At 74.2% G+C, this 57,671-nt stretch carries 28 protein-coding genes and 1 pseudogene (2 of these 29 running past the window's edge); 16 read left to right on the forward strand and 13 right to left on the reverse strand.

Annotated features, from left to right (window positions below; genetic code table 11):
* A protein-coding gene (locus HZZ00_RS22025; protein ID WP_180328052.1) for an MFS transporter crosses the window boundary here: on the reverse strand, positions 1 to 182 show its 5' end (the start). 1,255 nt of this gene lie to the left of the window's left edge; the window shows 182 of its 1,437 coding nt (coding positions 1-182); it begins with the start codon at positions 180 to 182; its stop codon lies off the left edge, out of view.
* A 32-nt stretch (positions 183 to 214) separates the two neighbouring features.
* On the reverse strand, positions 215 to 502 hold the full coding sequence (locus tag HZZ00_RS22030) for an Atu4866 domain-containing protein (RefSeq protein WP_180328053.1): 288 nt from the start codon (positions 500 to 502) through the stop codon (positions 215 to 217).
* Between the two features lie 140 nt (positions 503 to 642).
* Between HZZ00_RS22030 and HZZ00_RS22035 the strand changes: the two genes are divergently transcribed.
* Together HZZ00_RS22035 and HZZ00_RS22040 are read left to right on the forward strand one after the other, a co-directional pair.
* Positions 643 to 1,491, forward strand: a complete 849-nt coding sequence (locus HZZ00_RS22035; protein ID WP_180328054.1) for a helix-turn-helix transcriptional regulator — start codon at positions 643 to 645, stop codon at positions 1,489 to 1,491.
* Between the two features lie 72 nt (positions 1,492 to 1,563).
* Complete coding sequence (locus tag HZZ00_RS22040) at positions 1,564 to 2,718, forward strand: betaine/proline/choline family ABC transporter ATP-binding protein (RefSeq protein WP_180328055.1); 1,155 nt, start codon at positions 1,564 to 1,566, stop codon at positions 2,716 to 2,718.
* Positions 2,719 to 2,724: 6 nt separating this feature from the next.
* On the opposite strand, the gene HZZ00_RS22045 is transcribed toward HZZ00_RS22040, so the two are convergent.
* The 5 genes from HZZ00_RS22045 to HZZ00_RS22065 form a co-directional block, all read right to left on the reverse strand.
* On the reverse strand, positions 2,725 to 3,705 hold the full coding sequence (locus tag HZZ00_RS22045) for an ABC transporter substrate-binding protein (RefSeq protein WP_374028476.1): 981 nt from the start codon (positions 3,703 to 3,705) through the stop codon (positions 2,725 to 2,727).
* 20 nt (positions 3,706 to 3,725) lie between these two features.
* Entirely contained in the window at positions 3,726 to 4,397 is a 672-nt protein-coding gene (locus HZZ00_RS22050; RefSeq protein ID WP_180328057.1) for an ABC transporter permease, read from the reverse strand.
* Between the two features lie 25 nt (positions 4,398 to 4,422).
* Positions 4,423 to 5,103, reverse strand: a complete 681-nt coding sequence (locus tag HZZ00_RS22055) for an ABC transporter permease (RefSeq protein WP_180328058.1) — start codon at positions 5,101 to 5,103, stop codon at positions 4,423 to 4,425.
* 139 nt (positions 5,104 to 5,242) lie between these two features.
* Positions 5,243 to 5,743: a GNAT family N-acetyltransferase gene (locus tag HZZ00_RS22060; protein ID WP_180328059.1), complete on the reverse strand. Its 501-nt coding sequence runs from the start codon at positions 5,741 to 5,743 to the stop codon at positions 5,243 to 5,245.
* A 99-nt stretch (positions 5,744 to 5,842) separates the two neighbouring features.
* The gene (locus HZZ00_RS22065) at positions 5,843 to 6,415 is read right to left on the reverse strand and encodes a TetR/AcrR family transcriptional regulator (protein WP_180328060.1); all 573 of its coding nucleotides are present in this window, start codon (positions 6,413 to 6,415) and stop codon (positions 5,843 to 5,845) included.
* A gap of 135 nt (positions 6,416 to 6,550) precedes the next feature.
* On the opposite strand from HZZ00_RS22065, the gene HZZ00_RS22070 reads away from it, so the two are divergent.
* The 7 genes from HZZ00_RS22070 (at position 6,551) to HZZ00_RS22100 (ending at position 12,606) form a co-directional block, all read left to right on the forward strand.
* Complete coding sequence (locus HZZ00_RS22070; RefSeq protein ID WP_180333656.1) at positions 6,551 to 7,408, forward strand: MoxR family ATPase; 858 nt, start codon at positions 6,551 to 6,553, stop codon at positions 7,406 to 7,408.
* Entirely contained in the window at positions 7,405 to 8,757 is a 1,353-nt protein-coding gene (locus tag HZZ00_RS22075; protein WP_180328061.1) for a VWA domain-containing protein, read from the forward strand. The genes HZZ00_RS22070 and HZZ00_RS22075 overlap by 4 nt, the downstream gene beginning before the upstream one ends.
* Positions 8,758 to 8,859: 102 nt before the next feature.
* A complete protein-coding gene (locus HZZ00_RS22080) occupies positions 8,860 to 9,828 on the forward strand; it encodes a D-cysteine desulfhydrase family protein (RefSeq protein ID WP_180328062.1) in 969 nt (322 codons plus the stop codon).
* 143 nt (positions 9,829 to 9,971) lie between these two features.
* Positions 9,972 to 10,436 carry a hypothetical protein gene (locus HZZ00_RS22085; RefSeq protein WP_180328063.1) on the forward strand — a complete coding sequence of 155 codons (465 nt, stop codon included), beginning with the start codon at positions 9,972 to 9,974 and terminating at the stop codon, positions 10,434 to 10,436.
* Positions 10,437 to 10,498: 62 nt separating this feature from the next.
* Positions 10,499 to 11,167 (forward strand): RNA polymerase sigma factor, encoded by a 669-nt coding sequence (locus tag HZZ00_RS22090; RefSeq protein ID WP_180328064.1) that lies wholly within the window; start codon positions 10,499 to 10,501, stop codon positions 11,165 to 11,167.
* Positions 11,164 to 11,547, forward strand: a complete 384-nt coding sequence (locus HZZ00_RS22095; protein WP_180328065.1) for a hypothetical protein — start codon at positions 11,164 to 11,166, stop codon at positions 11,545 to 11,547. Before HZZ00_RS22090 ends, HZZ00_RS22095 begins: the two co-directional genes overlap by 4 nt.
* 93 nt (positions 11,548 to 11,640) lie before the next feature.
* Complete coding sequence (locus HZZ00_RS22100; RefSeq protein WP_180328066.1) at positions 11,641 to 12,606, forward strand: pirin family protein; 966 nt, start codon at positions 11,641 to 11,643, stop codon at positions 12,604 to 12,606.
* Positions 12,607 to 13,039: 433 nt separating this feature from the next.
* Here the strand turns inward: HZZ00_RS22100 and HZZ00_RS22105 are convergent.
* A pseudogene (locus HZZ00_RS22105) lies at positions 13,040 to 13,607 on the reverse strand (IS5 family transposase); the annotation flags it as partial.
* Between the two features lie 646 nt (positions 13,608 to 14,253).
* Between HZZ00_RS22105 and HZZ00_RS22110 the strand changes: the two are divergent.
* The 4 genes from HZZ00_RS22110 (at position 14,254) to HZZ00_RS22125 (ending at position 18,124) form a co-directional block, all read left to right on the forward strand.
* Positions 14,254 to 14,808 carry an adenylyl-sulfate kinase gene (locus HZZ00_RS22110; protein WP_180328067.1) on the forward strand — a complete coding sequence of 185 codons (555 nt, stop codon included), beginning with the start codon at positions 14,254 to 14,256 and terminating at the stop codon, positions 14,806 to 14,808.
* A 63-nt stretch (positions 14,809 to 14,871) separates the two neighbouring features.
* Positions 14,872 to 15,657 carry a class I SAM-dependent methyltransferase gene (locus tag HZZ00_RS22115; RefSeq protein ID WP_180328068.1) on the forward strand — a complete coding sequence of 262 codons (786 nt, stop codon included), beginning with the start codon at positions 14,872 to 14,874 and terminating at the stop codon, positions 15,655 to 15,657.
* Positions 15,658 to 15,791: 134 nt separating this feature from the next.
* Positions 15,792 to 17,240 (forward strand): MFS transporter, encoded by a 1,449-nt coding sequence (locus tag HZZ00_RS22120; RefSeq protein ID WP_180328069.1) that lies wholly within the window; start codon positions 15,792 to 15,794, stop codon positions 17,238 to 17,240.
* Positions 17,237 to 18,124: a sulfotransferase domain-containing protein gene (locus HZZ00_RS22125; protein ID WP_180328070.1), complete on the forward strand. Its 888-nt coding sequence runs from the start codon at positions 17,237 to 17,239 to the stop codon at positions 18,122 to 18,124. The genes HZZ00_RS22120 and HZZ00_RS22125 overlap by 4 nt, the downstream gene beginning before the upstream one ends.
* Positions 18,125 to 18,581: 457 nt before the next feature.
* Here the strand turns inward: HZZ00_RS22125 and HZZ00_RS38715 are convergent, their stop codons facing one another.
* Positions 18,582 to 18,743, reverse strand: coding sequence for a thioesterase domain-containing protein (locus HZZ00_RS38715; protein ID WP_180328071.1), 162 nt, complete (start codon positions 18,741 to 18,743; stop codon positions 18,582 to 18,584).
* 483 nt (positions 18,744 to 19,226) lie between these two features.
* Here HZZ00_RS38715 and HZZ00_RS22135 point away from each other — a divergent pair, with 483 nt between their 5' ends.
* Genes HZZ00_RS22135 through HZZ00_RS22145 form a run of 3 tightly spaced genes read left to right on the forward strand, consistent with a single transcriptional unit; the run spans position 19,227 to position 22,124 of the window.
* On the forward strand, positions 19,227 to 19,718 hold the full coding sequence (locus HZZ00_RS22135; protein ID WP_257585039.1) for a TetR/AcrR family transcriptional regulator: 492 nt from the start codon (positions 19,227 to 19,229) through the stop codon (positions 19,716 to 19,718).
* Complete coding sequence (locus HZZ00_RS22140) at positions 19,715 to 20,953, forward strand: MFS transporter (RefSeq protein WP_257585041.1); 1,239 nt, start codon at positions 19,715 to 19,717, stop codon at positions 20,951 to 20,953. Before HZZ00_RS22135 ends, HZZ00_RS22140 begins: the two co-directional genes overlap by 4 nt.
* Before the next feature lie 25 nt (positions 20,954 to 20,978).
* A complete protein-coding gene (locus HZZ00_RS22145) occupies positions 20,979 to 22,124 on the forward strand; it encodes an epoxide hydrolase family protein (protein WP_180328073.1) in 1,146 nt (381 codons plus the stop codon).
* A gap of 245 nt (positions 22,125 to 22,369) precedes the next feature.
* Here the strand turns inward: HZZ00_RS22145 and HZZ00_RS22150 are convergent, their stop codons facing one another.
* The 4 genes from HZZ00_RS22150 to HZZ00_RS22165 form a co-directional block, all read right to left on the reverse strand.
* Positions 22,370 to 22,891 (reverse strand): GNAT family N-acetyltransferase, encoded by a 522-nt coding sequence (locus tag HZZ00_RS22150; RefSeq protein ID WP_180328074.1) that lies wholly within the window; start codon positions 22,889 to 22,891, stop codon positions 22,370 to 22,372.
* A 151-nt stretch (positions 22,892 to 23,042) separates the two neighbouring features.
* The gene (locus HZZ00_RS22155; protein ID WP_180328075.1) at positions 23,043 to 23,246 is read right to left on the reverse strand and encodes an MbtH family NRPS accessory protein; all 204 of its coding nucleotides are present in this window, start codon (positions 23,244 to 23,246) and stop codon (positions 23,043 to 23,045) included.
* A 125-nt stretch (positions 23,247 to 23,371) separates the two neighbouring features.
* The gene (locus tag HZZ00_RS22160) at positions 23,372 to 43,591 is read right to left on the reverse strand and encodes a non-ribosomal peptide synthase/polyketide synthase (protein ID WP_257585045.1); all 20,220 of its coding nucleotides are present in this window, start codon (positions 43,589 to 43,591) and stop codon (positions 23,372 to 23,374) included.
* A 13-nt stretch (positions 43,592 to 43,604) separates the two neighbouring features.
* Positions 43,605 to 57,671, reverse strand: the 3' portion of a protein-coding gene (locus HZZ00_RS22165) for a non-ribosomal peptide synthetase (protein ID WP_180328076.1). 4,815 nt of this gene lie beyond the right edge of the window; only the last 14,067 of its 18,882 coding nucleotides appear in the window; the start codon falls outside the window, past its right edge — the gene reads right to left on this strand; its stop codon occupies positions 43,605 to 43,607.

Here is a 57,671-nt window from a genome sequence, read left to right on the forward strand (position 1 = left end):
GAGGACATGCCAAGGTCACGCTGGATGGACGGCAGGGCCACGCCGACGTCGGACAGGTCGATGGCGTCCATGAAATGAGCCGCGCACAGGACCAGCAGGGCCGGAGTGCCGGGTGGCGGGGACACATCCGCGAGGGGCCCGGCGCGGCGCGCGCCGGTGGTGCTTTCGCCGGTCTGTTTCATTGCTCCGCCTTCTTCGACGCTGCCGCGCTCCCTCACGAGGGCTTCTCCGCCCGGTCCTCGCGATGGAGCACGAGGTGTTCGTGGTGGAGCACGCCGTCCCGGATGTCCCCCGTGGCGGTGAATCCGGTGTCGTCGACGTAGTCGAGGTGGTTGCCGGTCACCGTGTACCGGCCCGTGTACGCGCTGCGCCGGTCTCCTCGGGCCTCGTCGTAGCGCCCGTCCGGCAGCAGCTCCTGACGGATGTGACCGTCTGCGGTCACCCACATGCCGACCACGTCGGCGTTCTCCGCATCGCGGTCGCTCCGCGCATCGCCTGTCATCGGAAATTTCCTTCCTCGGTGGGCCACAGATGTCATGCCCGACCGAGTCTGCGCAGGTCAGCGAGGGTGCGCCAGGGTGCTCTCCGCCTGGGTGCGGCACACCCAGGATGCGCGGGCAGCCACCGCCTAGCCTGGAGGCCATGGACGACAACCACCTCGGGGAGTTCCTGCGCGCGCGCCGCGACCGGCTGCGGCCGCAGGACGTCAACATGGCGAGTCACGGTGTGCGCAGAGTCGCCGGACTGCGCCGCGAGGAGGTCGCCGTGCTGGCCGGCGTCAACGCCGACTACTACACCCGGCTGGAGCAGGGACGCGAGCGCCACCCCTCGCCCCAGGTGCTGGACGCGCTCAGCCGCGCGCTCCTGCTCGACACGGACGCCCGCGACCACCTGCACCGCCTGGCCGGAGTGTCACCGGAGGGCCAGGGCTCCCTGCACGCCACCGAGCACGTCAGTCCCGCGCTGCGCCAGCTGATGGACGGCTACCCGCACACCCCGGCGTTCGTCATGAACCGCACCCTCGACCTCCTGGCCGCGAACGCCCTGGCCGACGCCCTCTACGCACCCTTCACCCTCGCCGACAACCTGGCCCGCATGACCTTCCTCGACCCGGCCGGACGGCAGTTCTACCAGGACTGGGACCGGGCCGCCCAAGCCGCCGTCGCCAACCTGCGCCAGGCGAGCGGCTTCGACCCCGACCACCCGCGTCTACGACGCCTCGTGGACACCCTGACCGAACGCAGCGCGGAATTCCGGCGGTTGTGGGCGCGGCACACCGTGCGCGGCAAAACCCAGGACGCCAAGCGACTCCTCCACCCGGACGTCGGCCCGCTCTCCCTCACCTACCAGTCCTTCGACGTCCGCGACGCGCCCGGCCAGCAACTCGTCATCTACCACGCCGAACCGGGCAGCCCCTCCGCCCAGGCCCTGACCCTCCTCGGCACCCTGCACGCCGGCGAGAAGCGGGCCCCGTCCGGCTCCCTGCCGTGACGTGCCGGCCCGAGGGCGGCCGGCGGGCGTCGTCGTCGCGCGGTGCGGGGGCGGCGCCGTTAGCGTGAGGACATGATCCGGTTCGAGCACGTGACGAAGCGGTATCCGGACGGTACGACGGCCGTGGACGACCTCTCCTTCGAGGTGGCCGAGGGCGAACTGGTGACGCTGGTCGGCCCCTCGGGCTGCGGCAAGACCACCACCATGATGATGGTGAACCGGCTCATCGAGCCGACCTCCGGGCGGATCCGGGTCGGCGGCGAGGACATCGCCGGGGTCGACCCGGTGCGGCTGCGCCGCCGCATCGGGTACGTCATCCAGCAGGTGGGCCTGTTCCCGCACCGCACCGTCCTGGACAACACCGCGACCGTGCCCGTGCTGCTCGGCTGGAAGCGGGCGAAGGCCCGGGCCCGCGCCGCCGAGCTGCTGGATCTGGTGGGCCTGGACCCGAAGACGTACGGGCCGCGCTATCCGGAGCAGCTGTCCGGCGGGCAGCGGCAGCGGGTAGGGGTGGCGCGGGCGCTGGCGGCCGATCCGCCGGTGCTGCTGATGGACGAGCCGTTCGGCGCGGTCGACCCGGTGGTGCGCGAGCAGTTGCAGGACGAGTTCCTGCGGATGCAGGCGGCCGTGCGCAAGACGGTGCTGCTGGTCACGCACGACATCGAGGAGGCCGTCCGGCTCGGCGACCGCATCGCCGTGTACGGGCAGGGCCGGATCGAGCAGTTCGACACGCCGCGGGCGGTGCTGGGATCGCCCGCGACACCGTATGTCGCGGGGTTCGTGGGGGCGGACCGGGGGCTGAAGCGGCTGTCGGTGACCGCGATCGAGCCGGACGACCTCCGGCAGCCGCCCGTGGCCCGGCCGGACGAGCCCGCCGGGACGGCGCGGGAGCGGCTGCGGGAGCAGGGCGCGCGCTGGGCGGTCGTCCTGGACGCGCACGGCGATCTGCACGGCTGGGTGGGCGCCGACGACCTGGCGGCGGGTGGCACGGTCGGGGAGCTGGCCCATCGGATGACCGCCTGGGTGCCGGTGGGGGCGCCGCTGAAGCAGGCGTTCGGGGTGATGCTCCAGTACGACGCCGGGTGGGTCGCGGTGCTGGACGGGGCGCGTTTCCTCGGGGTGCTCACCCCGGCGAAGCTGCACGAGGCGCTGCGCCGCTCGGTGGACGCGGACGCGCGGGGCGTGGCGCGCGGTCAGGTGGCCTTCGACTCGGTGTCGGACGCCTGAGGTGCCCTATGTCAGCAGCCCCTTGTCCCTGAGGTAGGTGCGGGCCACGTCGGCGGGCAGCCGCCGCCAGCTGTCCACCTGTTCGTCCAGGCCGGCCAGGTCGCGTGTGGTGAGGACGGTGTTGAGCCTGCCGAGGGCCCGGGTCACCCCGGCGCCGCCCGCGCGGGCGCGGTTGACGACCGGGAGCACGTAGTCGGCGTTCTGCAGCCGCCGGTCGTCGGTGAGCAGGACCAGGCCGAACCGGTCGAGGGTGGCGTCCGTGGTGGTGGTCAGCACCAGTTGGTCGTGGCCGTCCTGCACGGCCCGCTTGGCCTGGGTGGTGCCGACGCCCTTGGGGTCGACACCGGTGACGTCGATGCCGTACACCTTGCGCAGCCCCGGTGCGCAGTAGGGCCGTTGCACGCATTCGTCGCCCGCAGCGATGCGTACCGGCAGTCGTGCCGCGCCGAGGTCGCCGAGGGTCTTGAGGTGGTGCCGGCGGGCGTAGTCGGCGCGTACCGCGAACGCGTTCTGGGCGAGGGCCCGGCCCGGTGCGAGCACGGTGAGTCCGCGGGGGGTGGCGAGCGCGCGCAGGGCCCTGATCGTGACGGCGAGGTCGGGTGAGCCGACCGGTCGGGCGCGGGGGCCGTGGGTCTTCGTGTTCAGCCAGTCGGCGAAGGTGGCCGCGTACTCGGGCACGACGTCGATCCGGCCGGACTCCAGCGCCGGTTCGTACAGCTCCCGGTTGTTGACCGTGAGGATCGAGGTGCGGTAGCCGGCCTGGTTCAGCAGTTGGGCGTACATCTGGGCGAGCAGGTCGCTCTCGGTGAAGCCGGCCGAGCCGATGGTCAGGTGGTGGCTGTCGCCGGGCGGGGCGGTGACCTGGCCTCGGTTCTCCAGGGAGGGTCCGGCGGTGCAGGCGGTGAGCGCGAGCAGCAGGGCGGCCGGGAGGGCGCGGCGGGCGCCTGTCGCTCGCCGCCTTCTCGTCCGCCCGGCGCCATGGCCCACTCCCCCATGGTGCCGCGGGCTCACCGCCCGGCCCGCGACCATGCCGGTCCCAGCCGTTCGGCGATCTCGAAGAGGCCCTCCACGACCAGCGCGAACACCGCGACGATCAGGGCGCCCGCGACCACCTGGGGGGTGCTGGCGAGGTTGAAGCCCGCCGTGATGATCCGGCCGAGCCCGCCGCCGCCCGCGAGGGCCGCGATGGTGGCGGTGGCGACGAGCTGTACGGCGGCGATCCGGGCCCCGTTCAGGATCATGGGGAGCGAAAGGGGCAGTTCCACGTGAAACATCACTTGCCGACCGGTCATCCCCATGCCCCTGGCCGCCTGGACGACTCCGCGGTCGACCTCGCGCATCCCGACGTAGGCGTTGGTGAGCAGCGGCGGCACGGCGAACAGCACCAGTGCCACCACGGTGGGTCCTTCGCCCCAGTTGCCGACCGGCGTGAGCAGGAGCAGGACCAGCACGGCGAAGGTGGGTACGGCCCGGCCGACGTTGGAGATGTTCACGGCGAGCGCCCCGCCCCGGCCGAGGTGGCCGAGGACCAGGGCGACGGGCAGGGCGATCAGACAGCTCAGGAGGAGGCAGACGGCGGTGAGGGCCAGGTGCTGGAGCAGCCGGTGCCACACGCCGTCGTCGCCGGACCAGTGGGCGGGGTCGGCGAGCCAGTTCCAGGTTGCGGTGAGCGTGCTCATGGGGAGGCTTCCGGCCGGGCGGCGCTCACGGGCGGGCCGCCCGGGTCCACGGGGTGATCAGCCACTGCACGCCCAGCAGGAGCAGGTCGGCGGCGACGGCGATCAGCACGCACAGCACGGACGCGGTGAGCACCTGGGCCTTGAAGTAGGTGTTCATGCCCGAGTAGATGAGGTTCCCGAGGCCCCCGTAGCCGACGATCGCGCCGACCGTGACCAGGGAGACCGCCGAGACGGTGGCGATGCGCAGCCCGGCCATCGCGGCCGGCAGGGCGAGCGGCAGTTCCACGGTGAGCAGCAGCCGCAGCGGGCCGTAGCCGAGGCCGCGCGCCGCCTGCCGGGTCTCCTCCGGGACCGCGCGCAGGCCCGCGAGGAGATTGCGCACCAGCAGGGTGAGCGAGTACAGCACCAGTCCGGCGACGACGAGGGTGGCCGAGAGGCCGTACACGGGCAGCAGCAGGGAGAACATCGCCAGCGAGGGGATGGTGTAGAGGACCGTGGTCAGGGCGAGGACGGGGGCCGCCGCCCAGCCCCAGCGGCGGGCGAGGACCGCGAGCGGCACCGCGATGACCAGGCCGATCAGGATCGACAGCGAGGTCAGCTGGAGGTGCTGGACGACCGCGTCGAGCAGGATCCTGCGGCGGCTGCTCAGATAGGCGCCGCAGATCCACTCGTTGCGCGCGAGGCAGTCGTCCGGGGCGGCGGTCACGGCTCCATTGCACCGGGAGGGGGCGCCGGCCGGCGCGTGGTGGGGGGCCGTACGGGGGAGGGCCGCACGGGCGAAGCCGGCGCGGCCGCCTCACCCGGGCGCACGCGTCGCCGAGCCGGGGCACCGGCGGGACCGCGGTCTACGGGCGGTGTCGCAGGCCGCGCTGGTACCAGGTGCCCGCCTGGCCGCCGACGTCGGCGGGGTCCGCCGGGCCGACCGGCACGAACCCGGCCTTGATCAGCACCTTCCGGGACGCGGCGTTGGCGTGGGAGGCGGCCGCCCGCAGGGTGCGCAGCCCGTGCCGCTCCGCCGCCAGCCGGCACAGCTGCCGGACGGTGGCGGTCGCCACGCCGCGGCCGGCGACGTGCTGCGCGACCCGGTAGCCGAGGTCGGCGCTGCCGTCCTCGAGGTCGTAGAGGTTGAACCGGCCCAGTACGGAGCCGTCCTCGGCGACCAGCACGTAGAAGGCGCAGATGCCGGCCTCCTGTTCGGCCAGCAGGGCGCTGTGCCGGTCGGCGAACCGGTCGAAGTACTCGTCGCCCCGGTCGGAGACGGAGGCGGCGAAGTACGCGCGGTTCGCCAGCTCGAAGGCCAGGACCGCCGGGGCGTGGTCGGCATGCAACCGCTCCAGTTCGGGCACGGCGTGACTCTACCCGGCGGGCGCACCGGGGCCGACCGGGTTTTTACCGGCGGTGGACGCGGCGTCGGCCGGTGCCGGGACGGCGCCGCTGTCCGGTGGTCACCGCCGCAGGCCGGCCGCGTCGCAGAGGGTGGCGGCGGTGACCGTGGCGAGGCCGTCGGCCAGCCGCTCCACCCGGGCGCCGGCCCGCGCGCCGGCGCCGTCGAAGACCAGCATCAGCTGACGGGCGAGGAGTTCGGGGTCGCGGGCGCCGCCCCGCTCGGCCTCGGTGCGAAACGCGTGCGCCAGACGTTCCTTGGCCTCGCGGGCGACCTCGCTCGCCGGGTGGCCTGGGTCCTTCAGTTCGACCAGCGCGGCGAGGAAGGGGCAGCCGTGGAAGTCGGCGTCCAGGGAGTCCTTCTCCAGCCGCTCGAAGACGTACAGGATGCGCTCGCGCGGCGGCGCCTGCGGGTCGGGGTGCGTGAGCCGGGCGCCGTACCCGGGGACGCGGCGCTCCAGGCTCGCGGCGAGCATCTCGTCCTTGCCGCCGAAGAGCTGGTACATCGACCGCTTGGAGACCCCGGCCTCCCGGCACAGCGCCTCGACGCCGATGGAGACGCCGTCCCGGTAGCAGAGCCGGGCGGCCGCGTCGAGCAGCCGGTCGCGCGGGGATGCCTTGTCGGTGGTGGCCATGGTGTGAGGTTACCTCGCCGGAAACCGATCGGTGTATCAAGCGGAAGGCGGATGACAGGGGTGCTGAACAAGCGCTTAGATAGAACCGCTGCCGAGAAAGTCCGAACACCGTTCCCCGACCCGCCGGAGGCCCCGTTGTTCACGTCCGTCGACGATGTCTCCGCCCGTCTCGCCGAGACCGGCTACCTCGCCTCGCCCGCCGTCGCCACCACCGTGTTCCTCGCCGCCCGGCTGGGCAAGCCGCTCCTGGTGGAGGGGCCCGCCGGGGTGGGCAAGACCGAGCTGGCCAAGGCCGTCGCCCAGGTGTCCTCGGCCCGGCTGGTCCGCCTCCAGTGCTACGAGGGCGTCGACGAGTCCCGGGCGCTGTACGAGTGGAACCACGCCAAGCAGCTGCTGCGCATCAGCGCGGGCCGGGACGAGAGCTGGGACGAGACCCGTACCGACATCTTCAGCGAGGAGTTCCTGCTCCCCCGCCCGCTGCTGACCGCCATCCGCGGCGACGAACCGACGGTGCTGCTGATCGACGAGACCGACAAGGCCGACGTCGAGATGGAGGGCCTGCTCCTCGAGGTGCTCAGCGACTTCCAGATCACGGTGCCGGAGCTGGGCACGGTCACCGCAACCCGGCGCCCCTTCGTCGTGCTCACCTCCAACGCGGGCCGGGAGCTGTCCGAGGCGCTGCGCCGCCGCTGCCTGTTCCTGCACATCGGCTTCCCGGAGCCGGAGCTGGAGCGGCGGATCGTCCGGCTGAAGGTGCCGGGACTGTCCGAGGCGCTGACGGAGTCGCTGGTGCGGGTGGTCGGGGCGCTGCGCGCGATGGACCTGCGCAAGGCGCCGTCCGTCGCCGAGACCGTCGACTGGGCGCGCACCCTGCTGGCCCTGGGCGCGGACACGCTGGACGAGAAGGTCGTACGGGACAGCCTCGGGGTGATCCTCAAGCACCAGGACGACATCCAGAAGGCCGCCGCCAAGCTCGACCTGGACACGCTGTGACGGATGCCGCCGAGCGGATCACCGCCCTGGTCGGGGCGCTGCGTGCGCACGGGGTGCGGATCGGCACCGGGGAGAGCGTGGACGCGGCCCGCGCGGCGCGGGAACTGGGGTTCGCCGACCGGGAGCTGCTGCGCGAGGGGCTGGCCGCGACGTTGCTGCACGGCCCGGCCCAGCGTGCCGTGTTCGACCCGGTCTTCGACCTCTACTTCCCGCGCGGCGTGGGCGGTCCGGGCGGCCGGCCGGCGAGCCGCGAGACCCTGCGCGAGCGGCTGGCCGAGGCCCTCGCGGCGAACGACCCCGCGCTGATGGCCCGGTTGGCCCAGGAGGCGGTCGACACCCTCGGCGGATACGGGAGTTCACCCGGGTCGGACGGCTGGTCCGCGTACCAGACCCTGGAACGGCTGCGCCCGCAGACGCTGCTGGCCCGGGTGCGGGCCGATGTGCGGGCGGGCGAGGGCGCGGGGGCGGGCTTCGCCGACCGGCTGCTGGACGACGAGATCCGCCGCCGGATCGAGGAGTTCCGGCGGCTGGTCGGGGCGGAGGCGCGGCGCCGGGTCGCCGAGCGGCGCGGGCGGGACGAGATCGCGCGCCGGGCCGTGCGCCCGACGGCCGACCGGGCGGACTTCCTGATCGCCGACCGCGACCAACTGGCCGAGCTGCGCAGAACGGTCCAGCCGCTGGCGCGCAAGCTGGCCACCCGGCTCGCGGCGCGCCGCCGCCGGGCCGCGCGCGGCACCGTCGATCTGCGCCGCACCCTGCGTTCCTCGCTGTCCACCGGTGGCGTCCCGATGCGGCCGGTGCTCCGCCGGCGCCGTCCGGTCCGCCCCGAACTGGTGCTGCTCTGCGACGTGTCCGGCTCGGTGTCGGGCTTCTCGGACTTCACCATGCTGCTGGTGCAGGCGCTGCACGACCAGTTCGGCAAGGTCCGGGTGTTCGCCTTCGTCAACCGGCTGGACGAGGTGACCGGCCTGCTCGACCACGGCCGCGCCGACCCCGGGGGCCTCGGCGCCCGCATCCGCGCCGAGGCCACGCTCACCGGCTGGCACGGCAGCAGCGACTACGGCACGGCGCTCGGCGAGTTCGCGGAGCGGTACGGCGCCGCGGTCGGCCCGCGCACCACGGTGTTCGTGCTCGGTGACGCCCGCACCAACATGAGCGACCCGAACCTGCCCGCGCTCACCGAGATCGCCCGCAGGGCCCGGCGCGTCCACTGGCTCAACCCCGAACCGGCCGCCCAGTGGGGCACCGGGGACTCGGCGGCGCCCGCGTACGCGGAACTGGTGGCCATGCACGAGTGCCGTACCGCGCGGCAGCTGGGGGCGCTGGTGGGGCGGCTGTTGCCGGTGTGAGGGGCCGGTGGGCGCAATCGGCGGGCGGCTGTGATCGACTGATCGCCGTACCGCCGTCACCGTACGAGGGCCCGTGCCCTCCTCCCGCGAGGATGTCCGCCCATGACGCACCCGCCCGTGCCGCTCGGCACCTTCCCCACGCCCGTAGAACCGGCGCCCCGGCTGGCCGCGGCGCTGGGCCTCGGCCCGGAGGACCTGTGGGTCAAGCGGGACGACCTGACCGGTCTCGGCGGGGGCGGCAACAAGATCCGCAAGCTGGAGTGGACGGTGGGCGCGGCGCTCGCCGAGGGCGCGGACACGCTGGTGACCACGGGCGCCGCGCAGAGCAACCACGCCCGGCTGACCGCGGCCGCGGGCGCCCGGCTCGGGCTGGACGTCGTCCTGGTGCTGCGCGGCGGGGCCGGTGCCTCCCGGTCCGGGAACCTGGCCCTGGACGGGCTGTTCGGGGCCCGGCTCGCCTGGGCGGGTGAGGTGGACCAGGCCGGTCTGGACGCGGCCGCGGCCGAGGTGTGCGACCGGCTGCGGGCGGACGGGGCCAGGCCGGCGCTGATCCCGTTCGGCGGGTCGGGGACGCTGGGCGCCCGGGGCTACGTCCGCTGCGGTGAGGAGGTGCGCGCGCAGGTGCCGGACGTGCGCACGGCGGTGGTCGCGCTGGGCTCGGGCGGCACCATGGCGGGACTGGTCGCCGCCCTCGGCACCGGTTCGGTGCTCGGCGTGGACGTCGGCGCGCTGGCCGATCCGGCCGCCGCGGTGGCGGAGTTCGCGGCGCCGCTGACCGCACAGGAGGTCACGGCACGGGAACTGCGCGTACGCCGGGACCAGGTGGGCGCCGGGTACGCGGCGCTGACCGGCCCGGTGACGGAGGCGCTGCGGCTGGCCGCCCGCACCGAGGGGATCGTCCTGGACCCGACCTACACGGGCCGGGCGCTGGCCGGACTGCGCGCGGCGGTCCGCGACGGTTCCGTACGCCCCGGCGAGAAGACGGTGTTCGTGCACACCGGTGGACTGCCCGGACTGTTCGGACACGCGCAGGCGGTGGCCGCCGCGGAGGAGGGGGCGGGAGCGTACTGACGCGGCCGAGCGCGCTCTGGGCGGCGGCCGGGGGTACGGAAAATTCGTCGGCCGGAACCCGCAACCTCGACCGGGGTCGGACGTCTGTCGGGGTGGAGGCCTCCACTTCGACCAGTTGTCCGAGCCGAACCACGAAGGAACCCATGTCCGCACACCGTGTCCCCCGTCCGAGCCGCGCCCGCAGGCTGCGCACCGCCCTGGGGGTCTCCGCGCTGGGCGCGGCCCTCGCCGTCACCGGCACCGTCGCCGCGCAGGCGGCCCAGTCCGACCACCACTCCGCCGGCCGGTCCGACGGCACGGCGAGCCCGGCACCGGCCCGAGCGGCGACCCCGTCGCCCGTGCCGTCCGCCCCGGGGCACGCCAAGACCCCGGCCCCCGTGCCGTCGGCCCCCGCCCACACGAGGACGCCCAGCCCCGTGCCGTCCGTGGCGTCCCCGGTGCCGGTGCCGTCCACGCCCGCCGGGACCCCGCGCCCCGTGCCCGCGACACCCGCCCCGGTGCCGGCGACGCCTTACCCGGTGCCCTCCACGCACGACGGGCAGGCCACGCCGAGGCCCGTTCCGCCCCACGGTCCGGTGACCCCGGCCCCGGTTCCGCCGCAGCACTGAGGTGAGGCGGGTGCGGGGAGCCGCCGTACGACCGGCTCCCCGCACCCGGCCCCAGGAGATCCATGACGACAACGACACCACCGGCGGCCCTGCCCTGGGAACGGACCGGCACGGCGCACTCCCCCGCGTTCTGGCGCAGATACGCCCGGCTCCTCGTCCGCGCCCGGTTGGGCACCGGCACGGGTCCGGCCGGCGCACCGGCCGCGCCGGGGCGCCCCCTCGACCCGGCCGCTGCCCTCGAACCCCCGCCCGGCATCGAGGAGTTGTACCACCACCGCCGGCTGTCCCTGGTGCGCCTGGCGGTGCTGCTGGTGGACGACCTGCCCACGGCCGAGGACGTCGTGCAGGACGCCTTCACCGCACTGCTGCGCCGGCACGGACACCGGCTCGCCGCCCTCGACGACCCGGAGGCGTACCTGCGGACCAGCGTGGTCAACACGGCCCGCTCGGTGCTGCGCCGGCGCAGGACCGTACGGGCGCACGTCCCCGCCCCGCAGGAGCACGCGCCCGCACCGGAGGAGGACGTCCTGCTGCACGAGGACCACCGGGAGGTGCTGGCGGCGCTGCGCACCCTGACCCGGCGGCAACGAGAGGTCCTGGTGCTGCGCTACTGGTCGCATCTGACCGAGGCCGAGATCGCGGCGACGCTCGGCCTGTCACGGGGCACCGTCAAGTCCACGGCCAGCCGGGCCCTGGACGCACTCGGCCGCCGTCTGGAGGGCCTGCGATGAACGACCCTGGTACGGCGGACACGCCGCGCCCCGTCGAGGAACGGCTGCGGGCCGCCCTGGCCGCCCGCGCGGACGCGGTGGGGCCGGCCGATCTGCGGCCCCTGCGGCCGCCGAGCGCCGCGCCGCGCCCGCGCCGGCCCGCGCCGCCCCCGCCGCTTCGCTCACTGCCGTCGCGCGCGGCCGTGGCGGGTCTGCTGGCCCTGGCCGCCGTGGCGGCGCTCGTCCTCCTCACGCTGCACGACACCCGGACCCGCCCGGCGGAACCGGCGCGCTCCCCCCGGCCGACGGTCACCACCCCGACGCCGGTACCGAGCGGTGCGATCCGCAGCCCCGTGGCGGTCCCCTCCCCGGCGTCGGAGCCCCCACGGCCGTCCGAGTGAGAGCGGCGCGGCGACGGCACCCGCGCCGTCGCCGGGGAAACGGCCGCTTCGCTTGTCCACCCGTGCAGCGCCCGCACCGCTAAGTTGGGCGGCATGAGCAACCTTGACCGCGCGCCCGTGCCCACCGTCTGCGGGGGCCGTGGATTCGTCGTCGCCGAACCGGTCCGCGAACTGCTGAGCCCCCGGCACGTCACGCTGGGGGAATCCACCGAGGTGCGTCGGCTGTTGCCGAACCTGGGCCGCCGCATGATCGGCGCGTGGGCCTTCGTCGACCACTACGGCCCGGACGACATCGCCGACGAGCCCGGCATGCAGGTCCCGCCGCATCCGCACATCGGGTTGCAGACGGTCAGCTGGCTGCACGAGGGCGAGGTGCTGCACCGCGACTCCACGGGCAGCCTCCAGATGGTCCGGCCCCGGCAGCTGGGCCTGATGACCGCCGGGCGCGCGATCAGCCACTCCGAGGAGAGCCCCCGGCCGCACGCCCGCCTCCTGCACGGCGCCCAGTTGTGGGTGGCACTGCCCGACGCGCACCGGCACACGGCCCCCAAGTTCGAGTTCCACGCCGAGCTGCCCACGGTGACCGCGCCCGGCCTGACCGCCACGGTGCTCCTCGGCGGCCTGGACGGCTCCGTCTCCCCCGGCACCGCCTACACCCCGATCGTCGGCGCGGACCTCGCCCTCACCCGGGGCGCGGACGTCCGGCTGCCGCTGGAACCCGACTTCGAGTACGGCGTCCTGGCCATGTCCGGCGAGGTGCACGTGGACGGCGTACCGGTCCTGCCGGGCTCGATGCTCTACCTGGGCTGCGGCCGCCGCGAACTCCCGCTGCGCGCCGAGTCCGACGCCGGGCTCATGCTCCTCGGCGGCGAGCCCTTCGCCGAGGAACTCGTCATGTGGTGGAACTTCATCGCCCGCACCCAGGAGGAGATCGAGCAGGCTCGCGAGGACTGGACGAGGGGGGTTCGATTCGGCGAGGTGAAGGGCTACGACGGGGCTCCGCTGCCCGCGCCCGCGCTGCCGCCGGTGCCGCTGAAACCGCGCGGAAGGGTGCGCTGACCTGGGATTATCCGGTCTTCTGGCCAGGTAGGTCCGAAAGGATCTCGTCGCCCGCCTCGCAAAGGGCATCTGTGGCGGCCAGGCCATTGGATGCTGCCGTATGGACACCTCCGAGGGCGTCCGCCCTAGTTTGATCTTCAGCACTGAGATGATCAGCCTTGTTGGGCTTCACGGGAAGTCGGCTGTCCTGCCCGGCGGAGGCTTCGCCGCCTGGCCCGTCCGGCGAACAAGAACAGCGATCTTGGTGGTCGAGCCGAGGCCTGCGGCGACGGCACCGTGGATCGCGGCGAGCGGGCAACGTCCAGGAGCCGGTAGGCCGGCTCGCGGCTGATGTCGGACTCCGCGACGCAGCGCGACTCCCAGCTACCGCGCCCAAAGGCGGTCAGACGCGGGCGGCGTGCGCGTCGCGGACCCGGGCGGCGAGCACCGCCACGGAGTGCCGGACATCGTCCATCGCCTCGCGCGGCCCGACCGTCATTTCCCGGGCCTGGACTCGGGGTACCCGCAGCCCCTTCATGACCGTGTCGAAGACGGTGGAGTCGTTGACGTTGCCGGGAGGACGACGGTCAGGGGCAGGCCCCGGCCATCGCAAGCGAAATGAACCTTGGTCGTCTGCCCGTCGCGGGGCCGGCCGAGCGCCTGGCGAGCCGCCGCGCATGCCGGATCGTCCAGCTCGTCCCCGCCTGCGCCCCTTTTCGCGGGCACCGCCGACGTGCTGGTGAGCCCGACTGACGGTGGAGTCGGCCGACACGGCCCATTCCACGGCCCCAAAGGAGTCGTCGCGGACCTGGACCTGCTCCAGCAGCCGGGCCCACGTACCGTCCGACTCCCAGCGGGCGAAAGCGTTGGCAGGCACGCCACGGAACACCGGTCCGCAACCACTACAACACCCCGTCGATCACCTACCGGTGATCCCGCCACGGCCGCCCACGACCATCGACCCCCGGCAGCAAAGGCGCTATCCGCCCCCACGCCGCATCCGTCAGCTGACGACGACCCACCGCAAGATCCTTATCAAGAGGGCTACGACTATCGCCACCTGCTGCGATGGTTTTCGCCTGCGTAATCGGGCATCGCGTCACATGCAAGGGCATTGAGTCTTCACAGTGGCTGGTCCGACACCGTGAGCCGTCTATGCGTGCCCTCTCCTGGCTTTGCGGATGCGATGCCTTACCGCCATCGCGGCAACCCTCATATGCCACCACCGCATCACCAGCGTCGCAGTCTGCGCACCGACCGACATGCTGTCCTGGCGTGATCTCAACTCACTCGAATGTGGCGCACGTCACTTCGATCTCGCACGAGAGGCGTCCCACTACACGTAAAGTGCTGACATATCCGCCTTTACAGCAAAAATAGCTTTTAAAGGTTTTGTACATCTTTGGGATGGTCGAGAGCAACGCGAAGCGGACCTTATAAGGAACGGAAAGCATGGCGCACATTAAAGCGGGTAATCGGGTGAAGTCACCTATGCCCTCTCCTCGGCCATTCTTGACGTGGCGTGCGGGTTATTTTTAGAGTTCACCGAAAGTTTGTTGAAGCTGATTTCGACGCGAACCAGCGGCATTGCACCAGCGGCTTAACTCACGTGAATGAAACGTTCGACCCCGCCCGTCACAACGCTCACAGCATCCGAAGGACGGCACTATGGCTACGCCTGACCATGTTTCCACACCAGCCATTCTGCGCGAGGGCGGCGTATTTTGGGTGACAGGGCTCGCAGAATCAGGAAAGACCACGGTCTCCAAAATCCTTGCACAGCAGATCCGGTCCTTCGGCATAAAGCCGATCCTTCTGGACGGGAATGCTGTGCGGGAAGCCATCGGGGAGACGCGGTCGTTCGACCGTGAAGGTCGACGCAAGATGGCCTATACCTACGCTCGCATCAGCCGCATGCTGGCCAACCAGGGGCAGGTCGTCATATGCGCAACCATTTCCCTCTTCCATGACGTGCACCAATGGAACAGGGAGAACATCGAACGATATTACGAGGTATTTCTCGACGTACCACTGGAAGAACTGAAGAAACGAGACAGCAAGGGAGTCTACAGCGAAGCGAATGACGAAGAAATCGTCGGAATCGGAGTCGAGCCAGAATTTCCGGAGAGCCCCGACCTGCAAATAGCGAACTTCTCCGACATCGACCCGAACGCGGCAGCCTCCCGAATCCTCAAAGAGTGCCTGACGGGAGCATCCCGCTGACCGGCTCCGGTTCGCCCGGATCAGCCGCCTCTACAGCCCTGCCCGACGGAAGAAGGAATTATCGTGACCTCGACCCTCAAGCACGGCGACTTCACCAGCCTGGCCGAGGACTACTCGAAGTATCGCGAGGGGTACGCGCCCTCAGTCCTTTCCGCATTGATTGGACTGCTCGGCGGCTCCGCCGAGGCTTGCGATGCGGTCGATGTGGGAGCCGGCACCGGCATCTGGAGCCGCATGCTCGCGGAAGCAGGCTTTCGGTCCGTGACGTCCGTCGACCCCAACGACACCATGCGGGCAACGGGAGAGAGGGACTCCGCACACCACGACATCATCTGGCGTGCCGGGAGCGGCGAGGACACCGGGCTTCCCAGCGCCTCGGCAGACCTCGTGACAATGGCGTCCTCCTTTCACTGGGTGGACTTCGACAAGGGCACCCAGGAGTTCAGCCGCCTGCTGCGCCCAGGCGGGTGGTTCGTCGCACTGTGGAACCCCCGCTACATCCAGGCCAGCCCCCTGCTCACCGACATCGAAGCGGAATTGGAGAGGCTGAAGCCGGACATGAAACGGGTCTCTTCCGCCCGCCAGGGGCTCATGGACGAACTGTCCGACCGGCTGGCAGCGAGCCCGCACTTCGACGACGTGATTCTCCTGGAGGGCCGCCACCACGTGCGGCAGACGGTCGATCACTACATCGGTGTGTGGCGCTCGGTGAACGACGTGCGCGTACAGCTCGGCGAAGAGAAATTCGAACAATTCCTCGACTACGCGCGGCGCCGCATCGGCGATGCGGAGACGGTGGAGACCACCTATCTCACCCGTGCCTGGGCAGCCCGCCGCACCACTGCCTGATGCGGCCGCCGCCGCACCGGGCCGGGAGTCGCCGGTGAGCGTGACAGACCCCCGCACCCGGGCAGGTTGAGATCATGACTGGCTCTTTGGTTGCTAAACGGATGCACCGTCACCGGGCGCTATTACTGACCGCGTTGCTCACCACCACCAACTTCCTCGTCGTCTTCGACGGCCTGGTGGTCACCGTGGCCCTTCCTGCGCTACAGCACAGCCTTGGCCTCGGTCGGGTCGGCATGCAGTGGGTCATGGCGGCCTACACCCTGCCCCTGGGCGGCATGCTGCTGCTGGGCGGCCGGTGCGGTGACCGTTACGGCCGCCGCCCGGTCCTCATCACCGGCTTCGCCCTCTTCATCACCGGCCTGCTGCTGGCAGGGCTCGCCCCGGCGCTGTGGCTGCTTCTGCCGGGGCGCATGCTCCAGGGCGCGGGCGCCGCACTCGCGGTCCCCACCTCCTTTGCGATCATCAGCGCGAAGCCATCACCGGTTGAGCGCAACCGGTTGTTCGCCGCGGTCGCAGTGGCCGGCGGAGTGGGGGCCGCGGGCGGCGCCGTGATCGGTGGTGTCGTCACGCAGGGACTCGGCTGGCGCTACGTCTTCCTGCTGTCCGTGCCGGTGGCACTCCTCGCCGCCCTGCTGACACCCAAGGTCTTGGATCGCGAGCCGCCGGCCTCCAAGATCGGCGGCCTGGACCTCCCCGGCGTCGCCCTGTCCATGGCCGGCCTCATGATGCTCGTCTTCGCCATCACCAATACCGAGACCGCGGGCACCGTCTCCTTCAGCACCTTCGGCTCTCTGGCACTGTCCGCCGTCGCGTTCGCTGGGTTCATTCTCCAACAACGCAGAACAGCAGACCCCCTCCTGCATCTCGGCATCCTTCGCGTGCCCTCCTTTCGCACCGCGGTGCTCGCCATGCCCGCCAACGAATTCGCCTACCAGGGCAGCGTCTTCATCGGGTTGCTCTTCTTCCAGCAAGCACTCGGCTACAGCCCCCTTGTCGCGGGACTGGCCTTCAGCCCCCTGGGGCTGGTCGTTCTGATCGGCTCGTCCGTCGCCAACCGGCTGCTGCGCCGCTACCGGTGGACGGTGGTGGCCTCCTGCGCCCAGTTCGTCAGCGCAGTCGGTCTGGTGCTGCTGGCCCTGGCCGGCCCAGGCAGCGCCTACATGCCGCACATCCTGCCGAGCATGCTCATCCTGGGGCTGGGAACCGTCGTAGGAGCCGTTTCCTTCAATGTCGCCGCGGGCAAGGACATCTCCCCCGACGACAAAGGGGTGGGCTACGGCGTCTTCGAGACCGCCAAGTACGTCGCGGGCGTCTTCGCCGTCGCAGGGCTGGGCAGTATCGCCGCGGCCCGCACCAGCTCCGCAGGAGCCACCGGCCATACCGCAGCACTGACGTCCGGTTACCAGCTGGCCTTCGCCGTAGCAGCACTCACCGCCGTCATCGGTGGAGTTCTGGTCGCGGTGCTGGGCGATGCACCCGGCACCGGAGCAGGCCAGTCCGCTCGGTCAGCGGGCGCCACCGACACATGCGACACCTCTGCCTCGGCACACCCTCCCGACCACGTGAACAGAGGAAAGCAATGAGCGAAAAGATCTACTACCTGCTCCACGGCATACAGGACCGGTACAACGCCCTCTACCAGGACAACATCGAAAAGCTCGGTCCTCAGGACATCGCGGTCGCCAGCATCGGCGGCTCCGGCCAGTCCCTCTTGGGTAACATCCTTCTCGAACTCGGACTCAACTACGCCGATCCCTACATCGACTCCCTGCACACCGACGGCACGAGCAGTCCCGTGCCCGCCTACGCCGAATACCGCAGCAGGCTGGCGGCCACCGACCGCAGCAGTTGGAACGACCAGGAGCACAGCAGGAAACGGTGGCCCCGTTTCGTGAAGACGCACCTCGCACCCGATTTCCTGGCACCACGCCCCTTGCTCGGGGCGTGGATCCTCATCAGGGACCCACGCGATTCCCTATACTCTTGGCATAAATTCCGCACTAATTTCGCAAAAGACCCTTTGGACATCCTGGCCGGCACCTTCGAGCAATGGCTGGAGAAACCCGGCCCTGCAGGCGTCAGTAGGCTCGATGACTGGTCATCCTTCTATGACGCCTGGGACCATGCGCGCGGCAGGTTTCAACGAAGCACCGTGACAACCTTCGAAGATCTCAAGAACGACCCGGTTCCCGCCCTGTGCAAGAGCCTGGAAGACCTCGAAGTGGACGTCAAAGAGTCCGACCTCGTACGAGCGATCGAGCGGAGCAGTTTCGACACCATGCGCGCACACGAAGAACAACGCTCGCGCGCCAAGGGCGACACAAGCGCCACGAACACCCGCATCATGCGCAGCGGCACACCCAATGAATGGCAGGGGTGGATGACGCCCGGCCTGCAGCAGAAATTCGGCACTGGAAAGATCGCCGAAGTCGCCCGGCGCTTCGGCTACGAAACGACCGCCGCCTGACGAACTCGCACATGATCAGCCGCCGAGCAGGGCGGGCGCAGCCTCCCGAGCGGCCAACTTACACCGTGCCCTACATGGTCAGTTGGTCGTTGGTTGGGCCATGGGGAGTGGGCGGTGGGTGCCGGACATGATCTCCGGCCGCCGCGCTTCCACACGCAGTCGGCCACAGTGATCGTCCCGCAGGAGCAACGGGTGGCTTCACATGCCGGGGGCGGGACAAGGCACGTCCGCACCGCGGTCTTCCCATACGGCTTCCCACGTCGGCCGCCGAGGGGCTCAGCGACCGGTCGGACCATCGTCCCCGAGAGTCCTGGGGGCGCCATGCGTAGTGCCGGTCGACCGGGATTTTCGGCACGTGCGAGACGGGCCGCCACATCCGCGACCACTTCGGCCTCCTGCGGCACGAGGTAGAAGTGGTCGCCGGGCAATGCACGCAAGACGAAGGAGCCCGAGGCGGTCAGGTCCGACCAGGCGCGGACGCTGTCGAGCAGGGGACGATGCCGCGTGTCTCCAGGCGCAGGGCAACCTCGTAGGCGACGCAAGCGCCCATACTCTGCCCGAACAGCGCCAGCGGCCGATCGAACCACGGCCGCAGTGCCGTGGTGACCGCGTCGGCCATGGCAGCCGGCGCCTGATGATCACTTCCGCGGAGCACCGGTCGCTCACGGCGTCTCCAATCATGGGGCGCCGCGTACAGCGCCGCATCGAGAGGGTTCTCGTCCAACCGAACAAGGCGTTGGCACTGAAGAGCGGCCCGTTGGACGTCCGCGCGGACCTCGTCGCCGCGGGTGTCGTCGAGACCGACTTCCTCGACCTCCTCCGTCCGCCGTGCGTACCTGGCGTCCTTCGCGGACGTCCATCCCCTAAGGGGGGTGGCGCGCAATCACGCGAGGACGCCGTAGCCCTGTGCTTCCTCGCCTCGCCGCGGCCCTCCTTGCGGGCCGCCGGACCGATGACATAAGAACGTTTGTTCCTACCGTAATGTACGTTTGTTCTTATGTGGAAGAAAGAAGAGCCCGGAGGGCATGGGGCGGCGGGCGGCGAGGGGCGCCGCGCCCGCCGCCACGACCCACGGCGCAGGGAGCGCATACTCGATGCCTCGTTGGACGTACTCGTCGAGGACGGTGTAGCCGGGATCACGCACCGCAAGGTCGCCGCCCGCGCGGACGTGCCGCTGGGCTCCGTCACCTATCACTTCGCGAGCCTGACCGAGCTGTGCGCGCAGGCGTTCGCGCGGTACGTCGAGCTGCGGACCGCCGAGTACGAAGCCCTCTTCACCGAGGTGTCCTCGCGTGAGGAACTGATCGACGTCCTGGTGGAACTGGTAGAGGGCGGGCCGTCCCGGGACCGCAGCGCGGTACTCGGCTTCGAACTGCATCTGGCCGCGCTGCGTGATCCCGCACTGCGCGCGCTGACCCAGGAGTGGACCAGGTCGAGCCGGGCGGTGCTGGCCCGCTTCACCGGGCCCGAGACCGCTGCCCGCCTCGACGCCCTCCTGGAAGGCATGATCATGCACACGTTGCTGTCCACGGAGCGGGAACCGCGTGCGACGACCCGGGCGGCCATCGTGCAGACGCTCGGACCGGGCACGTGAACGTCCCTTTCGCGGAAAGACGCGCCGACGAGACGACGAATGCCATCCGCTCGACGCACCTGGTCTTTGCCCTCCTCGGCCTGGCCGGGTCGACCTGGGCGTCCCGCCTGCCACAGATCCAGGAGCGCATGAACCTGGACGCCGCATCGGTCGGTGTTCTGCTGCTGCTCCTCGCGGTCGGCGGACTGGTGGCGCTGCCGCTGGCCGGCCCCTTCGTCGCACATGCCGGGCCGCGCCGGGCCGTCACCACGGTGGCCGTCGCGGTCGGTGCCGGTCTCGGCGCCGTGGCGTCCGGTTTCGCTCTCTGGCCGCCTCTTCTCCTGGCCGGACTCCTCGTCCTGGGCACCGCCACCGGGTTCTGGGACGTCGCGGTGAGCGTGCACGCGGCGGCCCTCGAACGACGGCTCGGCCGGGCCCTGATGCCCCGCTTCTTCGCGGGATTCAGCATCGGCACCGTGGCGGGCGCATGCCTCGGCGCACTGATGACGGTGCTGCGCATTCCGGCGGGCCTGCACATCGGGGCTGTCGCCCTGCTCGTCGCCCTGGCGACCCCGGCGGCCGTCCGGCACTTCCTGCCCCGGACCGCTCTCCAGTCACCGTCATCACCCGACGGCGTGCGCGAGTCCGGCGCACCCGCCTGGCGTGACCCGCGCACCGTCCTCCTCGGCCTCGTCGCCCTCGCCTTCGCACTGGCGGAAGGAGCGGGGAGCAACTGGATCAGCCTCGCCGTCATCGACAGCCGCCACACCACAGCGGCCGTCGGTACCCTCGCCTACGCCGTCTTCCTCACGGCTGTCACCCTGGGCCGCTGGCTCGGACCGCTGATCGTCGACCGCCTGGGCAGGCCCGGCACCTTGCGCGCGGCGGCCTGTGCCGCCTGCCTCGGGGTCGCACTGTTCGCCACCGCGCCCGGTCTCTGGGCGGGCTTCACCGGCGCAATGCTGTGGGGAGCGGGCGCCTCGCTCGGCTTTCCCCTCTGCCTGAGCGCCGGTTCGGACGATCCCGCCCACTCGGCCGCCCGGGTCGGGGTGATCACCTCGATCGGCTACGGCGGCTTCGTGTGCGGCCCGCCGCTGATCGGGGCCCTCGCCGACCGATTCGGCCTCGCCCCGGCCCTGCTGGTGACCGCCGCCGCCGTGCTCGCGTCCCTCCCCCTCGCCCCTGCCCTGCGCCCCGCCCCGCACACCACGCGCCCGAACGCCGCCGACACGACAACCGTCACACACACCTTCTGAGCACCGACCCTCCGAGGAGCACTCCGTGCCGACCACCACCCCTGTCATCGACGTCAGTGATACCGATCTGGAGGATCTCCGTGCTCGGCTGCGCGCCACCCGGTGGCCCGAGCCCTGGCCGGTCGACGGCTGGGAGGCGGGCACCGACGCCACCGAACTGCGCCGCCTCGTGGCGTACTGGGCCTCGGACTACGACTGGCGGACCCACGAAGCCGCCGTCAACGCCCTGCCGTCCCACTTCGCGGACATCGACGGCACACCGGTGCACTACCTCCGTTACGACGCCGAGCACGAGGACTCCCTGCCGATCGTGCTCACCCACGGCTGGCCGAGCACCGTCCTGGAACTCACCGCCCTTGCCGAGCGATTGGCCGCCCCGTCCCGCCACGGCGGCGACGCGCGGGACGCGTTCACCGTCATCGTGCCCTCCCTGCCCGGTTTCGCCTTCTCCCCTCAGCGGCCCGCCCTCACCGGCGCCGAGCAGACCCACGACCTGTGGCACCGGCTCATGCACGACCACCTCGGCTTCCGGCAATACGCGGCCCACGGCGGAGACCTCGGCGCCGGCATCACCTCCCGGCTCGCCGAAGCCCACCCCGAGTCCGTCGTCGGCATCCACCTGCTCGCCGCCGCGGCACCTGCCGACCATGACCCGGCCTCCCTGACGCCCGAGGAGCAGGTCCATCTCGCCTCCGCTGCGGCTTGGCAGACGGAGGAAGGGGGCTACATGCACCTGCAGAACACCCGCCCTCTCACACTCGCACCCGCCCTCAGCGACTCACCCGCCGGACTGCTCTCCTGGATCCTGGAGAAGTACCGCGCGTGGAGCGACTGCGGAGGCGACCTGTCGACCCGCTTCAGCGAGGACTTCCTCCTCACCCAGGCGTCCCTTTACTGGTTCACCGGCACCATCTCCACGTCCTTCCGCCCGTACTACGAGTACGCGCACCATCTGACCCGTCGCGTACGGCGGGTGGACGTCCCCACCGCCCTTGCCCTGTTCCCCGCCGACCTTTCCCGACCACCACGAAGCTGGGCCGAGCGCGCCTACCGCCTCACGCGCTACACCCGCATGGCCCGCGGCGGACACTTCGCCGCCTACGAGGAACCCGATCTGCTCGCCGACGACATCACCACGTTCTACCGCGGGCTCCGCACCCACCGCCCCTGAGCCCCGCGGCCGAACGCGATGCGTCACGACCACGGCGTCGACGCCTTCCGACAGGTGGCTGCCGATCCCCCTGGCCGGGCAGGCGGTTTGTGGGCGGATGTGCCGGATACCGGGAGGGCAGCACACCTCCCGCGGGCGCTCGTGCGCAGGTGCGCCGGCCGGCCCGTGAGCGGGTGAGCACGCCTGGCGGGTTACGGCCCTGACGCGACAAGGCGGTCCGCCGGTGCGGTTTGCGTCCCGGGCGGTCAAGCTCCCGCTCCTCCCGCCGCCGTCGGGATGACCAGCATCTTCGTCACCGAGCCGTCGTCGCCGACAACATCGCGTACGTGCCGGAAGCCCAGGCGGCGGCACATGGCGAGGCTGGCGACGTTCTCGGCGCCGACCATGCCGTAGGCCTCGGTGAGGCCGAGGTTGTCGGCGGCGTGCCGGAGCAGGCCGCGGACCGCCTCGCCGCCCAGTCCCCGGCCCCAGTGACTGGAGGCGAGGGCGGTGACGAGTTCGTGGCCCTCGACGTTGCCGGTCGGTTTCACCTCGGCGTGGCCGACGTAGCGGCCCGCCAGCCACAGGCCCCAGACGTCGAACCGCCGCTGGGGGTAGACGTCGGTGAGGATGGCTCGGAACACCTCGCGGATCTGCGGTTCGGGCACGAGGTCCTGGCCCATCCAGCGGCACACCTGCGCGTCGCGCAGCAGTGCGACGAAGACGTCCTCGTGTTCGGGCCGGTAGGGGAGGAACTGCAGGCGTTCGGTTCGCAGGACGGGGGTCATGACGGGCTCCGTAAGTTTATTGGGCGGGCCGGGGGCGTTGGGGCACCGGTGCGGCGGCGGTCCAGTGCGGGGGGGGGGAGTCTTGGGTGGGGCGTGCCCGCCGGGCCGGCGCGGAGTGCGGCCGGCCCGGCGGACGGTGCGGGACGGCCGGTCAGGCGCCGGCGTTCTCCATGCGCTCGCGCAGGCTCTTGGGCCGCATGTCGGTCCACACCTCGTCGACGTAGGCGGTGCACTCGGCCTCGGTGCCCTCCTTGCCGACGGGCTGCCAGCCGGCGGGCACCTCGATGTCGACGGGCCAGAGGGAGTACTGCTCCTCGTCGTTGCGCAGCACCTGGTAGCGGGTGTTCTCGTCCATGTCGGTCTCCTTCGTGTGCGGTTCGGTCCGGGTGGGTCGGCGATGCGCCGCGGGGGTCGGGGCGCGGGGGGCGCGAGGACCGTGCCGGGCGGGACGCCGGGGCGGTGCCTCGTGGGGGGACGCCGTCATCGGCCTCCCCTGGCGTGCCGGGCGAGGTGGCGCAGTGCCTCGGCGAAGTCCTCCGCGACCCTGCGCACGGTCGCCGTGTCGTGGACGGCGGGCCGGTGGTGCCAGGTGAAGGCGAGTCGGCCGTGCTGGACGGCGCCCACCACCTCCACCAGGTGCGAGCCGGGGTCGCGGGGGTCGTGGTCCTGGCCGAACGAGCCGTGTTCGGCGCGGACCAGGCCGCCGTCCGCGGTCTCGGGGCGGGCGTCCCACTGGCCGAGGTAGTTGAACACCACCTGGCCGTGGGCGTGGGCGCCGAGGCGTTCGCGGACCTCGGGCGGGCCGAAGGTGCGCAGCGCGCCGAAGCCGATGCCGTTGCCGGGTACGGCGCGCAGCTGGCGCCGTACCGACTTCACCAGGGACCGCCAGTCGCGGTCGGGGCCGAGGTCGCCGGGGTCGGGCACCTGGAGGGCGACCGGGTAGACGGTGGTGAACCAGCCGACGGTGCGGGACAGGTCGACGCCGTCGAGCAGGTCCTCGCGGCCGTGGCCCTCCAGGTCCAGGCGGATGCGCTCGTGCCCGGTCCAGCGGGCCAGTGCGAGGGCGAGGGCGGAGAGCAGCACGTCGTTGACGCGGGTGCGGTAGGCGGTGGGCGCGGAGCGGAGCAGGGCGGTGGTGTCCTCCTCACCGAGTTCCACGCTCACGGTGGCGGCCGGGCCCGCGTCGGCCGCGGGGGCGGGGCCTGCGGGGGCGGGTGCGGATCGTACGGCCTCTTCCCAGTAGGGCAGTTCGTGGTCGAGGCCGCCCTCGGCGACGTGCGCGGACAGCCGTGTGGACCACTCCCGGAAGCTGGTGCCGCGCTCCCCCAGGGTGACGGGACCGCCCTCGCGGGCCTGCCGGTAGGCGCTCTCCAGGTCGTCGCGCAGAACGCGCCAGGAGACGGCGTCCACCACGAGGTGGTGGGCGACCAGCAGCAGGTACACGGGCCGGTCCGGGTCGCCGGTGAACAGGGCCGCGCGCAGCTGTGGGCCGTGGGCGAGGTCGAAACCGGCGTGCAGTTCGTCGGCGGCCTTCACCATGGCGGCGTCGGCGTCCTCGGCGGACAGGCCGGTCAGGTCGTACCGGACGAGGATGTCCTGGCCGGGGGCGGGCGGCGGGTTGAACTGCCGCCAGCCGTGCTCGTCTCTGGTGAACCGCATGCGCAGGGCGTCGTGGTGGTCGAGCAGGGCGTCGAGCGCGGTGCGCAGCGCCGCCGGGTCGGGGGCGCCGTCGAGTTCGAGCAGCGCCGACTGGTTGAAGTGGTGGTGGGCGGCGCGGGGGGTGCCGAGGAACCAGTCCTGGATCGGGGTGAGCGGCACCTCGCCGGTCACCGGGCCGTCGTCGGACCGCCGGGGCGCGGTGCGCACGACGGCGGCGAGTTCGGCGACGGTCTGGTGCGTGAACAGGTCGCGGGTGGCCACGTGCAGCCCGTCGCGGCGCAGCCGTGAGACGACCTGCATGCTGAGGATGGAGTCGCCGCCGAGCGCGAAGAAGTTGTCGTCGGCGCCGACCTCCTCGATGCCGAGGACGTCGGCCCAGATGCGGGCGATACGGCGTTCGGTGTCGGTGCGGGGCGCGGTGCGCGGTCCGCCGGCGGCCTGGGCGGGGCCGGGGGCGGGCAGGGCACGCCGGTCGGTCTTGCCGTTCGGGGTGAGCGGCAGCCGGTCGAGCGGGACGAACACCGAGGGCACCATGTGCGGCGGCAGCAGCCCGGCGAGGTGCAGCCGCAGCTCGCTGACGGGCAGTGCGGCGCCGGGATCGCCTGCGGGGGGCCCGGCCGGTACGACGTAGGCGACGAGCCGGTCCGGTGCGCCGGGCGCCTCCCCCGCGCGTACGGCCACCACGGCGTCCCGCACCAGCGGGCTGGTGCGCAGCGCGCTCTCGATCTCGCCGGGCTCGATGCGGAAGCCGCGCAGTTTGACCTGGTCGTCGGCGCGTCCGGCGAACCGGAGCAGGCCGTCGGCGGTCCAGCGGACCAGGTCCCCGGTGCGGTACATCCGCTCCCCCGGCCCGCCGAACGGGTCGGCCACGAACTGCCGGGCGGTGAGTCCCGGCCGGCCCAGGTAGCCGCGGGCGAGTCCGGGCCCGGCGATGTACAGCTCCCCGGTGACGCCGGGCGGTACGGGGCGCAGGGCGGCGTCGAGCACGTGGACGCGGGTGTGTCCGCAGGGACGGCCGATGGGGGGCGCGCCGGTGCCGGGGGTGAGCGGTCCGGTCCAGGTGGCGACGACGGTCGCCTCGGTGGGGCCGTACGAGTTGATCATGCGGCGGCCGGGTGCCCAGGCGGCGACGAGGTCGGCCGGGCACGCTTCCGCGCCCACGATGAGGGTGCGCAGGTCGGGCAGGGCGGCGGCGGTCTCCGGCCCGACGGTGGCGAGTGCGGCGGGCGGGATCAGGGCGTGGCTGACGCGTCGTACGGCGAGCACCTCGGCCAGCCGCTCCCCGACCAGCGGGCCTTCCTCGCCGGTCACCAGCGCGGCCCCGGCGAGCAGGGAGACGCACAGTTCCAGCACGGAGGCGTCGAAGCTGGGCGAGGCGAACTGGAGCACCCGGTCGCCGGGCCCGGCTTCGTACTGCTCGGCGGCCGCGGCCGCGAAGGAGGCCAGTCCCCGGTGGGTGACGACGACGCCCTTGGGTGTGCCGGTGGAGCCGGAGGTGTAGATGACGTAGGCGGGGTGGGCGGGGGTCAGTGCGCGGGCGCGGTCGGCGTCCGTGGGCGCCGTGTCCGGCCCGTCGGCCGTCCAGACCTCGGCCGGGTCGTCGAGGACCAGGTGGGCGCCCGCGTCCCGGAGCATGAACTCCCGTCGCCCTTGCGGGTAGTTCGGATCGACGGGGAGGAAGGCGCCGCCGGCCTTGGCGACGGCGAGCTGGGCCACGACGGTCGCCGCCGAGCGGGGCAGCGCCAGGGCCACCACCCGCTCGGGTCCGACGCCGTCCCGGATCAGCCGGTGGGCGAGCCGGTTGGCCGCCCGGTCCACCTCGGCGTAGCTCAGCTTCCGGTCGCCGTCCAGCAGCGCGACCGCGTCCGGGGTGCGGGCCGCCTGCCGTTCGAACAGCTCGGGCAGGGTCCGCTCGGGCACCGGCCGGAAGGTGCCCCGGCCCTGGTCCAGCAGTGCCGTCAGTTCGGCGTCGGAGGCCAGCGGCAGGGCGCCCAGCGGGCGGTCCGGGTCGGCGGCGACGGCGTGCAGCAGGGTGCCGAGCTGGCGGGCCATCCGCTCGGCGGTGGCCGGGTCGAACAGGTCGGTGTTGTAGGTGAGCAGGCCGTGCAGTTCCCCGGAGCCGGTCTCGGCGAACTCCAGGGTGAGGTCGAACGCGGCCTGGTCCGAGTCGGGTTCGACGTCGGTGGCGTCCAGTCCCGGCAGGTCGAGGTCGGCGGCGGGGGTGTTCTGGAGGACGACCATGACCTGGAACAGCGGGCTGCGGCTGGTGTCCCGGGCCGGCTGCACCTCGTCGACGACCCGCTCGAAGGGCACGTCCTGGTGGGCGAAGGCGTCCAGGACGGTCTCCCGTACGGAGGTGAGGAACCCGGAGAAGGGCGCCCCCGCCTCGGCCCGTGAGCGCAGCACCAGGGTGTTCACGAAGAACCCGACGAGGGCCTGGGTCTCGGGCCGGTCGCGGCCGGAGGTGACGGTGCCGACGGCGATGTCCTCGGCACCGGAGAGCCGGGCCAGGTAGGCCTGGGCGGCGGCGACGAGCGTGGTGAACAGGGTGGTCCCGTGGTCGCGGGCGAGCCGGGTCAGGCCGTGGACGGTCGGGGCGGGCACCACCAGCCGTGCGGTGGCGCCGGCGCTGGTGCGCACCGGCGGCCGGGGCCGGTCGGTGGGCAGCTCCAGCGGGGCGGTGCCGGCCAGGTGCTCCTTCCAGTAGGCGAGGTGCTCGTCCGCGCCGGCGTCCCCGGTGGTGCGCTGCCAGTGCGCGTAGTCGGCGTACTGCACCGGCAGTGGCGGCAACGGCGGCTGGGGGGTGCCGAGTTCGGCCCGGTAGAAGTGGGCGAGGTCACCGAGCAGGACGGAGGTGGACCAGCCGTCGGTGACGATGTGGTGCAGGGCGAGGGTGAGCACGTGGTCGTCGTCGGCGAACCGGACCAGGGCGGTGCGCAGCAGCGGGCCTTCGCGCAGGTCGAACGGGCGGGCGCGGTCGGCGGCGAGCAGGCGGCGCAGCTCGGGTTCCCGCGCGTTTGCGGCGAGTCCGGTCAGGTCGTGCACCGGCAGCGGGACTTCCCGCGGCGGGTGGACGCGCTGGATGCCGTGTCCGTCGACGCTGTCGAAGGTGGTGCGCAGCGACTCGTGCCGGGCCGTCACGGCGGCGAGGGCCGCGCGGAGCGCGCCGGTGTCCAGGGTGCCGCGCAGCCGCAGGGCGAGCGCGGTGACGTACTCGGCGCCGCCGGGCTCGAACTCGTGCAGGAACCACAGGCGTTGCTGGGCGTGGGACATCGGTGCGACGGCGTCCCTGGCCACGGGGAGGAGGGCCGGGCGGCCGGAGCCCTGCCGTTCGCCGAGCAGCCGGGCGAGGGCGGCCGGGGTGGGGTGGGTGAACACCGCGCGGGGGGTGACCTCGGTGTCGAAGACCTCCGCGAGGCGGGAGGCGAGGCGGATGCTGAGGATCGAGTCGCCGCCCAGCTGGAAGAAGTCGTCCTCCGCGCCGGGGGGTTCGCTGCCCAGCACCTCGCCGAAGACGGCCGCCGTGCGGCGTTCGGCCTCGGTGCGGGGTGCCACCCGCGCGCCGTCCGGCCGGGCCTCGGGCGCGGGCAGGGCGGCCCGGTCGACCTTGCCGTTGCGGCTCAGCGGGAGGGCGGCGAGCGGCACGAAGGCGGCGGGGACGAGGTAGTCGGGCAGGGTGCGGGCGGCGAAGGCCCGCAGCTCCTCCAGGTCAGCCGCGGCCGGTCCGACGACGTAGGCCACGAGCCGCTTGGCGCCCGGCCGGTCCTCGCGGGCCACCACGGTGACGTCGGTGACGTCCGGGTGGGCGGCGAGGGCGGCCTCGGCCTCGCCGGGTTCCACCCGGAAGCCCCGGATCTTGACCTGGTCGTCGGCGCGGCCGAGGAATTCGACGGTGCCGTCCGGGCGCCTGCGGGCCAGGTCGCCGGTGCGGTACATCCGCTCGCCCGGCGCCCCGGACGGGTCGGCGAGGAAGCGGGCCGCGGTGTCGCCGGGGCGGCCCAGGTAGCCGCGGGCGACGCCTTCCCCGGCCAGGTACAGCTCGCCCGCGCAGCCCGGCGGTACGGGCCGCAGCCGGGCGTCGAGTATGTGGACGCGCAGGTCGTCCAGGGGGCGGCCGATGGGCACGGTGCCGGGCACCGCCTCGGGGTCGGCGAGCGCGAAGGACGTCGCGAAGGTCGTCGTCTCGGTGGGGCCGTAGCCGTCGACGACGGTCAGGCCGGGGCAGGCGGCGAGGACCCGGCGTACGGCCGTGGCGGGCACCACGTCACCGCCGGTCCACACCTGGCGCAGGCCGCGGAAGCAGTCGGGGGCGTCCTGGGCGAGCAGCCGGAACAGTCCGGCGGTCAGCCACAGCGCGGTCAGCCCGCCGTCGCCCGCGAGCCGTCGCAGCAGGGCGGCGTCCACGCCCTGGGCCGGGGCGACGACCACCCGGCCGCCGTTGAGGAGCGGCGCCCACACCTCGAAGGTGGCGGCGTCGAAGGCGACCGGCGAGTGCAGCAGCACTCGGTCGCACACGCCGTCGGCGAACCGGCTGTCGGTGGCCAGCGCGGCCACGTCCCGGTGCCGCACCGCCACCGCCTTGGGCCGGCCGGTGGACCCGGAGGTGAACATCACGTAGGCCAGCCGATCGGGGTCGGCGGGTGGTAGTGGGTGCGTGGCGGGGCCGGTGCGGGCGAGATCGGCGCAGCCGGGGGCAGCGGGCGGAGCCACCTCGGCGGGGCCGGTGTGGGCGCAGTCGGCCGGCTGGGCCGGATCGGAGGTGCCAGGGGCCCCGGGGTCAGCGGGCGGCGCCGCATCGGCAAGGCCGGTCTGGGCGGGGTCAGCGGCCGGGGCCGGATCGGCGGGGCCGGTGGGAGCGAGGTCGGCGGCCGAGGCCGGATAGCCAGCGTTGGCGGAACCTTGGTCAGCGGCCGGGGCCCCCTCGGCGGGGCCGGGGTGGGCGGCGGTCACGTCGGTGGTGGTGAGGCGGGTCGTCGCGCCGGCCTGGGCGAGCAGGGCCCGGCGACGGTCCTCGGGGGCGCGGCCGTCGAGGGGCAGGTAGGCGCCGCCGGCCATGAGCACGGCGAGCTGGGCGACGACGAGTTCGGCGGAGCGGTCCAGCAGCAGTGCCACCCGGTCCTCGGCCGCCAGCCCGTCGGCGCGCAGCCGACCGGCCAGCGCTGCGGCCCAGTCGTGCAGTTGCCGGTAGGTCAGTTCCCGGTCGCCGTCCTGGACCGCGATCGCGTCGGGGCTGCGGCGGGCCTGCTCGGCGAACAGGTCGACCGGGCTGCGCGGGGCGGCCGGGCGGGCGGTGGTGTTCCAGGCGGCGAGCAGTTCGCGGTCGGCCGGGGTGAGCAGGTCGAGGCCGGTCAGGTCGCTGTCGAACCCGTCGGCGAGTTCCGTCAGCAGCGTGGCCAGGCGGTCCGCGGCGCGCTCGGCGGTGCCGGGGTCGAACAGGGCGGGGTCGTAGGCGAGGTCGAAGGCGAGCCGTTCGCCGAGGTGGGCGCGCAGGCACCAGGGGAAGGTGGTGGCGTCGTCGGCGCGTACCTCCTCGACCCGGACGCCGGTGCGGGCCGTCGCCGACTCGTCCACCGGGTAGTTCTCGAAGACGACCATGCTGTCGAACAGCGGCTCTCCGGGCGGCACTTCACTCACGGCCTGGATGCGCGGCAGCGCGAGGAAGTCGAAGCGGCGGGCCTCGCTCCCCCGTTCCTGGATGCCGCGCAGCCACGGCAGGACCGGCCCGGCGGGCACGCGGACGCGGGTCGGCACGGTGTTGATGAACATGCCGATCATGCCTTCGACACCGGGCAGTTCGGCCGGGCGGCCGGAGACCGTCGTGCCGAACACCACGTCGTCCCGGCCACTGGAGCGGGCCAGCAGCAGCGCCCAGGCGCCCTCCAGGACGGTGTTGGCGGTGAGCCCGGCACGCGCGGCGCTCTCCCGCAGCCGGCGCGAGACATCCGCGTCCAGCTCGTGGTGGACGGTGGCGGCCGACCGGGCACGGTGGGCCTCGGCGGGCGTGCGGTCGTACGGCAGCGGGGTGCGGGCGGTGAACCCCGCCAGCGCCTCGGCCCAGTGCCGTTCGGCCGCCGGCTCGTCCTGGGCGGCGAGCCAGTGCAGGAAATCCGCGAACGGCCGCCTGACCGGGGGCGCCGGGTCCGGGCCGCCGGTGAGGGCGGCGTACCGTTCGCACACCTCGGTGAGGAGCTGCCCGGTGCTCCAGCCGTCGAGGACGATGTGGTGGGTGGACCACACCAGCAGCACCTCGTCGCCGGGCAGGGCCGCGAGGGCGAGCCGGGTGAGCGGGGCGGTGGTGAGGTCCATGCCGGCCGCGCGGTCCTCGACGAGCAGCCGCTCGGTGGCCTCGGTGCGCTGTTCGGGTGTCAGGGCGCGCCAGTCGAGCCGGGTGACGGGCAGTTCGGCGTGCCGGTGGACCACCTGCACCGGGTGGGGCAGGCCGTGCCAGTGCACGGAGGTGCGCAGGGCGGGGGTGCGGTCCGCGACCTGCTGCCAGGCGGCGGCGAAGGCCCGCGGGTCGGCCACTCCGGCCAGGCGTACGGCCGTGCGGTCGGCGTAGGCGTGCTCGGTGTCCACGAGGCCGTGGAACAGCATGCCGGACTGGAGCGGGGTGAGCGGCAGAACGTCCTCGATGTCGCGTCCGGTGCCGACGAGCCGGTCCAGCCGGTCCTGGTCGAGACCGGCGAGCGGGAAGTCGGAGGGGGTGCGGCCGCCGGCGGTGGGCAGCGCGCAGTGGGCCACGATGTCCCGCAGGGCGGCCAGCGTCTCCTCGGCGAGCCCGCGGACGGTGTCCTCCTCGTAGACCGCCGCCGGGTAGGTCCAGCCGAACTCCAGGCGGCCGTCCTGGACGACTCCGGTGATGTCCAGCAGGTAGGGGCGGGGTTCGTCCGGGTCGGTGTCCCGGCCGGCCGGGGGCAGGGCGCCGCGGACCAGGCCGCCGGAGCCGGTGCCGGTGTCCCATTGGCCGTGGTAGTTGAAGCCGACCTGCGGGGCCGGGGCGGCGGTCAGCGGGCTGCCGGGGACGAGATGGCGCAGGGCGCCGTGGCTCAGTCCGTGCAGCGGGACCGCGCGCAGCTGCTCCTTGACCGCGCGGAGGGTGTCGTGCCATCCGGCGTCCGGGTCGGCGGTGAGGGCGAGCGGATACTCGGCGGTGAACCAGCCGACGGTCCGCGACAGGTCGACGTCCTCGAACAGGTCCTCCCGGCCGTGTCCCTCCACGCCGAGCAGCACGGTGTCGTGCCCGGACCAGCGGGCCAGGGTGCGGCCGAGGGCGCTGAGCAGGACGTCGTTGACCTGGGTGCGGTAGCACTCCGGGACCTTGCGCAGCAGCGCGTCGGTGGTCGCGGCGTCCAGGGTGACCGTGAGGGTGGCGGCGGTGCCGTGGGTGTTGGGGCCGGGCCGGCCCGCGGGCAGGGCGGCGGGGGCGGCGGCGGTACGGGTCCAGTAGTCCAGGTCGCCGTCCAGCGCGCCGGAGCGGGTATGCTCCGCGAGCCGGGTGGCCCAGTGCCCGAAGGAGGTGCCGGTGGCGGGGAGTTCGACCAGGCGGTCGGCCGCCGTCGCACGGTGGGCGGTCTCCAGGTCGGCCAGCAGGATGCGCCAGGAGACGCCGTCGATCACCAAGTGGTGGGCGGTGATGACGAGTTGCGGTGCGCGGCCCGGTCCCCGGTCGAAGAACAGGACGCGCACGACGCGGCCTTCGCGGGGGTCGAGTCCGGACTGCGCCTCGTCGGTGAGCCGCTGGACCTCGGCCTCCAGCGCGGCGCCGGTGAGCCGGGCCGCGTCGTGGCGGCTGAAGACGCCGTCGGGTGCCTGCGGCAGGGCTTCCTGGCGCCAGCCGTCCGCGGTGTGGCGGAACCGGGTGCGCAGCGCCGCGTGGTGGCGTACGAGGGCGTCGACGGCCGCGCGGACGTTCTCTTCGGCGGTGTCCGGGGCGAGTTCGAGGCGCTGGGTCATGGTGAAACGGAGGGTCCCGCCGGGGTCGCGGCCGTCCAGGTACCAGCGCTGGATCGGGGTGAGGGGCGCCTCCCCGGTCTGCTCGGCGGCGGCCGGGCGGGGCGCCGACTCCTCGGTGCGCAGTGCCAGTTCGGCGACGGTCTGGTGACGGAAGACGTCCTTGGTGGTGAGGGCGAGTCCGGCCTGCCGGGCGCGGGCGACGATCTGGATGCTGAGGATGGAGTCGCCGCCGAGCGCGAAGAAGTTGTCGCGCGCGCCGACCCGTTCGACTCCGAGCACCTGTGCCCAGATCGCGGCCAGGCGCTGCTCGGTGCCGGGCCGGGGGGCGACGTAGGGGGTGGTGCTGTCGGGCTGCGCGGGCGGGGCCGGCAGGGCGCGCCGGTCGGTCTTGCCGCTGGTGGTGCGCGGGATGCGGGCCAGCGGGACGAACGCGGCGGGCACCATGTGGTCGGGCAGGGTGCGGCGCAGCGCGAGGCGCAGGTCGTCGGCGGACGGGACGCGGTCGCCGGCCGGCACCACGTAGCCGACGAGCACGGTGCGTCCGGCGTGTTCGCGGGCGGCGACCGCGGCGTCGGCGATGTCCGGGTGGCCGAGGAGGGCGGCCTCCACCTCACCGGGCTCGATGCGGAACCCGCGGATCTTGACCTGCTCGTCCACCCGGCCGAGGAACTCCAGCAGCCCGTCCCGGTCCCAGCGGGCCCGGTCCCCGGTGCGGTACATCCGCTCGCCGGGCGCCCCGAACGGGTCGGCGAGGAAGCGGGCGGCGGTGAGTCCGGGCCGGCCGAGGTAGCCGCGGGCCACCTGGGCGCCCGACAGGTACAGCTCGCCGGGCACGCCGGGCGGCACCGGCCGCAGGGCGCCGTCGAGCACGTAGGCGCGCAGGTTGCCGCCGGGGCGGCCGATGACGGGCCGGTCGGGGCGGTCGGCGCAGCGGCCGTAGACGGCGTCGACGGTGCACTCGGTGGGCCCGTACATGTTGTACACCGCGATGTTCAACTCGCGTTCCAGCCGCGCGAGTTCGTGCCAGTCGGCCGGAGTGACGGCCTCGCCGCCGACGAGCAGCAGCTCCGGGTGGTGGCGGCCGGGGGCCAGCAGGCCGGCGGAGATCAGCTCGCGCAGGAAGGACGGGGTGACGTTCACCAGGTCGAGGCGGCGCTCGGCGACGTGGGCGCAGAACGCGTCGGGGTCCAGGCGTACGTCCTCGTCGATGACGTGCACCTCGTGGCCGAGGGCGAGCAGCAGCGGCCCTTCCCAGGAGGTGTCGAAGGAGAAGGAGGCGCTGAGCGCGGCCCGCAGCCGGCGGCCGTCCGCGGTGTGCGGGGCGAGCAGGCCTCTCTCGTGGTCGTGGCACAGGTTGACCAGCTGCCGGTGTTCAACGGCGACGCCCTTGGGGCGGCCGGTGGAGCCGGAGGTGTAGATGACGTAGGCGGTGTGCCGGGGCAGCAGGGGCCGGACGCGGTCGGCGTCGGTCGGGTCGTGGGCGGGCAGCCGGTCCCAGGGCACCGCTCCGAGGTCGGTGAGCAGAGTGTGCGGGCGGGCGTCGGACAGCAGGAACTCGGCCCGATCCGAAGGGAGTTCCGGGTCGAGGCTGAGCAGGGCGGCACCGGCCTTGGCGACCGCGAGCAGCGCCACCACCTGTTCGGAGGTCCGCGGCAGCCGTACGGCGACGATGTCGTCGGGGCCGGCGCCCCGCTCGATGAGGTGGTGGGCGAGCCGGTTGGCGCGCTCGTTCAGCGTGGCGAAGTCCAGGGTGGTGTCGCGGGCGACCAGGGCGGTGTGGTGCGGGGTGCGGGCGGCCCGTGCCTCGAACAGGGCGGGGAAGGTGGTGTCCGGCTCGGGCAGCCGGGCGCCCTCGCCCTGGCGGAGCACCTGCTCGCGTTCGGCGGCGGTCATCAAGGGCAGCGCGCCGGCGGGCTGTTCCGGGGATGCGGCGGCGGCCTCCAGCAGGACGCGCAGCCGGTCGGCGAGGCGCTCGGCGGTGTCGCGGTCGAAGAGTCCGGTGCTGTACTCCAGGTAGCCGGTCAGGCCGCCGTCGCTCTCCACGAAGTCGAAGGCCAGGTCGAAGGTGGCGGAGCGGACCGGCGGGATGACGGGCTCGGCGGTCAGGCCGGGCAGCCGGGGCGGCTCGGCGTCCAGGTTGTGCAGGGCGACCATGACCTGGAACAGCGGGGTGCGGCTGGTGTCCCGCTCGGGCTGTACGGCGTCCACCACCCTCTCGAAGGGCACCTCCTGGTGGGCGAAGGCGTCCAGGACGGTCGCGCGTACCTCGGACAGCAGCTCACGGAAGGGCAGTGCGGGCCGGATCCGGGAGCGCAGCACCAGGGTGTTGACGAACATGCCGACCACGTCGTGCAGTTCGGGCCGGTCGCGCCCCGCGGTCACGGTGCCGACGGTGACGTCCTCCTGCCCGGCCCAGCGCGCGAGCAGGATCTGACAGGCCGTCACCAGAGTCATGTAGAGGGTGGCGTCGGCCTCCCGGCCGTGTTCGCGCAGCCGCTCGGTGAGCGCGGCCGGCAGGGTGAAGGTCACCAGGTCGCCGTCGCGGGTGCGGACGGCCGGGCGCGGCCGGTCGGTGGGCAGCTCCAGCGGGGTGATGCCGACCAAGGCCGCTCGCCAGTAAGCGAGTTCGGCTTCGGCCCGGTCGGCGCGGGCCCGCTGCCAGGCGGCGTGGTCGGCGTAGCGGACGGGCAGCGCGGGCAGTTCGGGCCCGCGGTCCTCCAGGGCCGCCGCGTACAGCTCGCCCAGGTCCCGGCCGAGCACGCCGACGGACCAGCCGTCGGTGACGATGTGGTGCACGGCCAGTACGAGTACGTGGTCGTCGGCGGCGAGCCGGGCCAGGCGGGCGCGCAGCAGCGGCCCGGTGGTCAGGTCGAAGGGGGTGGCGGCCACGCGTTCCAGGAAGCCGTCCAAGGCCGTGGGGTCCGGGAGTTCGGTCACCGGCAGGTCGACGCGCCCGGCCGGGTGGACGATCTGCCGTGCCTGGCCGTCGAGTTCGGCGAACGTGGTGCGCAGGGCCTCGTGCCGGGCGACGAGGCCGTCCAGGGCGGTGCCGAGGGCGGCGGTGTCGAGCGGACCGCGCAGCCGCAGCGCGGACAGAGTGGTGTATTCGGTGCTGCCGGGTTCGAACCGGTCGAGGAACCAGAGGCGTTGCTGCGCGTACGACAGGGGCGCGGGGGCGTCCGGGGCGAGGGCCGAGATGGCGTCGGCACGGTCTGCGCCGCCCGGTTCGCCGAGGGCGGCGGCGAGGCGGGACAGCGTGGGGTGGGTGAACAGCAGCCGGGGTGAGACATCCGTGCCGAAGGCGGCGCGCAGCCGGGAGGTGACCCGCACCGCGAGGATGGAGTCGCCGCCGAGCGCGAAGAAGTCGTCGTCCGCGCCGACCTCGTCGGTGTCCAGGACGTCCGTCCAGGCGGCGGCGACCAGTTGTTCGGCGCGGGTGCGCAGGGGGGTGTGCGCGCGGTCCGCGGCGAAGCCGTCGGGGCCGGGCGCGGGCAGGGCGCGCCGGTCGAGCTTGCCGTTCACGGTGAGCGGCAGCGCGACCATCGGCACGTAGGCCGCCGGCACCATGTGCGCGGGGAGCAACGCCCCCAGGTGGGCGCGGAGTTCGGCGGCGGGCGGGGGCGGGGCGGTGCGTTCGCCGGTGCCGGTGCCGACGACGTGGGCGACCAGGCGGCGGGTCCCGGCGGCGTCCTCGTACACGCCGACGGCGGCGGCGCCCACCCGCGGGTGGCTGTGCAGGGCGGCCTCGATCTCGCCGGGCTCGATGCGGTAGCCGCGGATCTTCACCTGCTGGTCGGCGCGGCCGAGGTACTCCAGCGAGCCGTCGGCGCGCCGCCGGGCCCGGTCTCCGGTGCGGTACATGCGGGTGCCGGGTCGCCCGAACGGGTCGGCGAGGAACCGGGTGGCGGTGAGGCCGGGCCGGTTCAGGTAGCCGCGCGCCAGGCCCTCGCCGGCGACGAACAGCTCGCCGACGGCGCCGGGCGGCACCGGCCGCAGAAGCTCGTCCAGCACGTGGACCCGCAGGTCCGGGATGCCGGTGCCGATGGGGCTGGCGGCACCGGTGCGGGCCGTCGAGCGGTCCAGCGGGGCGTAGGTGACGTGCACGGTGGTCTCGGTGATGCCGTACATGTTCACCAGGCGCGGCGCGGTGTCCGGGTGGCGGGCGTACCAGTCGGCGAGCCGGTCCACGTCCAGCGCCTCACCGCCGAAGATCACCGTGCGAAGGGCCAAGCGGGCGCTGACGTCCGGGAGTTCGGCGTCGGCCCGCGCCAGCGGGTAGAACGCGGAGGGGGTCTGGTTGAGGACGGTGACCCGCTCGTCGGCGAGCAGCCGCAGGAAGTCCTCCGGGGAGCGGGCGGTGTCCTCCGGGACGATCACCAGCCGGCCGCCGTGCAGCAGCGGGCCCCACAGCTCCCACACGGAGAAGTCGAAGGCGTAGGAGTGGAACAGCGTCCACACGTCGTCGGGGCCGAAGCCGAACCAGTGCCGGGTGCGGGTGAACAGCCGGACCACGTTGGCGTGCGGGACGACGACGCCCTTGGGGCGGCCGGTGGAGCCGGAGGTGTAGATGGCGTAGGCGGGGCTCTCGGGCAGCGCACGGCGGGCCGGGCCCGCGGCGGGGCGGCGGGCGAGGTCGGCGCGGACGCCGGGGTCGTCCAGCGGCAGGAGGGGTACGGCCGGGTCGACTTCGGACGCGGTGGTGGTCACCAGAGCCACCGGGGCGGCGTCGGCGAGGAGTTGGCGTATTCGCTCGGCGGGCTGCCTTGGGTCGATGGGCAGGTAGGCGGCCCCGGTCTTCAGCACGGCGAGGACGGCCACGACCAGGTCGGTGGAGCGGGGCAGTGCCAGGGCGACGAACGTCTCGGGTCCGGCGCCGAGTTCGGCGAGCCGGTGGGCGAGCTGTCCGGAGCGCGTGTCGAGGGTGGCGTAGTCGAGCCGGTCGGCGCCGCAGCAGACGGCCTCCGCGCCGGGGGTGCGGGCGGCCTGGGCGGAGAAGAGGGCGTCCAGGGTGTCGGCGGGGCGGCCCTCCACGGTGCCGTTCCACTCGACGGGTATCCGCCGTCGTTCGGCGGCGGTGGTCCAGGCGAGGTCGCGGACCGGCCGCTCGGGGTCGTCGGCCAGCTCGGTGAGCAGCAGGCACAGCCGGTCGGCGAGGTCCCGTGCGGTCGCGGGTTCGAACAACTGAGGGTCGTAGGCGAGGTCGAAGCCGAACCGGTCGCCCTGGTAGGCGCGCAGCACGAGGGCGTAGTTGGTGGCGTCGCGGGCGGACACGTCCGCCAGGCGTATCCGGGTGCCGGCCGAACGGGCTTCGTCGAAGGGGTAGTTCTCGAAGGCCACCATGCTGTCGAACAGCGGGCTGCCGGACGGCACGTCGCTCAGCGCGGTCAGTTCGGCGAGCGACACCGCGGCGAACCGGCGTGCGTCCGCCTGTGCTTCCTGGAGCTCCCGGAGCCAGGCGGTGGCGGTGCGGCGGCCGTCCACGCGGACGCGGGTGGGCAGGGTGTTGATGAACATGCCGACCATCGACTCGACGCCGGGCAGTTCGTCGGGGCGTCCGGAGACGGTGGTGCCGAACAGCACGTCCGGTTCGGCGCTGTAGCGGGACAGCAGCAGCGCCCAGGCGCCCTGCACCACGGTGGAGAGGGTGAGCCCGGCGGCGCGGGCGGTGCGGGCGAGGCGCGCCGAGACCTCGGCGGAGAGTCCGGCGGTGTGCAGGCCCGCGGACCGGGTCTCGTGGCCGGGGCGCCGGGGGCGGTCGGCGGGCAACGGGGTCGGTGTGGCGAACCCGGCGAGGACGGCTTGCCAGTGCGCGCGGGCCGCCGCGCCGTCCTGTCCGGCGAGCCAGCGCACGTAGTCGCCGAACGGGCGGCGGGCCGGGGGCCGGTGCGGGCTGCCGGCGGTCAGCGCCGTGTACTCGGCGAACACGTCGGTGAGGACCTGGGCGAGGCTCCAGCCGTCCAGGATGAGGTGGTGGGAGGTCCACAGCAGGTGCAGCCGGTCGCCGGGCAGCCGGACGAGGGTGAGCCGCATCAGCGGGGCGGCCGTGAGGTCCAGTCCGCGCGCGAGGTCGTCGGCGCGCAGCCGCTCCCACCGCGTGTCCCGCTCCGCCGCGTCCAGCTCCCGCCAGTCCACCTGCTCGACGGGCACGGTGACCTGGCGGTGCACGACCTGGAGCGGGACCGGCACGTCCTCCCACACCACGCTGGTGCGCAGGGCGGGGGTGCGGTCGGTGACCCGCTGCCAGGCCAGGGCGAGCGCGCCGGGGTCGGTGACGCCCTCCAGGAGCAGCGCGGCCTGGTCGAGGTACACGTCGTCCGGTCCGCCGACCAGCCGGTGGAAGAGCATGCCTTCCTGGAGCGGGGTGAGCGGCAGCAGGTCCTCGATGTCCCGGCCGTCGCCGGCGAGGCGGTCCACACCGGCCTGGTCGAGGCGGGCCAGCGGGAAGTCGGAGGTGGTACGGCCGCCCGCGCCGGGCCGCGCGCAGTGGTCGGCGATGGCGCCGAGGGCCCGGACCATGCCGTCGGCCAGCCGCTCGACGGTGGCGGCCCGGTGCACCTGGTCGCTGTAGTGCCAGGTGATCTCCAGCTCGCCGTCGGTGACCAGCGCGGACACGTCCAGCAGGTGGTCGAGCGGCTCACCGGGGTCGGTGTCCGGGCCGGGTACGTCGGCGGTCGGGGCGAAGTCGCCGCCGCCGGGCGCCTCCCACTGGCCGTGGTAGGTGAAACACACCTGGGGCAGCGGGAGTTCGCCCAGGGCGCGGGCCTCCGGTCGGGGCGAGCCGAGGTGGGCGAGGGCCTGGTAGCCGAGGCCGCGGCGGGGCACGGACCGCAGCCGCTCCTTGACGGCCTTGAGGGTGCTCCCCCAGTCGTCCGGTCCGGCCGGGGTCAGGGTGACCGGGTACTGGGTGGTGAACCAGCCCACCGTGCGGGACAGGTCGGCGCCCTCGGCCAGGTCCTCCTCGCGGCCGTGGCCCTCCAGCGCGACGGTCACCCGGTCCGTGCCCGTCCAGTCGGCCAGCACCCGGCCCAGCGCGCTCAGCAGCACGTCGTTGACCTGGGTGCGGTAGGCCGCCGGCACACGCCGCAGCAGCGCCTCGGTGGTGGCGCGGTCCAGCCGGGTGCGGACGGTGCACACGGACCCGGCGAGCGGGGTGCCGGGCAGGTCGACGGGGAGCGGGGTGCGGGGCTCGGCCACCTCCCGCGTCCAGTGGGGCAGGTCGTCGTCCAGGTCGCCGGCCCGCACCCGGTCGGCGAGTTCGCGCCCCCAGTCGGCGAACGCGGTGTGCTCGGGCTCCGGCCGGGGCTCCTCCCCGGCCGCCGCCTGCCGGTATGCGTCCGCCAGGCCGGAGAGCAGGATGCGCCAGGAGACGCTGTCCACGGCCAGATGGTGGGCGGTGAGGAAGAGGCGGGGGCGTTCCGTGCCGGTGAGCAGGGCGGCGCGCAGCAGGGTGCCGGTGGCCGGGTCGAGGGCCGCGCGGGCCGCCGCCGCGGCCTCGGCGGGCGGGGTGCCAGGGGCGTGCCGGGTCAGCAGCGGGCCGTCCGGGGCGGGGCCGGGGTGCTGGAGCCAGGTACCGCCGGTGCGGGTGAAGCGGGTGCGCAGGGCGGGGTGTTGCGCCACCAGGGCGGCCAGTGCCTCCTCCAGGGCCCGCTCGTCGAGGTCGTGCGGCAGGTCGAGCAGCATCGACATGCTGAAGTGCCGCAGCGGGCCGTGCGTGGCGAAGAACCACTCCTGGACGGGGGTGAGCGGGGCGGGCCCGTCCCGGTGCGGGCGCCGGGGCGCCGGGGCGGCGTCGGTGCGGGGGGTCGCGGCGGCGGCCAGGTCGGCGACCGTCTGGTGCCGGAAGACGTCCTGGGAGCCGATCCGCAGCCCGGCGGCGCGGGCGCGGGAGACGGCCTGGATGCTCAGGATGGAGTCGCCGCCCAGCTCGAAGAAGTTGTCGGTGACGCCCACCCGGTCCACGCCGAGCACCTCGGCCCAGACGGCCGCCAGGGTCTCCTCCTCGGGGGTGCGGGGGGCGACGAACTCCCGCTCCGCCTCCGGGGTTTCGGGGGCGGGCAGGGCGCGGCGGTCCAGCTTGCCGCTGGTGGTCAGCGGCAGCGCGGGCAAGGACGTGAAGGACGACGGCACCCAGGCGTCCGGCAGCACGCGGCGCAGGGCGGCGCGCAGCTCGGCGGGGGCGGGCCGGGGGGCGCCGGGCACGGGGACGACGTAGGCGGCGAGGCGGGTGTGGCCGTGCGCGTCGGGTACGGCCACGACCGCGGCGGCGGCGATGCCGTCCAGCGCGAGCAGGGCGGCCTCGATCTCGCCGGGCTCGATGCGGTGGCCGCGCACCTTGACCTGGTCGTCGGCGCGCCCCAGGTAGTCGACGCGGCCGTCGGCGGTCCAGCGGGCGAGGTCGCCGGTGCGGTACATGCGGGTGCCTGCCGGGCCGTACGGGTCGGGCAGGAACCGGGCGGCGGTCAGGCCCGGCCGGCCGGTGTAGCCGCGGGCGAGCTGGGGGCCCGCGAGATACAGCTCGCCGCCGACGCCGGGCGGCACCGGCTGGAGCCGGTCGTCCAGCACGTAGGCCCGCACGCTGGGCAGCGGCCGGCCCACCAGCGGGCGGTCCCCGCCGTCGATGCGGCAGGACAGCGCGTCGACGGTGCACTCGGTGGGGCCGTAGAAGTTGTGGGCGGCCACGTCCGGGTGGGCGGCCAGCTCCCGCCACAGCGCGGGCCCGACCGCCTCGCCGCCGAGCATGAGGACGCGGGGGTGGTGCCGGGGGTCGGTGAGCAGTCCGGCGGGCAGCAGCTGCCGCAGGTAGGAGGGGGTGACGTCGAGGAAGTCGACGCGGTGCTCGACGACGTACTCGACCAGGGCGGCCGGGTCCATCCGGGTCACCTCGTCGACCAGGTGCAGCGGGTGGCCGTCGGCCATCAGCAGCACGCCCTCCAGGGAGGTGTCGAAGGAGAACGACGCGGTGAGCGCGACGCGCAGCGGGCCGCCGCCCGCCTCGGCGACGAAGCCCGCCCGGTGTCCGGCGAGCAGGTGCGCCACCGCGCGGTGCGACACGGCGACGCCCTTGGGGCGGCCGGTGGAGCCGGAGGTGTGGATGACGTACGCGGTGTGCTCCCCGTCCAGCGGGGCGCGCCGGTCGGCGTCGGTCGGGTCGGTGTCCGGGGCGGTCGCGGGTATGGCGCGCAGGGCGTCCTCGTCCAGCAGCAGGGCGGGACGGGTGTCGTCCAGCAGGTACCGGACGCGTTCCTCGGGCAGGGCGGGGTCGAGCGGGAGGTAGCCGGCGCCGGACTTCCACACGGCGAGGATCGCGGTGATCATGTCGGCGGTGCGCGGCAGCCGCAGCGCGACCAGCCGTTCGGGGCCGGCGCCGCGGGCGATGAGGTGGTGGGCGAGCCGGTTGGCGCGGGCGTTGAGGGTGGCGTAGTCGAGCCGTTCGCCGCCCGCGACGAGGGCGAGGGCGCCCGGGGTGCGGGCGGCGCGGCGCTCGAACAGCCGCGGATGCAGGGCGTCCGGCTCGGGGTGGTGCGTCCCCGCGTTCCCGTGGGCGAGGACCTGGCGGGTCTCCGCCCCGGACAGCAGGGGCAGCGTGCCCAGCGGACGGTCGGGGGCGGCGGTCGCGCCCTCCAGCAGGCGGAGCCACTGTCCGGCCAGCCGTTCGGCCGTGGCCGCGTCGAACAGGTCGGTGCGGTACTCCAGCAGCCCGGTCAGGCCCTCGCCTTCGGGGACGAACTCCACGCTCAGGTCGAAGGTGGCCGCCTGCCGGGGCACGCCGACCGGGGTGGTGGCGAGACCCTGCGGGGCGGTCGCGGCAGGCGGGTCGGGGTGCAGCAGGACGAGGACGTCGAACAGCGGGTTGCGGCCCGCCTCGCGGGGTGCGCCGACCGCCTCCACGACCCGTTCGAACGGTGTGTCGCCGTACGCGAAGGCGTCGTTGACCGTGTCGGCGGTCCGCGCCAGCAGCTCGCGGAACGAGCCGGAGCGGTCCACCGCGGTGCGCAGCGCGACGGTGTTCACGAAGAAGCCGACGGTGCGTTCCAGTTCGGTGCGGGAGCGGCCGGGGGTGAGGGAGCCGACGGTGATGTCGTCCTGCCCCGACCAGCGGGCCAGCAGGGCCTGGGTCGCCGCGACCAGGGCGGTGTGCAGGGTGCTGTGCTGCTCGCGGGCGAGGTCGCGCAGCCGGGTGGTGAGCGTGGCGGGGACGGTGAAGGTGTGGACGGCGCCGGTGCCCGCCTCCTCGCCGCGCCGCGGCCGGTCCAGGGGCAGCTCCGGTGCCACGGCGCCGGTCAACCGCTCCTTCCAGTGCGCGAGTTGGCGCTCCAGGCGGGGGCCCGAGAGCTGTTCGCGCTGCCACACCGCGAAGTCCGGGTACTGCGTGGCCACCGGCGGCAGTTCGGGCGCGGCACCGCGGGCGAGGGCGTCGTAGGCGGTGCACAGCTCGTCCAGGACGACGCCCATGGACCAGCCGTCGGTGACGATGTGATGGGCCGTCAGCAGCAGGACGTGCGCGTCGGCGGACTCGCGCAGCAGCAGGGCGCGCAGCAGCGGTCCGTGCCGCAGGTCGAAGGGGCGGGCGTACTCCGTCCGCAGGTCCGCGTCCAGGTCGGCGGTGTCCCGGACGGGCAGCGGCACCGGGGCCGCCGGGTGCACCCGCTGTGCCGGGCGGCCGTCGGTCTCCTCGAAGGTGGTGCGCAGGGCCTCGTGCCGGGCCACGACGGCGGCCAGGGCGGAACCCAGCGCCGCCTGGTCCAGCGGGCCGGTGAAGCGGACCGCGACCGCGCTGTTGTAGCGGGGGTCGCCGGGCCGCAGCCGGTCCAGGAACCACAGGCGCTGCTGGGCGGAGGACAGCGGCAGCGGGCGGTTCCGGTCGGCGCGCGGGATGCCCTGCCGGGCGGCCGGGGCGGCGCCGCCGGCCCGTCCGGCGAGCCGCCGCCGCAGCGCCTCGCGCATCTGCTCGGGCAGCGCCTCGGCGCGGTCCCGCCGGGAGGGCCGGGCGGAACGGGCGGGACCGGAGGAGTTCGCCGGGTTCGAGGAGTCGGGAGAGTTCGAGGAGTCGGAAGGGTTCGAGGGAGTCGAAGGGGTCGAAGACGTCATGGTCGTCGGGTCCTCACCGTTCGTGGTCGTTGCCGCCGAGCGCGGCGTCTTCGTCGTCGGGGCCGGTGCCGTCGGGGCCGGCACCGAGGTCGTCGGCGCCGGACGCGGCGCTGTCGAATCCGGTGTCGCCGTACGCGGCGTCCTCCAGTTCGCTCAGGATCTGGTCCTCCACCACGTCCGCGAGGGCGGCGACGGTGCGGGAGACCAGGACGTCGCGGGGGGTGAGCGTGACGGCGAACGCGTCGTTGGCGCGGGAGGCGATGAGCAGGGCGCGCATGGAGTCGCCGCCGAGCAGGAAGTAGTCGTCCTCGGCGCCCACGGCCGTCTGGAGGGTCTCCTCCCAGATGGCCGCCAGCGCCTCCTCGGTGGGCGTGCGCGGTGCCACGTACTCGGCCCTGCCGCGCTCCTCGTCCGGCGCCGGTGCGGGCAGGGCCGCCCGGTCGGTCTTGCCGTTCTCGGTGAGCGGGAACCGGTCGAGCGCCACGAACGCCGACGGGACCATGTGGCCCGGCAGGAACCGGGCGGCCAGGGCCCGCAGTTCGGTCCCGGCCGGAGGTTCGGCGCCGGGGGCGGTGAGCAGGTGGGCGACCAGCCGCGGCAGGCCGGGTTCGTCCTCGCGTACGGTCACCACCGCGTCCAGCACGTCCGGGTGGCGCACCAGGGCCGCCTCGACCTCGCCCGCCTCGATGCGGTGGCCGCGCAGCGTGAGCTGGTGGTCGGTGCGCCCCAGGTAGCGCAGTTCGCCCCCGCTGTCGCGGCGCACCAGGTCGCCGGTGCGGTACATGCGGGTGCCGGGCGGCCCGAACGGGTCGGCGGTGAACCGGGCGGCGGTCAGTCCGGGGCGGCCGAGGTAGCCGCGGGCCAGCGCCGGTCCCGAGAGCCAGAGTTCTCCCGCGACGCCGTCGGGCACCGGCCGCAGCCGGGCGTCGAGGACGTAGGCGCCGGTGGCGGGCAGCGGGCGCCCGATGGGAGGCGCGCCGCCGTCCGCGGCCAGCGGCGCCGACCAGGTGGCGACGACGGTGGCCTCGGTGGGTCCGTAGGAGTTGACCATGCGGTGGTGCGGCGCCCAGCGGGCCACGAGGTCGGCCCCGCACGCCTCGGCGCCGACGATCAGGGTCTTCAGGTCCGGCAGGGTGCCCGGTGTGCCGGGCGGCAGGGTGGCGAGCGCGGCCGGCGGCAGCAAGGTGTGGGTGATGCGCTCGGCCCGCAGGACGTCGGCGAGTTCGGCGCCGAGCAGCGGTCCGGGGCGCGGGACGACGAGCCGGGCGCCGTGCGGCAGGGACATGCACAGCTCCAGCACGGAGGCGTCGAAGCTGGGGGTGGCGAAGGCCAGCACCCGGTCGCCCTCGGCCACCTGGTAGTGAGCGGCCTCGGCGGCGGAGAACGCGGCGAGCCCGCGATGGGTGACGACGACGCCCTTCGGGGTGCCGGTGGAGCCGGAGGTGTAGATGACGTAGGCCGCGTCGTCCAGGTCCAGCGGGCGCCTGCGGTCGGCGTCGCCGGGCCGGTGTCCGGGGACCTCGTCCGGGTCCGCGGCGAGCAGGGCGGCGATCTCCTTGGCGTCGAGGGTCAGGGCGGGGGCCGCGTCGCGCAGCATCAGCGCGATCCGCTCCTCGGGGTAGGCGGGGTCCACGGGCAGGAACGCGGCGCCCGCCTTGGCCACCGCGAGCTGGGCCAGCACCATGTCCACGGAGCGGGGCAGCAGCAGCGCGACGAGGTCGCCGGGGCCGGCGCCGCGGGCGATGAGCCGGTGCGCCAGCCGGTTGGCCCGCGCCTCCGCCTCGGCGAAGGTGAGCAGCAGACCGGGCGCGGCGAGCGCGGGCGCGTCCGGCCGGCGGTCGGCGGCGGCCTCCACGAGGGCGGGCAGGGTGACGGCGGACACCTCGCCGGTCTCCGGGCGGCTGGGCCCGCGCAGCAGCCGCTCGCGCTGTGCGGGCGGCAGCACGTCGAGGTCGTCGAGGCGGGCGGTGCCGTCCGTGCCCGCCAGGGTGTGCAGGGTGTGCAGCAGCTGCGCGGCCAGCGCGTCCGCCGTGTGCGTGTCGAAGTACCGGGGGTCGTAGCCGAGTTCGACGGCCAGCCGGTCGCCGGGCGAGACCACCACGGTCAGCGGGTAGTTGGTGGCCTCGCGGGCGTCCAGGTCGCGCAGGGCGAGCCCGTGGGCGCCCGCGGTCGCGTCACCGACGGGATAGTTCTCGAACACCACCAGGCTGTCGAACAGGCCGGTGCCGGGCGGCAGTTCGGTCAGGGCGTGCAGTGCGTTGAGCGGCAGGTGGTCGTGGCGCCGGTCCTCCGCCCGCGCCTGCTGCACCGCGCGCAGCCAGCCGGCCGCCGGCGCGCCGCCGTCGACGGCGATCCGGGCGGGCAGCGTGGTGATGAACAGGCCGGTGATGGTGTCGGCGCCGGGCAGGTCGGCCGGCCGCCCGGAGACGGTGGTGCCGAAGCACACCTCCGCCTCCCCGCTCCACCGGGCCAGCAGCAGCGCCCAGGCGCCCTGCACCAGGGTGTTCAGGGTGAGCCGGTGCCGGCGGGCGAACTCCTGGAGCCGGCGCGTCTCCTCGGCGCCGAGGCGCTGCGACAGCCAGTTGCCCGAGCGGGCCGTGGTGCCGGGGGCGGGCCTGCGGTCGTACGGCAGCGGGGTCGGGGTGCGCAGGCCGGACAGGACCCCGCGCCAGTGGTCTTCGGCGGGACCGGTGGCGCGGGCGGCCAGCCAGGCGGCGTAGTCCGCGAACGGGCGGCGCTCGGGAAGCCGGGGCCGCTCGCTCCTCACCAGGGCCTGGTGGGCGGCCAGTACGTCGGACAGGACGTGGAAGACGCTCCAGCCGTCCAGCAGGACGTGGTGGAAGGTCCATACGACCCGTACCGCGTCCGGGCCGAGCCGCACCAGGGCGAGCCGCAGCAGCGGGGCGCGCTCCAGGGCGAGGCCGCGGGCCCGCTCGTCCGCGAGCAGCCGCTCCAGCTCCGCCTCCCGCCGCTCCTCGGGCAGGGCGCTCCAGTCGTGCTCGGTGACCGGCAGGGTCACGTCCCGGTGGACGACCTGGAGCGGTACGGGGACGCCGTGCAGGGCGACGGAGGTGCGCAGCACCGGAGTGCGGTCGACGACGTGCTGCCAGGCCGCGGCGAGCGTACCCGGATCGCGGGCGCCGTCCGCCACGAAGGTGATCTGCTCGATGTACAGGCCGTGTTCGGCTTCGTCCAGGCCGTGCATCACCATGCCGGTCTGGGTGGGCGTGAGCGGGTACACGTCCGTGACGTCCGTCCCGTCGCCGGCGAGCCGGTCGACGGCGGCCTGGTCCAGGGGCGCGAGCGGGAAGTCGGAGGGGGTGCGGCCGCCGGCGCCGGGCTCGGCGCAGTGCCGGACGATCTCCCGCAGCTCGTCGGCGAGTTCGGCCGCGAGCCGGGAGACGGTCTCGCGCCGGTGCACCTCGCGGGAGTACGACCAGGTGAACTCCAGCCGGTCGCCGGTGACCCGGCCGAGGACGTCCAGCAGATAGGGGCGGTCCGCGGCGCGGTCCATGCCGCCGCTGAGGCCGTCGCCGTGGGGTGCGCCCAGCAGGCCACCGGGTGCGGGGTTCCGGTCCTGCCGGCCGAGGTAGTTGAAGCACACCGGCGGCAGCGCGGGCAGCGCGGCGCCGGCCGTGGGGTGCAGGTGGCGCAGCGCGCCGTAGCCGAGGCCGCCGTGCGGTACGGCCCGCAGGTTCTCCTTGACGGACTTCAGTACGGCGCCGGTGTCCGCGCCGCGGGGCACGTCCAGGGCGACCGGGTACACCGTGGTGAACCAGCCCACGGTGCGGGCGAGGTCGGTGCCGTCGAGGAGTTCCTCGCGGCCGTGGCCCTCCAGGGTGAGGGCCACCCGGTCCCGGCCCGTCCAGCGGGCCAGGACCCGGCCCAGCGCGGTGAGCAGGACGTCGTTGACGCGGGTGCGGTACGCGTCCGGGACGTCCTGGAGCAGGCGGCGGGTCTCCTCGGCGCCGAGTCCGGCGGTCACGCTCTCCTCGGTGCCGGCGGTGTTCGCGCCGCCGGTGCGGTCGGCCGGCAGGGTGATGCCGGTCTCCATGCTCTGCCAGTGGGCGAGTTCGGTGTCGAAGCCGCCCGCCTCGGTGTGCGCGGCGAGCCGCCGGGCCCACGCCTGGAACGAGGTGCTCTTGGCGCCGAGTCCGGGCCGTGCGCCGTCCCGCAGGGCGTGGTAGGCGGTCTCCAGGTCCTCCAGGAGGATCTGCCAGGACACGGCGTCCACGACGAGGTGGTGGGCGGCGAGCAGCAGCACCGGCCGTCCGGAGCCGCCCGGCCGGCACAGGGCGGCGCGCAGCAGCGGCCCGCGGGCCAGGTCGAACCCGGCGCCGAGGGCGGCGGCCACCTCGCGCGGCTCCGCGTCCCGGTGCACCTCCAGGTGCGCGGCGGTGTCGCCGGGCGCGGTGCCGTACTGCCGCCACCGCCCGTCCCCGCCCAGCTCGAAGCGGTGCCGCAGCGCGTCGTGGTGCTCCAGTACGGCGGCGAGGGCGGCCCGCAGCAGCGTCTCGTCGGGGTCGTCGGCCAGTTCGAAGGAGACCGTCTGGCTGAAGTGCGCGGGATTCCCGGTGAGCGTGTCGAGCAGCCAGTGCTGTACGGGGGTGAGCGGGGCGTCGCCGGTCACCGGGCCCTGCTCGGCGGTGACGGTTGCGGCGCCGTCCGGCACCTGCTCGGCGGCGGCGGCGAGTTCGGCGAGGGTCTGGTGGGTGAACAGGTGCCGGGGGGTCAGCGCGAGACCGGCCCGGCGGGCGGCGGAGACGATCTGGATGCCGAGGATCGAGTCGCCGCCGAGCGTGAAGTAGTTGTCGTCCGCGCCTACTTCGGGCACGCCCAGCACCTCGGTCCAGATGGCCGCGAGGGTGTGCTCCGCCGCGGTACGCGGTGGGCGGCCCGCTCGGGTGCCGACGGTGGACGCGGCCCGCTCGGGGGCGGGCAGGGCCCGCCGGTCGAGCTTGCCGGTGGCGCCGAGCGGCAGCCGCTCCAGCGGTACGACCAGGGCGGGGACCAGGTGGTCGGGGAGGCTGCGGGCGAGGAAGGCGCGCAGTTCGGCGGGGTCCGGCAGGCCGCCCGTACGGGGCACCGCGTAGCCGACGAGCCGGCGGTGGCCGTCCTGCTCCACCACACGGGCCGCTGCCGCCGCCACGGCCGGGTGGCGGGTCAGCGCGGCCTCCACCTCGCCGAGTTCGATGCGGAAGCCGCGCACCTTCACCTGGTCGTCGCCGCGGCCGAGGTAGCGCAGGTCGCCGCCGGCCGTCCAGCGGACCCGGTCGCCGGTGCGGTACATGCGGCTTCCCGCCGGGCCGAACGGGTCGGGCAGGAACCGGGAGGCGGTCAGACCGGGACGGCGCAGATAGCCGCGGGCGACACCGGTCCCGGCGAGGAACAGCTCACCGGGCGCGCCCACGGGCACCGGGCGCATCCGCTCGTCCAGCACGTAGGCGCGGGCGCCGCCGAGCGGCCGTCCGATCGGCGGGTCGCGGTCGGGGTCGGCGGGGTCGCAGGTGAAGGCGGTGGCGTAGACGGTGGCCTCGGTGGGCCCGTAGATGTTGCGTATCTCGCTGCCGGGGACGGCTTCCCGGACCCGGCGCACGGTCCGGGCGGGCAGTCCCTCCCCCGCGAGGACGACGGTGTCGGCGGTGATCCGTACGGCGTCCTCGGCGAGCAGCCGGTCCAGTGCCGAGGGCACCGCGCTGAGCAGCCCGGCCCGCCAGGGCCCGGGGCGCTCGGCGAGGGCCAGCAGGTCGCGGACGACCTCGACGCAGCCGCCGGCCAGCAGCGGGGCGAAGATCTCGAACACCGACACGTCGAAGTTGAGCGAGGTGGAGGCGATCACATGGGCGAGGCCGCGGCCGGTGAACTCGGCCGCCGCCCAGTCGGTCAGGGCGAGGACGGAGGCGTGGCTGACGACGACGCCCTTGGGGCGGCCGGTCGAACCGGAGGTGTGGATCACGTAGGCGGGGTGGCCGGGCAGCAGGACGGTGCGGCGTTCGCCGTCGCCGACCGGGGTGTCCGGCGTCCGGGTGTCCGGCTCCTCGTCCAGCAGGATCCGGGTGAACGGCCCCTCGGGCAGCCGGCCGGCGGTCGCGGCGGCGGTGATCACGGCGTCGGGCCGTACGTCCTCGAAGAGGAACGCGACGCGCTCGGCCGGGTACTGGGGGTCGACCGGCAGGTATCCGGCGCCGCTCTTGAGGACCGCGAGGAGCGCCACGATCAGGTCGGCGGTGCGGGGCAGGCACAGGGCGACGAAGCGCTCGGGCCCGGCGCCGACGGCGATGAGGCGGCGGGCCAGCCGGTTGGCGCGGGCGTCGAGTTCGGCGTAGGTGAGGCACTGGTCGCCGTGGCGGACGGCCGGGGCGTGCGGGGTGCGCGCGACCTGCCGGGCGAACGCGTCGGGCAGGGTGTCCCGCGGGAGGGCGGCCAGGGGTCCGCCGAGGCGGTCCACCAGCGCCCGTGCCCCGGCCGTATCGAGCAGGGGCAGTTCGGCGAGGGTGCGGCCGGGGTCGTCGGCCATGCCGGTCAGCAGGGTGCGCAGGCTCTCGCCGAGTGCCCGTACCGCCGGGGCGTCGAAGGCGGCCGGGTCGTAGTCCAGGTTCACGGCGAGGGTGTCGCCGGGTGCGACGACGACGCTGAGCGGGTAGTTCGTCGGTTCCAGGTCGCGTTCCTGCTCCATGGACAGGCCGTGCCGGGACAGGGCGTGCTCGTCGAACGGGTAGTTCTCGAAGACCAGGATGGAGTCGAACAGGCCGGTGCCGCCGGGTACTTCACTCCAGGACTGCAACTGGGCCAGCGAGACGAAGTCGTGGCGGCGGGCCTCGGACTGGGCGGCCTGGAGTTCGCGCAGCCACTCCAGCAGCGGGCGCTCGCCGTCGACGCGGGCGCGGGTGGGCAGGGTGTTGATGAACAGGCCCACCATCGAGGTGACGCCGGGCAGTTCGGCGGGCCGGCCGGAGACGGTCGTACCGAACACCACGTCGCTGCCGCCGCCGTAGCGGGACAGCAGCAGCGCCCAGGCGCCCTGGAGGACCGTGTTCAGGGTGAGGCCCGCGTGCTGGGCCGTCTCGCGCAGCCGTGCCGAGACGTCCGGGTCGAGGGTCATCCGCACGGTGTCGCAGGAGGAGGCGCGGTGGGCCTCGGCGGGCCGCCGGTCGCGGGGCAGTTCGGTGGGGGCCTGGAAGCCGGCGAGGGCGGTCCGCCAGTGCCGTTCGGCGCGCTCGGTGTCCTGTCCGGCGAGCCAGCGCAGGTAGTCGGCGAACGGCCTGCGTTCGGGCAGTTGGGGGCGGCGCCCGGAGGTGAGCGCGGCGTACCGCTCGCAGACCTCGTCGAAGACCTGGGCCGCGCTCCAGCCGTCGAGCAGGACATGGTGGAACGTCCACACCAGGCGGACCCGGTCGGGGGCGAGCCGGATCAGGGTGAGCCGCATCAGCGGCGCGGCGCCCAGGTCGATGCCCCGCTCCCGGTCCTCGGCGAGCAGCCGGTCCAGGTCGTCCGCGGTGCGGCCGGACCAGTCGTGGTGGGTGACGGGCACGGTGGCGCGGTGCCGGACGACCTGGAGCGGCCGCGGGGTCTCCTGCCACACCAGGTGGGTGCGCAGGACCGGGTTGGCGTCGGCGGTCTGCTGCCACGCCTCGGCGAGTGCCCGCGGGTCGGTGACCCCGTTCAGGACGAGCTGCACCTGGTTGACGTAGGTGCGGCCGGCCGGGTCGAGCAGGCTGTGGAACAGCATGCCGGCCTGCATCGGGGTGAGCGGGTAGATGTCCGCGACGTCCCGGCCGGTACCGGCGACGCGGTCGACGGCCGCCTGGTCCAGGCGGGCCAGCGGGAAGTCCGACGGGGTACGGCCGCCGGCGTCCGGGCCCGCGCAGTGCGCGACGATGTCGCCGAGCGCCCGCAGCACGCCCTCGGCGAGCGCGGTGACCGTCTCCTCGTGGTGCCGTGCGGCGCTGTAGTACCAGGTGATCTCCAGCCGGTCGGCCTCGACGCGGGCCACCACGTCCAGCAGGTGCGGGCGTTCGGTGCCGGGTGCCTCGGCGCCGCCCAGGCCGCCGGGCACCGCCCCGACCAGGGTGCCGCCGGCCCCGGACCAGTCGAAGCGGCCCAGGTAGTTGAAGCTGATGGCGGGCTCGGGTGTGCCGGTGAGCCGGGGCTCGCGGACGAGGTGGCGCAGGACGCCGTAGCCGAGGCCCCGGTCCGGTACGGCGCGCAGCTGTTCCTTGACGGCCTTCAGGGCGGTGCCCCAGTCGCCGGCCGGGACGGTGAGGGCGACCGGGTAGAGGGAGGTGAACCAGCCGACGGTGCGGGACAGGTCGACGTCCTCGAACAGCTGGTCCTCGCGGCCGTGGCCCTCCAGTCCGACGGCGACGGTCTCGCGGCCGGTCCAGTCGGCGAGGACCCGGCCCAGCGCGGTGAGCAGGACGTCGTCGACGCGGGTGCGGTAGACACCGGGGACGCGGCGCAGCAGGGCGTCGGTGCGGTCGCCGTCCAGCCGTACGGTCACCTCGCGGACGTCGGCCATGGTGTTGCCGCCGGTGCCGTCCGCGGGCAGCGGGTCGGCACAGTGCCGGGCGGTCCGCTCCCAGTGGTCGAGCCCGGCGGCGAAGGCACCGGCGTGGTCGCGCAGCCGCCGGGCCCACTCGTGCGCGGAGGTGGTGCGGGCGGGCAGTCGTACGGGCTCCCCCGACGCGGCCTGCCGGTAGGCGGTCTCCAAATCTTCCAGCAGGACGCGCCAGGAGACGCCGTCGACCAGCAGGTGGTGGGCGACCAGCAGCAGCCGGGCGGGCCGGGTGCCGTCGGCGGTGAACAGGCGGGCGGTGAACAGCGGTCCCGTCGCCAGCCGGAGTCCGGCGTGCGCGGCGGCGGTGACGAGTTCCTCGGCCCGCGGGTCGTGGACCTGGAGCAGGTCGGGCGCCGGGGCGTCGGCGGCGGGGACGTCCTGCCGCCAGGTGCCGTCGGCGGCGGTGGTGAAGCGGGCGCGCAGGGCGTCGTGGTGGGTCCACAGGGCGGTGAGGGCGCGGCGCAGGGCGTCCTCGTCCACCGGGCCCGCCGCCTCGACGACGACGGACTGGTCGAAGAAGTCGGCGTGCGCGGGCCGCGGGTCGAGGAACCAGTGCTGGATCGGGGTGAGGTCCGCCGCCCCGCTGACCGGTCCGCTGCCCGCGACGGCGGGCGCGGCGGAGCCGCCCGCGGCGGCGAGTCCGGCCACCGTGGGGTGCTTGAACAGGTCGCGCGGGGTGAGGGTGAGTCCGGCGGCGCGGGCGCGGGAGACGACCTGGATGCTGAGGATCGAGTCGCCGCCCAGCATGAAGAAGTTGTCGTCGACGCCGACCCGTGCCACGCCCAGCAGTTCCGACCAGATCCCGGCGAGGAGCCGCTCGGCGTCGGTGCGCGGGGCGCGGTGGGCGCGCTCGGATCCGGCCGACCAGTCGGGTGCGGGCAGCCGGCGCCGGTCGACCTTGCCGTTGGCGGTCAGCGGCAGCTCGGGCACGGTGACGAACGCGGCGGGCAGCATGTAGTCGGGCAGGCCGTCGGCCAGGTGGGCGCGGAGTTCGGCGGCGCCCGGCGCCGCGTCACCGGCCGGCACGAGGTGGGCGGCCAGCCGTTTGCGCCCGGCGTCCGAGTAGAGGGAGACGACGGCCTCGGCGACGGCGGGGTGGGCGGTGAGCCGGGCCTCGATCTCGGCGGGTTCGACACGGAAGCCGCGGATCTTGATCTGGTCGTCCGCGCGGCCGACGAAGTGCAGTTCGCCGTCGGCGCTCCAGCGCACGATGTCGCCGGTGCGGTACATCCGCGTTCCGGGCGGCCCGAAGGGGTCGGCGAGGTAGCGGGCGGCGGTGGCGCCGGGCCGGCCGGCGTAGCCGCGGGCCAGGCCGGCGCCCGCGAGGTACAGCTCGCCGGGGATGCCCGGCGGCTGCGGCTGGAGAGCGGCGTCCAGGACGTAAGCGCGCATGTCGTCCAGCGGGCGGCCGATGGGCAGTACGGCGGGCAGCGGGTCGCCGGAGCGGAAGGCGCGGCGGGTGGCGAAGGTGGTGGTCTCGGTGGGGCCGTAGCCGTCCACCACGGTCAGGCCGGGGCAGGCGTCCAGTACCCGGCGCACCACCGCGCCCGGCACCGCCTCGCCGCCGGTCCACACCTCGCGGGCGCCGCGCAGGCAGCCGGGGTCCTCCTGGGCGAGGAGCCGGAAGAGTCCGGCGGTCAGCCACAGGCAGCTCACCCGCTGTTCCGTGATGGCCGTGCGCACCTGGGCGGCGTCCAGGTCGGCGGCCGGCGCGAGGACGGCCGTGCCGCCGCGCAGCAGCGGCACCCAGACCTCGTAGGTGGCGGCGTCGAAGGCGTGCGGCGAGTGGACGAGGACCCGGTCGTGCCCGGCGAAGGCGCGGTCGAGGGCGAGGGCGGCGACGTCCCGCTGGCGTACCGCGACGCCCTTGGGGATGCCGGTGGAGCCGGAGGTGAACATCAGGTACTGGACGTTGTCGGGGTGGACGGCGGGCGGCGGCCCGTCGGGGGCGGGTCCGTCCGGGTCCGCAACGCGGTCGGCGCGCAGCACACCGCCGCCGGGCAGCAGCTGGCGGGCCGTCTCCTCGCGGGCGGCGTCGGTGAGCAGCAGGGCGGCGCCGGCCTCGGCCAGCATCCGGCGCAGCCGCCCGGCCGGTGCCCGGCCGTCCAGCGGCACGTACACCCCGCCCGTGCGGGCGAGGGCCAGCTGGGTGACGATCAGTGTCACGGACCGGTCCATCAGCACGCCGACCGGGGTCTCCGGGCGTACCCCGAAGCCGGTCAGGCGGGCCGCCAACCGGGCGGCTCGGGCGTCGAGTTCGCGGTAGGTGAGGTGCTCGTCGCCGGCTTCCAGGGCGACCGCGTCGGGGGTGCGGCGCGCCTGCGCGGCGAAGAGGCCGGCGGTGGTGGCGGCGGTCCGTTCGGTGGCGGTGTCGTTCCAGGCGCGCAGCACCTGCTCGCGGCGCTCGGGGGTGAGCAGCGGGAGCCGGGCGGGCGGGCGCCGGGTGCCGTCGGGCATCCCCGCGAGGAGCACGCGCAGGTACTCGGCCAGCCGCTCGGCGGTCCCCGCGTCGAACAGGTCGGGGTCGTAGCCCAGGCGCAGGGTCAGCTCGGGCCCCGGATAAGCGGTGAGGCTCAGCGGGTAGTTGGTGGTCTCGATGCCCTCCAGGCCGCTCACGCGCGGCCCGTGGGCGGCGGCGAGGTCGTCGTCCACCGGGTAGTTCTCGAAGACCACGATGCTGTCGAACAGCCCGACGCGTTCCGGCAGTTCGGTGAAGGCGCGCAGCCTGGTGAGCGGCAGGTGGTCGAAGCGCCGGTCCTCGCTCTGGTCGTGCTGGATGGCGCGCAGCCAGTCGAGCAGGGTGCCGTGGCCGGGGACGGCGGTCCGGGTCGGCAGGGTGGTGATGAACAGGCCGGTCATGGCTTCGGCGCCGGGCAGCTCGGGCGGCCGGCCGGACACGGTGGTGCCGAACACCACCTCGTCCCGGCCGGACTGCCGGGCCAGCAGCAGCGCCCAGGCACCCTGCACCAGGGTGTTGAGGGTCAGTCCGGAGGTCCGCGCCAGTTCCTCAAGGGCCCGGCTGGTGGCCTCGGGCAGGGTGACCCGCACGGCGTGGGTGGACTCGGCGCGGTGGCTCTCGCGCGGCTCGCGGTCGTACGGCAGCGCGGTGGCCTCGGTCAGGCCGGTCAGCCGGTGCCGCCAGTGCCGTTCGGCGGCCTCGGTGTCGCGGTCGCGCAGCCAGGCGAGGTAGTCCCGGTAGGGCGGGCGGTGCGGGAGGGCGTCCGGGCCGTCGCCGCCGTGCAGGGCGAAGACGTCGGAGAGGACCTGGAACAGGCTCCAGCCGTCGAGCAGCAGGTGGTGGAAGGACCACACCACGCGCACGGCGGTGTCGGAGACGCGGGCGAGGAGCAGGCGCTGGAGCGGGGCCCGGCCGAGGTCGATGCCCTCGGCGCGGTCGCGGGCCAGGAGTTCGTCGAGGCGGGCGCGCCGCTCCGGCTCTGTCAGACCCCGCCAGTCGAGGTGGGTGACGGGCAGGGCCGCGTGCCGCTCCACCACGAGCAGCGGCTCGGGCACGTCCTGCCAGACGACCCGGCCGCGCAGCACCTCGGCGCGGTCGGTGACCTGCTGCCAGGCGGCGGCGAGGGCGCTCGGGTCGGGCACGCCGTCGAGGTCGAAGGTGAGCTGCTGGAAGTAGACGCCGCGGTCGTCCTGGGACAGGCCGTGGAACAGCATGCCGGCCTGGGTGGGGGTGAGCGGCAGGACGTCCGCCACGGCCGCCGGGTCCGGGCCGGTGACCCGGTCCACGGCGTCCTGGTCGAGCCGGGCCAGCGGGAAGTCGGACGGGGTGCGCCCGGCGGTTCCGGGCCGGGCGGCGAACCGGGCCAGGTCCGCGAGCGCGTCGGCGAAGCGTCCGGCGAGTGCCCCGATGGTGTCCTCGTCGTGCAGCCGGTCCGAGTAGAACCAGGTGAACTCCAGTTGTTCGCCGACGAGTTGGCCGACGACCTCCAGGGCGTGCGGGCGCTCGGCCGCCGGGTCGGCGTCCAGTTCCAGCGGCCGGGCAGTGCCCCGGTACAGCCCGCCGGGTTCGGTCAGCAGCCCCATCCGGCCCAGGTAGTTGAAGCTGATCTGCGCGTCCGGGGTGGCGAAGTCCCCGCCGGGTCCGGTCAGATGGCGTAGCGCGTCGTGGCCGAGGCCGTGCCGGGGTATCGCGCGCAGCTGCTCCTTGACCCGCTTCAGTACGGCGTCCCAGTCGTCACCAAGGGCGGTGAGCGCGACGGGGTAGCGGGTGGTGAACCAGCCGACCGTGCGGCTGATGTCCAGTTCGGGGAAGAGTTCCTCGCGGCCGTGCCCCTCGACGTCGACCACCACCCGGTCCCGGCCGCTCCAGGCGCACAGGGCCCGGCCGAGGGCGCTGAGCAGGACGTCGTTGACCTGGGTGCGGTAGGTGTCGGGCAGGGTGTGCAGCAGGACCGAGGTGTCCTCGGGGCCCAGCCGTACGGTGACCGCGCGCTGCGAGGCGTACGTGTTGGCGCCGTGCTCGGGCCCGGTCGGCACCAGCGGTCCGGTGTCCGGGACGGCGCGGGCCCAGTACTCCCGCTCGTCCTCGAAGCCGCCGTCCGCCGCGTGGGCGGCCAGCCGGCGGGCCCACTGGCGCAGCGGCGAGGACTTCGCGGGCAGCGCCGCGGTGCCGTCGGCGCCGGTGCGGCGGGCCCGGTAGGCGCGGTCGAGGTCCTCCAGCAGCACCCGCCAGGACACGCCGTCGACCACCAGGTGGTGGACGGCGAGGTGCAGCAGCCGGGGCCGGCCGGGCGCGGTGTCGTGCAGCACGGCGCGCAGCAGCGGTCCGCGGGCCAGGTCGAACGGCCCGAAGTGCGGGGTGTCCGTGTCCGGGCCGGTGTGCCGGGCGAGTCGGAGCCGGGGCGTGTGCGCGTCGATGAACCACAGGACCTCGCCGTCCGGTTCGCCGGTGGCGGCGAACCGGGAGCGCAGGGCGTCGTGGTGGGCGACGAGGTCGTTCAGCGCGTCCTCCAGCGCGGCCGGGTCCAGGTCGTCGGGCACCTGGACGGACAGCGCCTGGGAGAAGTGCCCGGCGTCGTGCACGGGGGCGCCGAACAGCCAGTGCTGGATCGGGGTCAGCGGGGCCGTGCCGGTGGCCGTCTCCGCTGCCGGGGCGGTGGCGCGGAGCCCGCCCGCGGCGTCCGCGCAGCGGCCCAGGGCGGCGACCGTCTGGTGCCGGTAGACGTCCCGTGAGGTCAGGGCCAGGCCGTTCTGCCGGGCGCGGGCCACGACCTGGATGCTGAGGATCGAGTCGCCGCCGAGTTCGAAGAAGTTGTCGTCGACGCCGATGCGTTCGACGCGCAGCACCTCGGCCCAGATCGCGGCGAGCGCGCGTTCGGTGGGGGTGCGGGGCGCGACGTGCTGGACGGCGCGCACGGCGGGACCCGGATCGGGCAGCCGGCCCCGGTCCACCTTGCCGTTCGGGCCGAGCGGCAGGTTCTCCAGTACGACGACCGTCGAGGGGACCATGTAGTCGGGCAGGGTCCGGCCGAGTTCGCGGCGCACGGCCTCCGGTTCCACCCGCTC

The sequence above is a fragment of the Streptomyces sp. NEAU-sy36 genome (assembly GCF_013423905.1).
Lineage (GTDB): Bacteria > Actinomycetota > Actinomycetes > Streptomycetales > Streptomycetaceae > Streptomyces > Streptomyces misionensis.

Bases quoted from the DNA above. Each gene is read 5' to 3' on its own strand.
- HZZ00_RS22100 (WP_180328066.1), top strand. From the start codon at position 11,641: ATGAGCAACCTTGACCGCGCGCCCGTGCCCACCGTCTGCGGGGGCCGT.
- HZZ00_RS22050 (WP_180328057.1), bottom strand. From the start codon at position 4,397: ATGAGCACGCTCACCGCAACCTGGAACTGGCTCGCCGACCCCGCCCAC.
- HZZ00_RS22155 (WP_180328075.1), bottom strand. From the start codon at position 23,246: ATGGACGAGAACACCCGCTACCAGGTGCTGCGCAACGACGAGGAGCAG.
- HZZ00_RS22030 (WP_180328053.1), bottom strand. From the start codon at position 502: ATGACAGGCGATGCGCGGAGCGACCGCGATGCGGAGAACGCCGACGTG.
- HZZ00_RS22160 (WP_257585045.1), bottom strand. From the start codon at position 43,591: ATGACGTCTTCGACCCCTTCGACTCCCTCGAACCCTTCCGACTCCTCG.
- HZZ00_RS22065 (WP_180328060.1), bottom strand. From the start codon at position 6,415: ATGGCCACCACCGACAAGGCATCCCCGCGCGACCGGCTGCTCGACGCG.
- HZZ00_RS22035 (WP_180328054.1), top strand. From the start codon at position 643: ATGGACGACAACCACCTCGGGGAGTTCCTGCGCGCGCGCCGCGACCGG.
- HZZ00_RS22150 (WP_180328074.1), bottom strand. From the start codon at position 22,891: ATGACCCCCGTCCTGCGAACCGAACGCCTGCAGTTCCTCCCCTACCGG.
- HZZ00_RS22110 (WP_180328067.1), top strand. From the start codon at position 14,254: ATGGCTACGCCTGACCATGTTTCCACACCAGCCATTCTGCGCGAGGGC.
- HZZ00_RS22095 (WP_180328065.1), top strand. From the start codon at position 11,164: ATGAACGACCCTGGTACGGCGGACACGCCGCGCCCCGTCGAGGAACGG.
- HZZ00_RS38715 (WP_180328071.1), bottom strand. From the start codon at position 18,743: ATGGCCGACGCGGTCACCACGGCACTGCGGCCGTGGTTCGATCGGCCG.
- HZZ00_RS22085 (WP_180328063.1), top strand. From the start codon at position 9,972: ATGTCCGCACACCGTGTCCCCCGTCCGAGCCGCGCCCGCAGGCTGCGC.
- HZZ00_RS22125 (WP_180328070.1), top strand. From the start codon at position 17,237: ATGAGCGAAAAGATCTACTACCTGCTCCACGGCATACAGGACCGGTAC.
- HZZ00_RS22080 (WP_180328062.1), top strand. From the start codon at position 8,860: ATGACGCACCCGCCCGTGCCGCTCGGCACCTTCCCCACGCCCGTAGAA.
- HZZ00_RS22090 (WP_180328064.1), top strand. From the start codon at position 10,499: ATGACGACAACGACACCACCGGCGGCCCTGCCCTGGGAACGGACCGGC.
- HZZ00_RS22040 (WP_180328055.1), top strand. From the start codon at position 1,564: ATGATCCGGTTCGAGCACGTGACGAAGCGGTATCCGGACGGTACGACG.